Source organism: Streptomyces sp. NBC_01237, assembly GCF_035917275.1.
GTDB lineage: Bacteria > Actinomycetota > Actinomycetes > Streptomycetales > Streptomycetaceae > Streptomyces.
Genome location: NZ_CP108508.1, coordinates 7049233 through 7106903, shown reverse-complemented (window position 1 = coordinate 7106903; position 57671 = coordinate 7049233). Strand labels below are relative to the sequence as shown.

General features: G+C 69.2%; 39 protein-coding genes (2 of these 39 only partly in view). 13 read left to right on the top strand and 26 right to left on the bottom strand.

Annotated elements, in window-relative coordinates; genetic code table 11:
- Together OG251_RS31550 and OG251_RS31545 are read left to right on the top strand one after the other, a co-directional pair.
- Window positions 1-896: the 3' portion of a thiolase family protein gene (locus OG251_RS31550; protein WP_326680287.1), read on the top strand. Its footprint begins 334 nt before the window's first position; only the last 896 of its 1230 coding nucleotides appear in the window; the start codon falls outside the window, past its left edge; it ends in the stop codon at window positions 894-896.
- Window positions 893-3022 (top strand): 3-hydroxyacyl-CoA dehydrogenase NAD-binding domain-containing protein, encoded by a 2130-nt coding sequence (locus tag OG251_RS31545; protein WP_326680286.1) that lies wholly within the window; start codon window positions 893-895, stop codon window positions 3020-3022. Before OG251_RS31550 ends, OG251_RS31545 begins: the two co-directional genes overlap by 4 nt.
- A 173-nt stretch (window positions 3023-3195) precedes the next feature.
- Here the strand turns inward: OG251_RS31545 and OG251_RS31540 are convergent, their stop codons facing one another.
- The 8 genes from OG251_RS31540 to galE form a co-directional block, all read right to left on the bottom strand.
- A complete protein-coding gene (locus tag OG251_RS31540; RefSeq protein WP_326680285.1) occupies window positions 3196-4005 on the bottom strand; it encodes a phosphodiester glycosidase family protein in 810 nt (269 codons plus the stop codon).
- Window positions 4006-4498: 493 nt separating this feature from the next.
- On the bottom strand, window positions 4499-5242 hold the full coding sequence (locus OG251_RS31535; RefSeq protein ID WP_326680284.1) for a hypothetical protein: 744 nt from the start codon (window positions 5240-5242) through the stop codon (window positions 4499-4501).
- Window positions 5239-6057: a GDSL-type esterase/lipase family protein gene (locus OG251_RS31530; RefSeq protein WP_326680283.1), complete on the bottom strand. Its 819-nt coding sequence runs from the start codon at window positions 6055-6057 to the stop codon at window positions 5239-5241. Before OG251_RS31530 ends, OG251_RS31535 begins: the two co-directional genes overlap by 4 nt.
- A complete protein-coding gene (locus tag OG251_RS31525) occupies window positions 6047-10603 on the bottom strand; it encodes a bifunctional glycosyltransferase/CDP-glycerol:glycerophosphate glycerophosphotransferase (protein WP_326680282.1) in 4557 nt (1518 codons plus the stop codon). The genes OG251_RS31530 and OG251_RS31525 overlap by 11 nt, the downstream gene beginning before the upstream one ends.
- 11 nt (window positions 10604-10614) lie before the next feature.
- Window positions 10615-11916, bottom strand: a complete 1302-nt coding sequence (locus tag OG251_RS31520; RefSeq protein WP_326680281.1) for a CDP-alcohol phosphatidyltransferase family protein — start codon at window positions 11914-11916, stop codon at window positions 10615-10617.
- Window positions 11917-12109: 193 nt separating this feature from the next.
- Entirely contained in the window at window positions 12110-13663 is a 1554-nt protein-coding gene (locus OG251_RS31515) for a hypothetical protein (RefSeq protein WP_326680280.1), read from the bottom strand.
- Between the two features lie 111 nt (window positions 13664-13774).
- Entirely contained in the window at window positions 13775-14878 is a 1104-nt protein-coding gene (locus OG251_RS31510; protein WP_326680279.1) for a hypothetical protein, read from the bottom strand.
- A 103-nt stretch (window positions 14879-14981) separates the two neighbouring features.
- Window positions 14982-15977, bottom strand: a complete 996-nt coding sequence (gene galE, locus OG251_RS31505; RefSeq protein ID WP_326680278.1) for a UDP-glucose 4-epimerase GalE — start codon at window positions 15975-15977, stop codon at window positions 14982-14984.
- 184 nt (window positions 15978-16161) lie between these two features.
- Between galE and OG251_RS31500 the strand changes: the two genes are divergently transcribed.
- Window positions 16162-17277 (top strand): LCP family protein, encoded by a 1116-nt coding sequence (locus OG251_RS31500; protein WP_326680277.1) that lies wholly within the window; start codon window positions 16162-16164, stop codon window positions 17275-17277.
- Window positions 17278-17315: 38 nt separating this feature from the next.
- A complete protein-coding gene (locus OG251_RS31495; protein ID WP_326680276.1) occupies window positions 17316-17714 on the top strand; it encodes an NTP pyrophosphohydrolase in 399 nt (132 codons plus the stop codon).
- A gap of 197 nt (window positions 17715-17911) precedes the next feature.
- On the opposite strand, the gene OG251_RS31490 is transcribed toward OG251_RS31495, so the two are convergent.
- The 9 genes from OG251_RS31490 to ngcE form a co-directional block, all read right to left on the bottom strand.
- On the bottom strand, window positions 17912-19414 hold the full coding sequence (locus OG251_RS31490) for an amino acid permease (RefSeq protein ID WP_326680275.1): 1503 nt from the start codon (window positions 19412-19414) through the stop codon (window positions 17912-17914).
- A 142-nt stretch (window positions 19415-19556) separates the two neighbouring features.
- The gene (dxs, locus tag OG251_RS31485; protein WP_073719084.1) at window positions 19557-21470 is read right to left on the bottom strand and encodes a 1-deoxy-D-xylulose-5-phosphate synthase; all 1914 of its coding nucleotides are present in this window, start codon (window positions 21468-21470) and stop codon (window positions 19557-19559) included.
- Between the two features lie 169 nt (window positions 21471-21639).
- Complete coding sequence (locus OG251_RS31480; RefSeq protein WP_442818387.1) at window positions 21640-22980, bottom strand: sugar ABC transporter permease; 1341 nt, start codon at window positions 22978-22980, stop codon at window positions 21640-21642.
- Window positions 22977-23783, bottom strand: coding sequence for an ATP-binding cassette domain-containing protein (locus OG251_RS31475; RefSeq protein ID WP_326680274.1), 807 nt, complete (start codon window positions 23781-23783; stop codon window positions 22977-22979). The genes OG251_RS31480 and OG251_RS31475 overlap by 4 nt, the downstream gene beginning before the upstream one ends.
- A gap of 193 nt (window positions 23784-23976) precedes the next feature.
- The gene (locus OG251_RS31470) at window positions 23977-25074 is read right to left on the bottom strand and encodes a substrate-binding domain-containing protein (protein ID WP_385730203.1); all 1098 of its coding nucleotides are present in this window, start codon (window positions 25072-25074) and stop codon (window positions 23977-23979) included.
- Between the two features lie 122 nt (window positions 25075-25196).
- Window positions 25197-26396 (bottom strand): ROK family transcriptional regulator, encoded by a 1200-nt coding sequence (locus tag OG251_RS31465; RefSeq protein ID WP_326680273.1) that lies wholly within the window; start codon window positions 26394-26396, stop codon window positions 25197-25199.
- Window positions 26397-26710: 314 nt separating this feature from the next.
- Window positions 26711-27667: a carbohydrate ABC transporter permease gene (locus tag OG251_RS31460; protein WP_326680272.1), complete on the bottom strand. Its 957-nt coding sequence runs from the start codon at window positions 27665-27667 to the stop codon at window positions 26711-26713.
- Complete coding sequence (locus OG251_RS31455) at window positions 27667-28587, bottom strand: carbohydrate ABC transporter permease (protein ID WP_073719079.1); 921 nt, start codon at window positions 28585-28587, stop codon at window positions 27667-27669. Before OG251_RS31455 ends, OG251_RS31460 begins: the two co-directional genes overlap by 1 nt.
- A gap of 48 nt (window positions 28588-28635) precedes the next feature.
- On the bottom strand, window positions 28636-30081 hold the full coding sequence (ngcE, locus tag OG251_RS31450) for an N-acetylglucosamine/diacetylchitobiose ABC transporter substrate-binding protein (protein WP_326680271.1): 1446 nt from the start codon (window positions 30079-30081) through the stop codon (window positions 28636-28638).
- Between the two features lie 498 nt (window positions 30082-30579).
- Between ngcE and OG251_RS31445 the strand changes: the two genes are divergently transcribed.
- The 3 genes from OG251_RS31445 to OG251_RS31435 all read left to right on the top strand — a co-directional run bounded on the left by OG251_RS31445 (window position 30580) and on the right by OG251_RS31435 (window position 36196).
- Window positions 30580-34425 (top strand): GH92 family glycosyl hydrolase, encoded by a 3846-nt coding sequence (locus OG251_RS31445; RefSeq protein WP_326680270.1) that lies wholly within the window; start codon window positions 30580-30582, stop codon window positions 34423-34425.
- 357 nt (window positions 34426-34782) lie between these two features.
- Complete coding sequence (locus tag OG251_RS31440; protein ID WP_326680269.1) at window positions 34783-35505, top strand: hypothetical protein; 723 nt, start codon at window positions 34783-34785, stop codon at window positions 35503-35505.
- 52 nt (window positions 35506-35557) lie between these two features.
- Window positions 35558-36196 (top strand): class F sortase, encoded by a 639-nt coding sequence (locus OG251_RS31435; RefSeq protein ID WP_326680268.1) that lies wholly within the window; start codon window positions 35558-35560, stop codon window positions 36194-36196.
- A 205-nt stretch (window positions 36197-36401) separates the two neighbouring features.
- Here OG251_RS31435 and OG251_RS31430 read toward each other — a convergent pair whose 3' ends face one another.
- Window positions 36402-37037: a histidine phosphatase family protein gene (locus OG251_RS31430; protein WP_326681476.1), complete on the bottom strand. Its 636-nt coding sequence runs from the start codon at window positions 37035-37037 to the stop codon at window positions 36402-36404.
- Window positions 37038-37205: 168 nt separating this feature from the next.
- Between OG251_RS31430 and OG251_RS31425 the strand changes: the two genes are divergently transcribed.
- Window positions 37206-37769: a hypothetical protein gene (locus tag OG251_RS31425; protein WP_326680267.1), complete on the top strand. Its 564-nt coding sequence runs from the start codon at window positions 37206-37208 to the stop codon at window positions 37767-37769.
- A 79-nt stretch (window positions 37770-37848) separates the two neighbouring features.
- Here the strand turns inward: OG251_RS31425 and acnA are convergent, their stop codons facing one another.
- Window positions 37849-40563, bottom strand: coding sequence for an aconitate hydratase AcnA (acnA, locus tag OG251_RS31420; RefSeq protein WP_326680266.1), 2715 nt, complete (start codon window positions 40561-40563; stop codon window positions 37849-37851).
- Window positions 40564-41117: 554 nt separating this feature from the next.
- Between acnA and OG251_RS31415 the strand changes: the two genes are divergently transcribed.
- Complete coding sequence (locus OG251_RS31415; RefSeq protein ID WP_326680265.1) at window positions 41118-42647, top strand: helix-turn-helix domain-containing protein; 1530 nt, start codon at window positions 41118-41120, stop codon at window positions 42645-42647.
- 852 nt (window positions 42648-43499) lie between these two features.
- Entirely contained in the window at window positions 43500-44741 is a 1242-nt protein-coding gene (locus tag OG251_RS31410; protein WP_326680264.1) for a hypothetical protein, read from the top strand.
- Window positions 44742-44764: 23 nt separating this feature from the next.
- Here the strand turns inward: OG251_RS31410 and OG251_RS31405 are convergent, their stop codons facing one another.
- A complete protein-coding gene (locus OG251_RS31405) occupies window positions 44765-45163 on the bottom strand; it encodes a hypothetical protein (protein WP_240802741.1) in 399 nt (132 codons plus the stop codon).
- 150 nt (window positions 45164-45313) lie between these two features.
- Here OG251_RS31405 and OG251_RS31400 point away from each other — a divergent pair, with 150 nt between their 5' ends.
- Window positions 45314-47413: an McrB family protein gene (locus OG251_RS31400; RefSeq protein ID WP_326680263.1), complete on the top strand. Its 2100-nt coding sequence runs from the start codon at window positions 45314-45316 to the stop codon at window positions 47411-47413.
- Entirely contained in the window at window positions 47406-48644 is a 1239-nt protein-coding gene (locus OG251_RS31395; protein WP_326680262.1) for an McrC family protein, read from the top strand. Before OG251_RS31400 ends, OG251_RS31395 begins: the two co-directional genes overlap by 8 nt.
- A gap of 596 nt (window positions 48645-49240) precedes the next feature.
- On the opposite strand, the gene OG251_RS31390 is transcribed toward OG251_RS31395, so the two are convergent.
- The 4 genes from OG251_RS31390 to OG251_RS31375 form a co-directional block, all read right to left on the bottom strand.
- Window positions 49241-50545, bottom strand: coding sequence for a BNR-4 repeat-containing protein (locus OG251_RS31390; protein WP_326680261.1), 1305 nt, complete (start codon window positions 50543-50545; stop codon window positions 49241-49243).
- A gap of 157 nt (window positions 50546-50702) precedes the next feature.
- Window positions 50703-51998, bottom strand: a complete 1296-nt coding sequence (locus OG251_RS31385) for an extracellular solute-binding protein (RefSeq protein ID WP_326680260.1) — start codon at window positions 51996-51998, stop codon at window positions 50703-50705.
- Between the two features lie 69 nt (window positions 51999-52067).
- The gene (locus OG251_RS31380; RefSeq protein WP_326680259.1) at window positions 52068-52988 is read right to left on the bottom strand and encodes a carbohydrate ABC transporter permease; all 921 of its coding nucleotides are present in this window, start codon (window positions 52986-52988) and stop codon (window positions 52068-52070) included.
- Complete coding sequence (locus OG251_RS31375) at window positions 52988-53914, bottom strand: carbohydrate ABC transporter permease (protein ID WP_326680258.1); 927 nt, start codon at window positions 53912-53914, stop codon at window positions 52988-52990. Before OG251_RS31375 ends, OG251_RS31380 begins: the two co-directional genes overlap by 1 nt.
- Before the next feature lie 343 nt (window positions 53915-54257).
- On the opposite strand from OG251_RS31375, the gene OG251_RS31370 reads away from it, so the two are divergent.
- Window positions 54258-56546 carry an FAD-dependent oxidoreductase gene (locus OG251_RS31370; RefSeq protein ID WP_326680257.1) on the top strand — a complete coding sequence of 763 codons (2289 nt, stop codon included), beginning with the start codon at window positions 54258-54260 and terminating at the stop codon, window positions 56544-56546.
- Between the two features lie 63 nt (window positions 56547-56609).
- On the opposite strand, the gene OG251_RS31365 is transcribed toward OG251_RS31370, so the two are convergent.
- A complete protein-coding gene (locus tag OG251_RS31365; protein ID WP_326680256.1) occupies window positions 56610-57398 on the bottom strand; it encodes an IclR family transcriptional regulator in 789 nt (262 codons plus the stop codon).
- Window positions 57399-57600: 202 nt separating this feature from the next.
- Window positions 57601-57671, bottom strand: the end of a protein-coding gene (locus OG251_RS31360) for an acetylxylan esterase (protein ID WP_326680255.1). Its footprint extends 952 nt past the window's final position; the window shows 71 of its 1023 coding nt (coding positions 953-1023); its start codon lies beyond the right edge, outside the window; its stop codon occupies window positions 57601-57603.

Genomic DNA, 57671 nt, shown 5'->3' with positions numbered 1-57671 from the left:
TCGGCGCGTACGACGTCGTGGTCGCCGGTGGTGTCGAGCACATGGGCCGCCACCCGATGGGCGAGGGCGTGGACCCGAACCCGCGCTTCGTGTCGGAGAAGCTGGTCGACGAGTCCGCCCTGTTCATGGGCATGACCGCGGAGAACCTGCACGACCGGTACCCCACGATCACCAAGCAGCGCGCCGACGAGTACGCGGTGCGCTCGCAGGAGAAGGCCGCCAAGGCGTACGCCAACGGCAAGATCCAGCAGGACCTGGTGCCGGTCTCCGTGCGCCGCACCAACGCCGAGGCGGGCGAGACGGGCTGGGGCCTGGTCACCGCCGACGAGCCGATGCGTCCGGGCACCACGATGGAGTCCCTGGCCGGTCTGAAGACCCCGTTCCGCGCCCATGGCCGCGTGACGGCCGGTAACGCCGCAGGGCTCAACGACGGCGCCACCGCCTCGCTGCTCGCCGCCGAGGACGTCGCCCGTGAGCTGGGCCTCCCGGTGAAGATGCGCCTGGTGTCGTACGCCTTCGCGGGCGTCGAGCCCGAGGTCATGGGCTACGGCCCGATCCCGGCGACCGAGAAGGCGCTGGCCAAGGCCGGTCTGTCGATCGACGACATCGGCCTGTTCGAGATCAACGAGGCGTTCGCCGTGCAGGTGCTCGCCTTCCTGGAGCACTACGGCATCGCCGACGACGACGCGCGCGTCAACCAGTACGGCGGCGCCATCGCCTACGGTCACCCGCTCGCCTCCTCGGGTGTGCGTCTGATGACGCAGCTGGCCCGCCAGTTCGAGGAGCAGCCGGAGGTCCGCTACGGCCTGACCACCATGTGCGTCGGCTTCGGCATGGGCGCCACGGTCGTCTGGGAGAACCCCCACTTCGAGAACGCAGCCGGAGGCAGCAAGTGAGCTCCACCACTGAGCTTCTGAAGGGTGCGGCCGAGCTGTTCCCCGGTGAAGTCGTCACGCAGGCGCACGTACGCCACCTCGACCTCCCCGCCGGTGCGGGCAGGTTCGCGCTGATCACGCTGGACAACGGCCTGGACCACACCAAGCCGACCACCTTCGGACCGCAGTCGCTGGCGAATCTGGACGCCGCCGTCGACCAGGTCGAGAAGGAGGCCGCCGAGGGCGCGATCACCGGTGTCGGCATCACCGGCAAGCCGTTCATCTTCGCCGTCGGCGCCGACCTCAAGGGGGTCGAGCTGCTGGGCCGTCACGAGGACGCGCTGGCCATCGGCAAGGGCGGTCACGACGTCTTCCGCCGGCTCTCCTCCCTCGCGGTCCCGACGTTCGCGTACTACAACGGCGCGGCGATGGGCGGCGGTGTCGAGGTCGGTCTGCACTGCTCGTACCGCACGGTCTCCAAGGCGCTCCCGGCCTTCTCCCTGCCCGAGGTCTTCCTCGGTCTGGTGCCCGGCTGGGGCGGCTGCGCGCTGCTGCCGAACCTGATCGGCGCCGACCGCGCGGTCTCGGTGATCATCGAGAACTCGCTGAACCAGAACCGTCAGCTCAAGGGCAAGCAGGTCTTCGAGCTCGGGATCGCCGACGCGCTCTTCGAGGGTGCGGACTTCCTGGAGCAGTCGCTGATCTGGACCGCCGACGTGCTCAACGGCACGGTCACGGTGGAGCGCCCGGACGTCGACCGCGGGGACGCCTGGGACCAGGCAGTGGCCCGTGGCAAGGCGATCGCCGACTCCAAGGTGCACGGCGCCGCCCCGGCCGCTTACCGCGCGCTGGAGATCATCGCCGCGGCCAAGGACGGCGACCTGAGCGCCGGTTTCGACGCCGAGGACCAGGCCCTCGCGGACCTGATCATGGGCGGCGAGCTGCGCTCCGGGATCTACGCCTTCAACCTGGTCCAGAAGCGCGCCAAGCGCCCGGCCGGAGCGCCGGACAAGTCGCTGGCCCGTCCGGTCACCAAGGTCGGCGTCGTGGGCGCGGGTCTGATGGCCTCGCAGCTCGCCCTGCTGTTCCTGCGCCGCCTGGAGGTCCCGGTCGTCCTCACGGACATCGACCAGGCGCGCGTCGACAAGGGTGTGGGCTACGTCCACGCCGAGATCGACAAGCTGCTCGGCAAGGGCCGTATCAACCAGGACAAGGCCAACCGCTACAAGGGCCTGGTCTCCGGTGTGCTGGACAAGGCCGAGGGCTTCTCCGACGCCGACTTCATCATCGAGGCCGTCTTCGAGGAGATCGGTGTCAAGCAGCAGGTGTTCGCGGAGGTCGAGGCGGTCGCCCCGGCGCACGCGATCCTCGCCACCAACACCTCCTCGCTGTCGGTGACGGAGATGGCGTCGAAGCTGAAGCACCCCGAGCGGGTCGTCGGCTTCCACTTCTTCAACCCGGTCGCGATCCTGCCACTGCTGGAGATCGTCCGCGGTGAGCGGACCGACGACGCGGCGCTGGCCACGGCCTTCGGTGTGGCCCGCAAGCTGAAGAAGACCGCGGTCCTGGTGAAGGACGCCCCGGCGTTCGTCGTCAACCGCATCCTCACCCGCTTCATGGGCGAGATCCAGAACGTCATCGACGAGGGCACCCCGGTCGAGGTCGCCGAGAAGGCCGTCGAGCCGCTCGGCCTGCCGATGTCCCCTCTGGTGCTCCTGGAGCTGGTCGGCCCGGCCATCGGCCTGCATGTCTCCGAGACCCTGAACCGCGCCTTCCCGGAGCGCTTCACGGTCTCCGCGAACCTGGCCGCCGTGGTCAAGGCGGGCAAGCGGGGCTTCTACGTGTACGACTCCGGAAAGCCGGAGCTGGACCCGGAGGTCGCCGCCCTCCTGAAGCAGGGCGATGTCGTCCTGTCCGAGGAGCAGACCCGTGACCGCGTCCTGGACGCGGTGGCGCAGGAGATCGGTCTGATGCTGGACGAGGGCGTCGTCGCCGAGGCCCAGGACATCGACCTCTGCCTGATCACCGGCGCGGGCTGGCCCTTCCACCTGGGCGGCATCACGCCGTACCTGGACCGGGCGGGCGTCTCGGAGCGGGTGAACGGCAAGAAGTTCCTGGCACCGGGCGTGGCGAGCGTCCCGGCGTAACACCTGGGGAACGGGCAGAGCGGGCCGCACGGGAGAGATCCGGTGCGGCCCGCTCGCGTCTCCCCCGGCCGCTCGCCCCGGCCCCGCTCGCATCTCCTGGGCCGCTCGCCTTCGCGCGGCTCCCGTCTCCCCCGGCCGACTGAGCGAACCGCGGCCGCTTCGGGCCGGCCGGCTCAGCTCCGGGGAATGACGGCGATCGCGTCGGCGACCTTCCGCTGCCGCCGGCCGCCGGGCGCGCCCGAATCGGAGGGACGGTTGACCACCTCGCCGCCGACCACCATCGTGCTGGAGCCGCCGCCGTCGAGGTTCAGCCCCTCCACCGCACCGAGTTCCCGCAGGATCTCTGCCGCCTCGCGCAGCGTGACACCGGCGCTCCGGGCGCTGCGTCCGTCGAACACCACGAGGAGCAGGGTCCCGTCGGCCTTCACCCCGGCGACCGTACGGGGGTGTCGCGCGTCGGCGGAGGCCGCGCCCACTCCGTTGGCGGCGGCGTTGATCCGGACCGCTCCGCCGCGCAGCAGGGCGGGGCCGGCGCCCATCACGGACACGCCGGGCCCGAGGATGTCGCGCCCCGTCCGGTCCGTCACCGCGGTCCGCCCGGCGATCCGCTGTCCGTTGCCGGCGTGGGCCCGCAGCCAGTCGGCGCCCGCTCCCACTCCCGCCAGCGTGGAGCCGTCACGGGGTATCGCTCCCCCCGCGGGGCTGCGCACCTCGCTCACCCGTCCGTCCGCCGTCAGTACCGCTTCCGTGCTGCCCGGCCCACCGGGCGGCGTGTGTTCCCCCCAGCGCGGGGTGAACGCGACGACTTCGCTGTCGTCGACACACAGCTGGTTGTGGCGGGGCCGTGACTCGGGGAGGCCGGTGGCGGCCGACCGGTCGCCGCCCGTCCCGCCGCAGCCGACGATCCTTCCCGGTACCCGGTTGACCCCGTCCAGTTCACGCGTGGCCCCGTCGGCCGCCGACAGCGCGAGGGTGGAACGCACCTCGTCGACGCGGGCCCGGCCGCCCTCCGGCCGGGGAGGGTCAGTGCGGTGCGGCCGTCGGCCGCCTCGCTCAGCAGCTCGCCGTCGACCACCCTGATGCCGAGCGGATCGCCCGCGTAGCCGCTGAAGGCGGGGGACGCCGGGGTGTCGAAGAAGGAACCGTTCACCGCGGCGACGGCGCCCGCCCGGCGCGCCATCCGGCCGACACTCTCCGTGGTCGTCAGACGGTGGGCGACGACCGGTCCGACGGTGACGTGCGCGGTGGGGGCGACCGTGAGCGCGGTGACGTGGACCTGGCGTCCGTCCGCGAGCCGGTGGGTCGTACGTCCGATGGTCACCCCGCACGGCGCGTCCTGTTCGCAGACTCCGGCCGCCGGACCGGGAACCGGTGACCGGCCGGGCCGGACCGTGTCACCGCCCGAGCAGCCGGAGAGCGCCGTGGTGGCCGCCAGCAGTACCGCGCACCACCGTGAGCGCCGTTCGTACCGCGGCCTCACACTCCCGGTGTCCCCTGCCGCAGCACCCCGCGCGGGGCGCCGGGCTCGCCGATGTGCACCGTCACACGGCCCGTCACCAGATGGCCGGGGCCGGCCTCCAGCACATAGTCGAACCAGTCGTACCCGAGGTGGTCCCGGAACGGGTCGTACGTCACCGTGCCGTCCGGTGCGACACCGGTCAGCCCGTGTCCGGCGGGGCCGACGCCGACCAGGCGCACGTCCTCGCCCAGTCCTTCCGTGAGGTCCCCGAGGACACCGCGGTGGCCCGGCGGCAGCACCAGGGCCCGTCCCTGCGGCGGCACCGGGGCGATCCGGTAGCCGCGGTCCTTCAGCGAGAAGGTCGTCGAGGTGAGGCCCTTGCCGCCGTCGGCGATGATTCCCGCCCTCAGCACCGGGACGAGGAAGGCGTCGGGGGACGTGTGGTCGTTCACCCGCAGCGTGAACTTCGCCACCCGCTCGACACCGGGTCCGGTCGAGGTCGCGTACCGGTCTCCGGCGGGCAGCAGGCTCATGCCCGCCATGCTCTCCATCACGGCGACCCGCGCGAACGAGTCGGCCATGAGATAGCCGTAGTAGTGGGTTCCGTCGCCCTGCGGGGTGAGGATCCACTCGCACGCGATGCGTTCGCCCGGCCGGACCGGTTCACCGGGGTCCCGGTCGGCGCGGAATTCCAGCCCGCAGACGATCGACGGATCGTCCTGCTGGACACTGCGCAGAGTGGCCAGGGTGAAGGTCGTCATGATCTGCCGGCCCCCCTGCCCAGGCCCAGGGTGCGCGCCCTCGTCAGCTCGTGATGTGACGCGTCGTCGAGCCAGGTCACCCACTCCGGCGGGAATTCGGGGCGGTCGAGGTTGACGGCCCAGTGGGACGGAATGATCTGCTCGGCCACCAGCGTGTGGACGACGTAGCGCGCGCACGCGAGGGCACCGGCCGGCATCAGATGCCCCGGATCGTGGAAGCCCTCGGGATAGTTGGGGTGTTCACGCGGCTCCAGATGGACGAAGAAGGGGCGTACGCCCTCCGGCCCCAGCTCGCTCCACCAGCTGTGCGTCCGGTCGTAGAGGTCGATGTGGGGAACGCTGCATTCGACGGCGAGGTCACGCATCGCCATCGGATACTCCGTGATGCTTCTCGGCAGATTTCCGTGCGCGTCGTGGGTGTCGCCCTCGGGCGGGCTGATCAGAACCGGGTGGGCGTTGCGCTCGCGGGCGCCGTCCACGAACTTCCTCAGGTACCGCGGGAAGTCCCCGTACGCCTCCGTGCGGAGCCACTCCTGCGGCTTCGCGTCATTGATCCCGAAGGAGGTGAGCAAGTAGTCCCCGGCCCCGATGTTCGCCAGGATCCAGTCGAGACGACCGCGCTCGGTGAACGTACGGGCGCTCGCACCCGCCCGGGAGCAGTTGACGATCTCCGCCTCCGGTCCCACGAAGAGGTGGAGTACCTGGCCCCAGCCGGTCACGGGCGCCCTGCTCGCTTCCCGGGCCGCCGCCGCCGAGTCGCCCGCCAGGAAGATCCGCGGTGGCCTCGGTGTGCCCGGTTCCCCTTCAGACCGCACGCTCCCAGCCTCCGTCCCGCTCCACGGGGCTCGCCCCGTGGAGGTCCATTCCCTCGGCGGTGGGCAGCGGGGCCGGCTCCCGGTCCTGCCGCGGGTCCGGTGCCGGCAGGACTCCGACCGGCCCCGAAGGACCGAGGGCGGCGGCGTTCGCGTCCCCCAGGGCGTCGATCGCCCGGTACACGCGTTCACAGTTTCCGTCGCCGCGGTGTGCGAAGAAGTACTCGGCGCGCTCCCGGTAGGGGCTCTCGACGGTGAACTGCCGGGCCATCGCCGCGATGATCTCGTCGACCGCCTGGTCGACCGTGCGGCAGACCGGCCCGAAGCCGTCCTGCGAGAGGGTGAAATAGCCCCGTCTGTAGTGCCGTCCGTAGAAGTCCTCCTCGTCGAAGGGGACGTGGACGAGCGGGATGCCCATGTACGCCACGTCGAAGAACACCGACGAGTAGTCCGTCACCATGAGGGAGCACTCCTTCATGGCCTCCTGGACGTTGCGGGTCTTCGGGTCGGCGACCTCGATGGCGGCGGCGTCGATCCGGAAGTTGTGGAGGTAGGGCCGGATCTCGTAGTGGGGGAAGAACTCCAGGTCGACACCGAAGCGTTCGAGGGCGTCGATGAGCCGCCGGTCGGAGAGCAGCGACCGGTAGAAGCGGAAGTACTCGGACTGGGTGAAGGCCGTCTTGGCGGGCCCGGTGGACTTCTTGTACGAGGCGGTCACGATCCACTGCCGCCAGGTGGGCATGAGCAGAATGCGCGGGCGCTGCCTCGGCTCCCTGCGCAGCGCGTCGAAGCGGGGCAGCCCCGCCAGCACCGCGCGCTCGCCGAAACCGGCCTCCAGGGCCAGGTACTCGCGTTCCTGACGTCCGGTGGCCACGATCAGGTCGTAGCCGGTGATCCGCTGGTCCACACCGGAGGTGACGTCGTTGTAGCTGATCCCGTGCTGGAGGAACACCCGCTGGTACTTCAGCAGCTCACCGAACCGGTGCAGGAAGAGCACCTTCCGGTAGCCCTCGGGCACCAGATAGGACTCGGAGTCGTACGAGCCGATGAGCTTGGTCGCGTGCAGCAGGTACATCCGGTGCTTGAACGAACCCAGCTTGATCACTCGGCCGTAGCGGGCGACCTTGGCGTAGTCGGCCGCCTTCCCGTCGATGACGTAGTAGGCCCTGCGGCGCTTGCGGTGGGTCCGCATCCACTTGAAGAAGTGGTACGAGTTGTCCTGCGCCGTGTCGGTCCGCTCGCCGATGAGCCAGATCTCACGGGAGTTGAGGAACGGGTAGGTCAGCCAGTACGCCAGCCGCATCCGCCAGCCGGGGTTGCGGGTCTTGAGGATGCGGATCTCGCGCGACGTCCGCCACAGGGCGTGCCTGGCCCGGTGGCGGATCTTCCGGTCGACCAGCCGCAGGTGCAGGGCGTCCTGACCGCCGATGGTGAGCATGTAGGGGTGGCGTCCGATCCGCCCCGGCCCCTTGAGCCGGTGCAGCGGCAGCCGTGCCTTCATCACGACATTGCGCTGGCGCGACCCGTCCACGCGGTGGACGCGCAGCCGGAAGTCGCCGACGCCGAATCCCCCGCTCACCAGGTCGGCGAGCGGAATCTCGGCGTACCAGCCCGCGTACAGGTCGCGGCCGTTGCGGGTGTTCCAGAGATCGCGCCGGGCGACCTGGCGCAGCGGCACACTGATCTTGGCGTTCGCCGTCTGGTAGACGAACTCCAGCGGGTTGTCCATCGGGCCGCTGATGTCCATCCCGGGGAAGGCCAGACAGCCCTCCACGACCAGGACATCGCCTCGGGTACGGACCGACTCCACCACGACGTTGGGGTCGTTGACCCGGGCGGCCCGGGTGTTCCTGGCCCCGCCCGCGTAGGTGCGGTAGAAGCCGTCGTCGTCGATCTCCAGCACCAGGGGTGCCTGTTCCAGCACCGGTGCCGGGTCCCGGAAGAGCTCGAAGTTGCCGCTCTTGGCCGCGTAGTGGTCGAGCTGCTGCGCGGGGTTGGTGGCGTATTCGAGGATGACCTCGTCGGGGATCTGGGCGTAGTGCCGGGAGATTCCGGGGAAGATCTCCTCCAGCTGCGTGCGGCCCATGACATTGCGGGCGTTGCACAGGAAGCCCTTGTAGGTGCGGGTGGCGTAGCGCTGGAACATGCGCCTGATGTCGGACCGCTCGGTGGCGGTGTAGTCCAGCAGGAAGTGGTTGAGCCGCAGGTGGTCGCGGTAGTTCGCCGGCTTGCTCCACAGGGAGTCCATGATGGAGGAGCCGTCGGGGCGCCCGCGGTAGTAGTAGACCGGCCGGTCCACGATGCTGATCGCGTTCGCCCGCAGCATGCTCGGCAGGGTCACCCAGGAGTCCTCGAAGTGGACTCCTTCGCCGAAGCGCACTCCCAGGCGGCGCAGCAGGCCGGTGCTGAAGACCTTGTTGCAGGCGGATCCGCTGAAGATCAGGTCGGGTACGTCGGCGAAGTCGTCGATACGGCGGTCGCCCTTGCCGAAGTACTGCTTCCACGGGCCGTACGGCCGGTCCGGGAAGTTCACCAGATCCCCGATGACCACCTCGGACCCGTCCCGCCACGCGGCCTGGAGCATCAGGGACAGGGCCTGCTCGCCCAGGATGTCGTCGGAGTCCAGGAAGGTGACGTACGGCGCGGTGACCCGGTCGAGACCGTTGTTCCGGGCGTTGCCGAGCCCGCCGTTCGGCTGGTGGACCACGGTCACGTTGGCGTAGAGGCGCGCGAAGTCGTCGAGGATCCGCGGGGTCTCGTCGGTCGCCCCGTCGTCGACCAGGATGACCTGTGTGGCGGCGAAACCCTCCTGGGCCGCGATCGAGCCGAGGCAGTCGTCCAGGTAGGCGGCGACGTTGTAGCAGGGCACGACGACGGCCATCTCGAAGGGATGCTCAAGGGTCGCGAACGGTCTGTGGAGCCGGTCGCGCCACCACATCCACGGCGCGTCGGGGTCGTTCTGGGCGGACTCGAAGGTCCGGCGTCCGGCCGTCGCCCCGCGCAGGGCGAGATTTCCGCTGACCGTGCGGTAGCCCTCGAACTCCTCACCGTGCGACACGAAGTCGAGCCCGCCGAGGTCGACATCACGCACATTGAGGGGCGACCGGGACCGGGCACGGTTCCACTCGACGACGACGGACACGTTCCAGACGGTGCCGTCCGAGAACTCCTCGCCGAGCATGGCCGCGAGGTCGACCGAGCCGCCGAAGGAGAGGAACCGTTCATCGACCTCGACGTCCGGGAGGGGTGCCGTGATGTCCTTCTTGGAGTGCCGGTTGCGTACGGCCAGGGTGAGCTTGAGGTCGTGTCCGCGCTCGATCCGCCCGAACCGGTTGACCAGCCGTCCCCGGAAGCGGAGCTTCGACGTGTCCGTCATGGACCACGCGTCGAGCTGGGCGAAGAGCGGTTCGTGGGAGAGCTTGGCCCGTGACAGGCCCAGTTCCGTCACATCGAGCATGCGCCGGGCGTCCGGCAGGTGCAGATGGTCCCCCGACCAGAACACCCGTCCGTCCTCCTCCACGAGGAAGGACGACAGCACGCTCTTGCGCTGTGCGTAGTCGAGCGTCGTCAGCGCCGCCTCGATCTCCTGGTACATGACGAGGTAGGCCCGCACCCGGTCGACCGGGTCGCACAGCTCGAAAGCCTCGTCGCTGATCGAGAAGAGGTAGCTGCCCGCGATCTCGGCGAAGCCCTGCTGGAACTCCGGATCGCCCTCCGCGAGCGCCCGCATGTACAGGCGCAGGTCGTGCGCGAGGAACTTCGAGTCCTTGCGGACCTTGAGCTGCCACAGTCCCCGGTCGAGGAGGAAGGCGTCGGTGGCCCGGTGCACGGCGACCCGGTCCGTGATGCTGCGCAGCTCTCCGGTGCGGCCGGTGATCGATCCGCCCCCGGTCTCCCACATCCACCGGTACACCGGGTCGGTGATGACGGTGATCCCGTCCGCCAGGCAGCCCGCGACGGTGGAGAAGTAGGTGTCCTCGTAGAAGACACCCTCGGGGAACCGGATACCGGCTTCCCGCAGGAAATCCACCCGGTACATCTTCGCCGCCGCGATCGGGTCGGACAGCAGCAGCGGAAACTCCACGAGGCTGGGCACGGTGCGCGCCATCGCGTACACCTCCGGGGCCCAGCCCTCGCTCTCGCCGGTGGCACGGTTGATGCGGACCGCCCTGCCCGCGGTGATGTCGCTGCCGGTCTCCAGCGCTCCGGCCAGCAGCAGCTCGCAGGCGCGGGGCGGAAGTTCGTCGTCGGCGTCGAGGAACAGCACGTACCGGCCCGCGGCCTGTGCGATGCCCAGGTTGCGGGGCGCGCCGACGCCACCGCTGTTCGTGGGCCTGCGCAGCACACGGACGCGGCTGTTGTTTCCGGCGAAGCTCTTCACGACGTCGAGCGTGTCGTCCGTCGAGGCGTCGTCGACGATGACCACCTCGACCCGTTCGTACGTCTGGTTGACGGCCGACTGGAGCGCCTTCCCGATCGTCGTCGCCGCGTTGTGGGCGGGGATGACGACGGTCACCCAGACGTCAGGGGTGTCCTGTTCGTAACTCACGCGAAGCTCCCTCACTCGCCGGGGTGACCGTGCTGCTGCGGCTGGTGGGTGTGGGGGGCTGCGTACAGCGGCTGTACCTGTGTCCGGTGACGGCTCTGGTGGTCGTGGACCCACTCGCCCGGTTGCTGGTACTCGTGCCCGTGGGCCGGCCGGTCGCCGTACGCCGCGGGGGCCGCCGGGTGGGTCTGGGGGTAGGGGTCGGAGTAGGTCTGGGGATACGGCTGGGGGTACGGCTGGAAGCCGGGGTCGTCGTCGGGCCGCGGGTTCAGCAGCTCCTCGTCGGCGAACGCCCGGTCCGGCGCCGTCCGGCCGTGGCGGTGGCGCCCGCGGTGGAGATGGGGGGCGATGGTGCCGGCCGCGCTCGGGGCCGGCACGTTCAGGCCGGCCATGACAGCGGTGAAGTCGCGGGTGGAGAGCCAGAACTTGTACATGATGATCAGCTCGAAGATGCCCATCAGTACCGCCGACACCAGAGTGGTCATCAGGATGTGGCCGATCAGCGGGCCGATGATGAAGACGAACATCTGGAACTCGATGCCGCTGATGAGGTGCGGCCTGATGCGGCTGCGCAGCAGCGCCCTTCTGACCCTCAGGTACCAGGGGAAGCGGTGACGGAACTGGGCGTGGAGGTCGACGACCTGTCCGGTGCCGGTCTGTTCCTTGAGCAGTTCGGCGTCGGCCTCGGGGTTCTCGCGCAGCAGGTCCTCCATGAACTGGACCTTGGGCGCTTCGGGTCCGGCCACCGGGGATGCCGCGGCTTCGGTGGCTTCCTCGACGGGGGGTTCGGCCTGCCGCTGCTCGTTGGTGACCTTCTCGATCTTGGCGCGCATCGACATGCGCATCTTGTAGATCTGAAGAGCGTCGACATAGCGGAGCATGTCGAGGAAGACGACCATCAGCGCAGCGAGAAGAAACCTTTCGTCATCGGTCCGCAGGTACTGCCCGCCCATGAGCGCCAGGGCGCAGAAGAGCACCCGGATACGGTCGAAGACGTAGTCGAGCCAGCCGCCGAACACCGTGCCGTTGCCCTTGAGCCGGGCGAGCTTCCCGTCGATGCAGTCGAGGATGAAGCTCAGGTGGTACAGCGCCGCCCCGATGGCGAGGGACAGCCCGTCCCCCTTGAGGAAGAACCCCGCGGAACCGAGGCCGACGAAGAGCGCCGCCCAGGTGACGCCGTTCGGCGTGATGAAGTTGAACCGCGCCATGACGATGAGCATGCGGGTCGCGACGGGGTCGACCAGCACCACCGTCCACCAAGCGTCACGCTTCTTGCATGTCAGTTTCTGGACAGCACGCAGAGACAGCTTGGCCATAACCCCTCAGTCACGAGAACAGCGGCGAACAGTCCTCGTTCATGCGCGGGCAAACACGAGGGACCCCCATGTTCACGAGGCACCCACAGGTCCTTCACATGAAAGGTTCATCGACTTTATCAAGAACTTAACCATTTTCGGCCAGTGCCGTCGCCGACAGAGACCCTCCGGGATCACTGCCGAACAAGGAGCGTCACACTGTGTGCCAAGAACCGAACTCGAAGCCGCCGTTCAGTGACTCTCGGTGGGCAATCGCCAGCTGTGCCCCGGCTGTGAGCACGCCCAATGTGACCATTCCGGTACGGGACCGGACAGCGGCGGGTGTGAGGGGCGAATTCGCGCCCGCCTCGTTCCACCACACCCCCGCGTCCGGTCGCCCTTCGGCGTACGCCCCCGCGACCGCCGTACCGTCCGGCCCCGAACGGACGAGGAGCGCGTAGTTCCAGCCATTCACCTCGACCCCGCGGACACCGCCGATCGGCCCGGTGCCGTCCGCGCCGCCGAGCGGTACCGGGGCCGCGGCACCCGGCCACCACATGCCGGGCTCGTTCGTCCGCACGTCCCGGAACAGGACGGTGCCCGCTTCCGGGCCCGCCGCCATGGAACGCGGGCAGGGCGAGAAGGGCACGCCGCGGTCCTCGGTCCAGGTGCCCTCCGGCCCGGAGCGGAACCAGCGCACCACCGCGTCGGAGTCGCGCGCTCGGGCCAGCAGTTCGACCTCTCCGCGCGGCGTCGTCACCGTGACCAGATCGTCCGCGACGCGGACTCCGCCCAGATGCCGCCACGCCCCCCACGTTCCGTCGGGAGACTGCTGACGACAGCTGACGCTCTGTCCGAAGTTGCGCGTGAAGACGAAGAAATTGCCCGCGCCGTCGAAGCCGGCCACCGGGAATCCGCCTTCCCGGCTCTTGTACCGATGACCGGGGTTCGCGGAGCCCAGCGAATGCCATGGAGTGAGCGGCTGCCCGGTGCGGTACTGGACGGCGTGGACGATCTCCACGTCGTCACCGCCGTCCTTGCGCCCGGTCCGGCGCAGCGCGAGGAGGTGGACGAAGCCCTGGAGATCCCGGACCACCGTGAGACCGGGCATCAGCCTCGGGCCGGGCAGCAGCTCGGGCCCCTCCCAGGCACTCCCGCCCGGCTCGGTCTGAACCCACCGCACCACACCGGCCGCTGACGGGAGAAAGGCGGACAGCCGGCCGTCGAATCCCTCGGTGAGCCAGTCGGCCGTACGGGGATAGCGCGACGCCGCGGCGGCACCCAGCGTCTCGTGCGCCCCCGCGCGACGGCAGTCGGCGAAGACCGGGAGGCCGGACTCCAGCTGGTACGCCCGTGCGGCGGCCAGCCCGTCCAGTGCGGCGGCGGCCCGCCGCGGGGGCTCGTCGTGCACCGGCCTGTCCTGCTCGTCGTCGTACCCCACCCGGATCGGATCGGGGTCCGACAGACGTATCCAACGGGGACTCAGCGCGCGCAGCTCCCGCAGGAGTCCGTCCCGGCCGCCGTCGCCGCTCGCGTCGGCGTAGCGGGGACTCCCCGCGAGGTGACACCCGCGCCGGGCCGCTTCGGTGAGCGCCCGCTCCAGGGCGGCGCGCTCCTCCTTGTTCCCCTCGTCGGCGCACAGGACGCCGATCTCGGTCCCGGCCTCCTCGGCCGCGACGAGGGGCACCGCATCGAGCGGCCCCGCGACGATGATCACCACCCGCTGGGAGTCCGCGGCCCCGGCCGGACCTGGCTGCGGCTTCCTCACCGGGCCACCTTGCGTCCCGCGGGCCATGTCTTCCCGTCCTTCCGAGGTTCACGCGACGGCATGGCGCTCATGTCCGGCCGTCCTTCCGAGGCCCGCACGACCCGATGGCGCTCATATCCGGTACCAGTCGCTGAGGGTCAGCCCCTGGCCGTCCTGCTGCCGTGCGACGGCCAGCCGGCGGTCCGCACCGATGGCGGCCACGGCCAGCCGTCCCTGTCCGTCGCACGCGAGCGCGGGGTCCCCGGCGCAGCGCATCGCGGTGTCCGTCCACCAGACGCCGGCCTGCTCCCCCTCGGTGGTACAGGCACCCAGGCCCACGGTTCCGGACGCGCCCCGGACGGCCAGCACCGTGCAGTCGACTCCGTCCAGTGCCGTACGCAGGGCACTGATGCGCCCGTCCCCCGGCTCACCGCCCAGCGGTACGGGCCATTGGCCGGCCCGGACGGCGAACGCACCGGCACCGCGTGCGTCGCTGAGGTAGTAGGTCAGCCGGCCCGCGGCCGTCTCCAGCGCGGTCACCGACCCCGGCAGCGGGATCACCGCCACCTCGGCTCCGGGAACCAGGTCTCCCCCGGGCTTCGCCTGGCACAGGTGGAGCGCCCCCGTCCGTACGGGAATCAGTATCTCCATCAGCCCCGAGGACAACGCCGCGGGCACGGGCCGGTCGGTGACACCGGCGACCGGGAGATTCCGCCACGCCTCCCACTGGCCGTGCTTGTCCTCCCGGCGCAGCGAGAGTCCGCCGAGACCCGTCGGGACACAGACGTACAGCGCGCCGTCACCGGCGACGGCCGCTTGCGGGGCCCCGGCCTCCACCGCCCGGCGGACTTCCTTGAACGGGTTTCCCAGCGACCGCCACTGCGTCACGGGCCGGCCGGTCTGGTACTGGGTGGCGTGCATGATGTCGACCGTCGACCAGTCGTCGGCGCGCGACCGCACCCGGCGTCCCACCAGGTGGGCGTAGCGGTCGCGCCCCTGGACCACCGTGAGGTGGTCGATGCCCTTGGCGGGGACGGCCTCGGGGCCCGACCAGTGACGCGAGCCGGGTGCCGCCTCCGTCCAGCGCAGGACCGCGTCGTCGACATGGACGTAGGCGGTCAGTCTGCCGTCGTGACCGGTCAGCAGCCAGGGTCCGCCGAGGACCCGGCCGAGTCCGCTCCCGGCGGACGCCGACGGGTCCGTCGGCCGGTCTTCGCGCAGAGGGGCACTTCGCATGGCGTGACGTACCCCTCCCAGGGCATCGGGGCCCGTCCCACGGGCGGGGCTCAGGACCGAGACATCATAGACATCGGCAGAAACGTTTATGCGGGGCCGTCCGTCACTCGGCCGGGCGGCGTGCGTGCGGGTGCCGACGGCACCAGCCCTCCCAGGCCGACGCCACCATCTCGCGCACGTCGTGCCGGGCCGACCAGCCGAGCTCGTGGTGGATACGGTCCGCCGACGCGACGACCCGGGCCGGGTCGCCCGCCCTGCGGGCTGCGGCGACGGGAGCCGCCTCGGGCCCGTAGCCCGTCACCTCGCCGATCAGGTCGATCATCTCCCGTACCGAAACGCCTTCGCCGCGGCCGATGTTGACCGTGAGATCCGTACCGGGGCCCCGGTCCATCAGGGCGAGCGCGGCGGCGAGGTGGGCCGACGCGATGTCCTCGACGTGGATGAAGTCGCGTACGCAGGTGCCGTCCGCGGTGTCGTAGTCGTTGCCGAAGACCACCGGGGCCGCGCCCTCGGTCAGCTTCTCGAAGACCATGGGGACGAGGTTGAAGACCCCGGTGTCCGCGAGGCCGGGCGTGGCCGTGCCCGCGACGTTGAAGTAGCGCATCGAGGCGGTGGCGATACCGTGCGCGCGGCCCGCCGCGCGCACCATCCACTCACCGGCGAGCTTGGTCTCGCCGTAGGGGTTGATCGGGGCGCACGGCGTGTCCTCAGCCACCAGCTCCACATCGGGCATGCCGTACACGGCGGCCGACGACGAGAAGAGGAAGGCGCGCACCCCGCTGTCCACGGAGGCGTCGAGGAGGCTCTGGAGTCCCTGGACGTTCTCGCGGTAGTAGTACAGCGGGCGGGCGACGGACTCGGCCACCTGTTTCTTCGCCGCGAGATGCACGATCCCCCGGACGGAGAACTCCTGCATCGTGCGCCGCAGATGGTCCGCGTCGAGGGTCGTCCCCCGGACGAAGGGCACATCAGCGGGGAGACGGGAGCGGTCCCCCGTCGAGAGGTCGTCGAACACCACGACGGGCTCACCCGCCTCGCGCATCGCGCGCACCACGTGCGCTCCGATGAACCCTGCCCCACCCGTAATCAACCAAGCCATGGGGCGAATAGTAGTTCGATCTGCCCATGAGATGAATTTTCGGCTATCGGAACGCACTTTCACACGATCGACTGTTCTATAGTGCACGGTCAGTCATGCATTCACGGACCGGTCACACCCCCCACCCGAGTCCCACGCACTTCACCGCCCGCACCGGGCATTGAGATATGAGGACTCGAGCAGGATGAGCCACGACGCCATGACACCGGCCCCTCACGGAGGCCGGGGGACCTCACCTCACGGCGACGGCCGGACACCGCGGGGCCGCAAGAAGGAGCGGAAGCGCCGCAGCGGCCTCAAGATCACGCTCGGTGTGCTGCTCGTCCTCCTGCTCGCGGGCGGCGGCACCGTCTACTGGCTGTACAGCCGGCTCGAGGGGAACATCACGGGCGTCGACATCGACAAGGCGCTCGGCGAGGACCGCCCGGAGAAGCTGCCCACCGCCGGACAGAACCTGCTGGTCCTCGGCTCCGACTCGCGGGCCGGGGCGGAGAACAAGGAACTGGGCGGCGGCGGCAACGTGAGCGGCGCCCGTTCCGACACGGCGATGGTGGTCCACATCCCCGAGGGGCGGACGAAGGCCGTCGCGGTGTCCATCCCGCGCGACACGCTGGTGACCCGGCCCGAGTGTGCCGAGTCCGACGGCTCCACGACGCCGTCCGCGGACCGGGTGATGTTCAACTCGGTCTATGCACAGCTCGGACCGGCCTGTGTGGTCAAGACCGTCGAGAAGATGTCCGGCGTCCGGATCGATCACTACCTGGAGATCAACTTCGCCGGGTTCAAGGACCTGGTCGACGCCATCGGCGGCGTCACCGTCGACGTTCCCCAGGACATCCACGACAAGTCCTCCGGCCTGAACCTCACCGCCGGTCCGCACAAGCTCAACGGCACCGAGTCCCTCTCCTACGTACGCACCCGGCACGGCATCGGCGACGGCAGCGACCTCGGCCGCATCGGCCTCCAGCAGCAGTTCCTGCTCGCCCTGCTGAGCGAGGTCAAGTCGCAGGACCTGCTGGGCAGCCCGGCCAAGTCGTACAAGATCGCCAACTCGGCCACCAAGTCCCTGACCACCGACTCCGGCCTGGCCTCGCTGACGTCGCTCGGGGACTTCGCCCGTTCGATGAACGGCGTCGACCCCGCCACGATGGAGACGATCATGCTCCCGGTGGCCTACGACAAGAAGGACCCCAACCGGGTCGTGGCCTCCGAGCCGCAGGCCGGTGAGCTGTGGAAGGCGATCCGTTCGGACACCGCCATCCCCGCTTCGGCGAAGAAGTCCCCCGCGACCGGCGGCTGACTGAGCCCGGCGCTCCGGTGCCATGGCAGGCTGCCGGAATGCCGAACGAACCCGTACTGGTCATCGTCGACGCCGCGAACGTGGTCGGTTCCGTCCCGGACGGCTGGTGGCGGGACCGGCGCGGGGCGGCCGAGCGGCTGCGCGACTCCCTGGTCCCGTACGCCGGGGCCGGCCTGCCCGGACACCCCGGCCCCGTCGAACTCGTCCTGGTCGTCGAGGGCGCGGCCCGGGGTGTCGGGGCGGTGCCGGGAGTGCGGGTCGAGGCCGCGGACGGCAGCGGTGACGACAGGATCGCCGAGCTGGTCGCCGCGGCGGGGAGCCGCCCGTGTGTCGTCGTCACCGCCGACCGCGGACTGCGGCAGCGGGTCGAGGCGTACGGGGCACGGTGCGTGGGCCCGCGTACGGTACGCCCGCTGCCCCCGCACCGAGACAGCTGAGCGCGGCCGGACGGGCACCTGGACATCACCGCGGGCACCGTCCGCCAGGACATCGCCAAGCTGCGCGAACCCGGGTACGCCATCGGCCCGGCCCCTGGGGCGGGTACCGGCTCAGCGGCCGGGGCAGCGAGGTACGCCGCTGAGCCCGGGCGACGAGGAGTGACTCGCGGTGGGCGTCGGCCCGCGCTGGGCGGCTCTCAGCGCCCGGCCGACATCCGGCTGTGCCGGCGCCCGTACATGAGGTAGATGATCACGCCGATCGCCATCCAGATGCCGAACCGCAGCCAGGTCTCGGCGGGCAGGTTGAGCATCAGCCAGACCGACGCGGCCACCGAGACGATCGGGAGCAGCGGCACCCACGGGGTACGGAAGGCGCGGGGCAGCTCCGGGCGGGTGCGGCGCAGGACGATCACGCCGAGGGCCACGACGACGAACGCGAAGAGCGTGCCGATGTTCACCAGGGTCGCCAGTTCGTCGATGCTGGTGAACCCGGCGACGATCGCGATGATCACACCGAGCAGGATCGTGGGGCGGTAGGGGGTGTGGAAGCGCGGGTGCGTCTTGGAGAAGAACCGCGGGAGCAGTCCGTCTCGGCTCATCGCGAAGAACACCCGGGTCTGGCCGAGCAGCAGGATCATGCAGACCGTGGTGAGGCCGATCGCGGCGCCGAAGCTGATCACCCCGGCGAAGAAGGGGCGCCCGACGGCCTTGAAGGCGTCCGCGAGCGGGGCGCTCACCGAGAGCTCGGTGTAGTGCTGCATCCCGGTCACCACGACGGACACGGCGACGTAGAGCACCGTACAGATGATGAGCGAGCCGAGGATGCCGCGCGGCATGTCCCGCTGCGGGACCTTGGTCTCCTCCGCCGCGGTGGCCACGACGTCGAAGCCGATGAAGGCGAAGAAGACGACGGAGGCGGCGGTGAAGATTCCCATGACGCCGAAGTTCGTGGGCGTGTAGCCGAACATCAACTGGACCAGTGGGGCGGTCAGATCCGAACCGGTGGGCTGCGGTTCGGCCTTCGGGATGAACGGTGTGTAGTTGGCGGCCTTGATGAAGAAGCCGCCCGCGACGATCACGATCAGGACCACGGCCACCTTGATCGCGACCACGACCGTGGTGACCCTGGCCGACAGCTTCATGCCGAGCACCAGGATGACCGTCAGCACCAGGACCAGGGCGAACGCCAGGATGTCGAAGCCGAACCCGTTCGTCGCATCGGTCCCGGAGAGCGCGTCGGGGAGCGTCCAGCCGACGTTGTCCAGGAGCGAGCGGACGTAGCCGGACCAGCCGACCGCCACCACCGCCGTGCCCAGGGCGAATTCCAGCACCAGGTCCCAGCCGATGATCCAGGCCACCAGTTCGCCCAGTGAGGCGTACGCGAAGGTGTACGCGGATCCGGCCACCGGGACGGTGGAGGCGAATTCGGCGTAGCAGAGCGCGGCGAGTGCGCAGACGACGCCCGCGATCACGAACGCGATGGCGGTGGCGGGACCCGCCGACTCCTTGGCCACCTTGCCCGTCAGCACGAAGATACCGGTGCCGATGACGACGCCCACTCCGAAGACCGTGAGGTCCAGCGCGGAGAGGGACTTCTTGAGCGCGTGCTCCGGCTCTTCGGTGTCGCGGATCGACTGTTCGACCGTCTTGGTCCTGAACAGCCCGTTTCCGCTCGGTGGTGTGTCCTGCTGCGCGCTCACCTGCGTACCTCCACGCGGTTGTCGTGAACGCCATGATTGGGACACCACCGGCCGGGCAGCGCGGCACGGGAGCCGTGTCACGCGAATGGGCCGGTCGGGTCACCCGTACAGGGTGGTCCGACCGGCCCATTGGCCGTACGGGTCAGTCGCGGGCGGGCTCCACGGCGCGGCTCTCGTACCCGCCGTCGAGCTTGGCCACCAGACCGGTGACCTGGCGGGCGATGTCCGGCGCGGTCAGCCCGATCTCGGCCATGACCTCCTTGCGGGAGGCGTGGTCGAGGAAGACCGGCGGGATACCGAAGTCACGCAGGGGTACGTCGACCCCGGCGTCGCGCAGCGCCTGGGCGATGGCGGAACCGACGCCGCCGGCCCGGCTGTTGTCCTCGACGGTGACGACGACCCGGTGCCGCTCGGCGAGCGGGGGCAGCGCCTCGTCGACCGGCTTGACCCAGCGGGGGTCGACCACGGTGGTGGAGATGCCCTGGGCGCCCAGCAGATCGGCGATCTCCAGGCACATCGGGGCCAGTGCGCCGACGGAGACCAGCAGCACGTCCGGCCGGTCCGTGCCGGGCTCGCGCAGGATGTCCATCCCACCGGCCCTGCCGACGGCCTTGACGGCCGGGCCGACCGCGCCCTTGGAGAAGCGGACCACCGTCGGCGCGTCGTCGACGTCCACGGCCTCGCGCAGCTGGGCGCGGACCTGGTCGGCGTCGCGCGGGGCGGCGATCCGGAGCGTGGGGACGCACTGGAGGATCGACATGTCCCACATGCCGTTGTGCGAGGCACCGTCCGTACCGGTGACTCCGGCCCGGTCCAGGACGAAGGTGACCCCGCACTTGTGCAGCGCGACATCCATCAGGACCTGGTCGAAGGCGCGGTTCAGGAAGGTGGCGTACACCGCGAAGACGGGGTGCAGCCCGCCGGTGGCGAGGCCCGCCGCGGAGACCGCGCCGTGCTGCTCGGCGATGCCGACGTCGTAGATCCGGTCCGGGAACGCCTCCTCGAACTTGCCGAGGCCGACCGGCTGGAGCATGGCCGCGGTGATCGCGACGATGTCCTTGCGCTCCTTGCCGAGCTTGACCATCTCCTCGCCGAAGACCGAGGTCCAGTCCAGGCCGGAGCTGGAGATGGGCAGGCCGGTGTCCGGGTGGATCTTGCCGACGGCGTGGAAGCGGTCGGCCTCGTCCTGGAGGGCCGGGGTGTAGCCGCGGCCCTTCTCGGTGAGGCAGTGGACGATGACGGGCCCGCCGAAGCGCTTGGCACGCTGGAGCGCGGACTCCAGCGCCTCGATGTCGTGGCCGTCGATCGGGCCGACGTACTTCAGGCCGAGGTCCTCGAACATGCCCTGCGGGGCGATGAAGTCCTTGAGGCCCTTCTTGGCGCCGTGCAGGGTCTCGTACAGCGGCCTGCCGAGGACGGGAGTGCGCTCCAGGAGGTCCTTGCCGCGGGCCAGGAACCGTTCGTAGCCGTCGGTGGTACGCAGCGTGGCGAGGTGGTTCGCGAGGCCGCCGATGGTCGGGGCGTACGAGCGCTCGTTGTCGTTGACCACGATGACGAGCGGGCGGTCCTTGGCGGCGGCGATGTTGTTCAGCGCCTCCCAGGCCATACCGCCGGTGAGCGCGCCGTCACCGATGACCGCGACGACATGGTCGTCCTTGGCCAGTACCTCGTTCGCCTTGGCGAGGCCGTCGGCCCAGCCCAGCACCGTCGAGGCGTGCGAGTTCTCGATGATGTCGTGCTCGGACTCCGCGCGGGAGGGGTACCCGGAGAGTCCGCCCTTGCTCTTGAGCTTCGAGAAGTCCTGGCGGCCGGTGAGCAGCTTGTGCACATAGCTCTGGTGGCCGGTGTCGAAGAGGACCTTGTCCCGGGGCGACTCGAAGACCCGGTGCAGGGCGATGGTCAGTTCGACCACGCCCAGGTTGGGGCCCAGGTGACCGCCGGTCTTGGACACTGCGTCGACGAGGAAGGTACGGATCTCCCCGGCGAGCTGCTCCAGCTGGTCGAGGCTGAGCCGGTCCAAATCGCGCGGTCCCTCGATGCGGGTCAGCAGGTCCACCCGTGCCTCCTTGCGTTGAGCTGGTCGAGCGTGCCGATCCGATGAGTCTAATGTTCCGCCCGCCGTCGCGGGCATCGGGCGGGGGTGTGCTGTCACACCACCGGCCGATACACGGCGGTGCCCGGCGCCCGATGAGGGGCGCCGGGCACGGTCCGGTGCAGGTGGGGCGTCAGGCGCGACCTGCGGTCTTCTGCGTGCGGCGGGAGACCGAGTCGATGACCACGGCGGCGAGGAGAACCGCGCCGGTGATCATGTACTGGACGGCGTTGGCCATGCCGATCATGTTCAGGCCCTGCTGGATCGACTGGATCACGATCATGCCGAGCAGTGCGGACCAGACCTTGCCCCGGCCGCCGAAGAGGCTGGTGCCGCCGATGACGGCGGCCGCGATGACCAGCATCAGCGTGTTGCCGGCGCCGACGCTCTTGGTGGCTCCGCCGGAGAGGCTGGCGATGAAGAGTCCGCCGAAGGCGCCCAGCGTGCCGGACAGCGCGAAGACCGTGATCCGGATCCGGTCGACGTTGATACCGGCGCGGCGCGCCGCCTCGGGGTTGCCGCCGACCGCGAAGACCTGGCGGCCGAAGGTCGTACGGCGGGCGACGAAGTCCGCGACGACCAGGACGGCGAGGAAGAGCACCAGGGCGAGCGGCAGGCCGCGGGCGCCGGAGGGCTCGTTCAGGACGTACGCGACGACGAAGCACAGGATCGTGACGACGGCGGTCCGCAGCACGACCTCGGCGGTGGGGCGTGCGGGCAGGTTCGCGGCCCTGCGGCGCTTGCTGTCCACCAGGAGCGAGGCGGCGTACGCGAGGACGGCGACCAGGGCCAGTCCGTAGCCCGCGGCCTTGTCCTCGAAGAAGTAGTTGGTCAGGTTCTCGACGACACTGCCGGACGGCGTGTTGATCGAGCCCTCCCCGCCCATCATCCAGTCCTGGAGTCCGCTCCAGCCGAGGAAGCCCGCCAGGGTGACGACGAAGGCCGGCACCCCGATCTTGGCGAAGAAGAAGCCGTGCAGCGCGCCGAGGGCCGTTCCGGAGAGCACGGCGACGAGGATCGCCGTCCAGTCGCTCCAGCCGTTGTTCACGTTCAGTACGGCCCAGACGGCCGCGCCGACGCCGGCGACGGAGCCCACGGAGAGATCGATCTCGCCGAGCAGCAGCACGAAGACGATGCCGACAGCCATGATGCCGAGGCCGGAGCTGTAGACAGCGATGTTGGCGACGGAGCTGGCGGAGAGGAAGTTGCTGTTCTGGAACTGGAAGACGATCGCGATGACGATCAGACCGACGAAGACCGGCAGCGAGCCGAGTTCGCCGCCGCGCACCTTGCGGCTGAACTCCGACCAGTAGCCCTTGAAGCCCTCCTCGCGGACGAGCAGGCGCGGGTCGACGGCGGGGATGGGGGCCGCCGACTGCTCGGCCGCCGGTGCCTTCGCGGGGGTGCCCTTCACGGGCTCCTCGGCGGCGGACTTCTCGGTGGAAGGTCCGGGGGTCTTGGCGAGGTCGCTCACTTCGCGTCCTCCTTCGTGGCCGTGTTCGTGGCCGTGCGTGCCTGGCGACGCGTGACGGCATTGTCCGTGGCGCCGGTGATCGCGGCGATGATCTCTTCGTGGGAGGTGCTCGCGACGTCGAAGACACCGTTGTTGCGGCCCAGGCGGAGCACCGCGACCCTGTTCGCGACGGCGCGCACATCGGCCATGTTGTGGCTGATGAGGATGACGCCGTGGCCGCGCTCGCGCAGCCGCTCGACGAGGTCGAGGACCTGGGCGGTCTGCTCGACGCCGAGCGCGGCGGTCGGCTCGTCCAGGATGACGACCTTGGGGTCGCCGATCAGGGCGCGCGCGATGGCCACGACCTGGCGCTGACCGCCGGAGAGCGAGGCGACCGGTATCCGGACGCTCGGTATCCGGATGGAGAGCGTGTCCAGGAGTTCCTTGGCGCGCTTCTCCATCGCGATCTCGTCGAGGACGGAGAGCTTGCGCAGTTCGCTGCCGAGGAAGAGGTTGGCGACGACATCGAGGTTGTCGCAGAGGGCCAAGTCCTGGTAGACGGTGGCGACTCCGAGCTCCTGGGCGTCGTTCGGCCGGTTGATCCGGACCGTCCGCCCCTCCCACTCGATGGCGCCTTCGTCGATCGGGTGGACACCCGAAATGGTCTTGACGAGGGTCGACTTGCCGGCGCCGTTGTCGCCGACCAGGGCGACCACCTCGCCGGGGTGAATCTCCAGGTCCACGTCGGTGAGCGCCTGAACGGCGCCGAACCGCTTGGAGATTCCGCGCAACGCCAGCACGGGCGTAGCGGACACGTGAATCATCTCCTTCGCCGCCTGACCGGCGGGGATGGTGCTGCTGAGCTGGGGGGTGTGCGAGAGGGGCCCGGCGCCCGCCCCCGCTTCGCGGGGCGTTGACGGGGCGGGTGCCGGACCGGCTCCGGGGCGCCCAGGGCGCCTGCCCGCGGGAGTGACTTGACGTGATCCCGCGGGCCCCGGACCTTCCTTGGCGGAGGCCCTACTTGATGCCGGCCGCCTCGCAGGCCGCCTTGTACTCGGCCGTGCAGATCTCAGCGGCCTGGTAGACCTTGTCGGCGATGATCGTGGAGGCGACGTTGTCCTTGGTCACGACCTGCGCGTCGTACAGCTTGGCCGGGATGCCCTTGAACTCGCCCGTGAGGCTGTCGACCTTGACCGGGGTCAGGTCGTCGATCTTCTCGCCCTTGAGGAGCTTGACGGCGATCTCGGCGGTGGTCTCGGCCTCCGGCTTGATCTGCTTGTAGATCGTGAAGGACTGATCGCCCTTCAGAATGCGCTGCAGACCGGCCAGTTCGGCGTCCTGACCGCCGACGGGGATCTTGATGCCCTGCTTGTCCAGCGCGGTGATGATGCCGCCGGCCATGCTGTCGTTGGCGGAGTAGACGCCCTGGAAGCCCGACTTGCCCAGCGAGTCGATGGCGGCACCCATCTTCTTGTTCGCCTCGTCCGGCGACCAGTCCGGGATGTCCTGCTCGTAGACGACCTTCTTGACCTGGGTGTCCAGGACGCTGTGGGCGCCCTTCTTGAAGAGCGGGGCGTTCGGGTCGGTGGGCGAGCCGTTGATCATGACAACGTTGCTCTCCTTGGCCTTGGCGCCGAGCGCCTTGACCAGGGCCTCACCCTGAAGGCGGCCGATCTTCTCGTTGTCGTACGAGACGTACGCGGAGATCGGTCCCTCGGCGAGCCGGTCGTACGCGACGACCTTGACGCCCTTCTTCTCCGCCTGCTGCACCCAGGACTTGGTGGCCTTGTAGTCGACGGAGTCCAGGATGATGACCTTCACACCCTGCGTGACCAGCGCGTCGAACTGCTTCTTCTGGGTCTCGGTGTCCTGTGCGGCGTTGTTGTACTTGACCTCGCAGTCGTCGCACAGTTCCTTGATCTTCGCCTCCATGATGGGGCGGTCGAACGTCTCGTAACGCGTGGTCTTGTTCTCCGGCAGCAGGAGACCGATGGTCTTGCTGTCGCCGCCGCTGCCGGACTCCGCGTCGTCGCCCGCCTTGCCACAGGCGGCGAGGGAGACCGCCATGGAGAGAGCGGCCGTGCCTATGACGATGCGTCGCGTCATTGCGATCATGGGGGTTTGCCTCCCTGACGTGGCCGCAACGTCGCGGCCGAGGTGGCAGGAAGTCAACTCGGCCGCAACGTCAGCGTCAAGGAGTAAATCCTTAACGAGATGACAACGGTGCCATTCGTTATCTAAGTGAAGGCAGGAGTCACCGCAGGCAGGGTGCTTTCCAAAAGGGTTGAATCCCCCATCTCACTCAGCACCAGGGCCAGCGCGCCCAGTACCTCCGCCCGTCCGCCGAGCGCACCGGGCAGTACCGAGAGCTGCCGCGCCGCGCTGGGGATGGCGTACCGGGACACCGAGTCGCGGATGGGCCCGAGGACCAGTTCCCCGGCCTCCGCCAGGGACCCGCCGAGCACCACCCGGCTGGGGTTGAGCAGATTGCACAGATTGGCCACCCCGCTGCCGATGTGCCGCCCCACGTCCCCGATCACCCGGCGGCAGCCCGGATCACCCTCGCGGGCCAGCTGGACCACCCGTTCCATGGTGAGGTCGGGGCCGTGGCTGGGCTGGAGCAGGGGCAGCACATACCGGGCGGCCGTGAAGGTCTCCAGGCACCCGCGGTTGCCGCAGCGGCACACCGGCCCCGACTCGTCCAGGGTGATGTGCCCGATCTCGCCGGCCGTACCGCCGGGGCCCCGGTAGATGGTGCCGTCGATCACCAGACCGGCGCCGACGCCGCTGGCGACCTTGATGTACGCGAGGTCCCGGACCCCTCGTCCGCTCCCCCAGACCAGCTCGCCCAGTGCCCCGAGGTTGGCGTCGTTGTCGACGTACACCGGCACGCCGAGCCGCCCGGCGAGCTCGTCGCTCGGATTGATGCCCGTCCAGCCCGGCAGGATCGAGGTGGAGCCCAGCGTGCCGGACTCGACGTCGATGGGTCCCGGGACACCGAGGCCGACGCCGATCACCTTCTCGGGGCTGACCCCGGTGGTCTCGATCAGCCGCCTGACCAGCACTTCCGCCCGTCCGAAGCCCTGTGCCGACGAGGCGTCGACGTCCAGCGGCTCGGACTCCTCGGCCAGCACCTGGTGGGCCAGGTTGCCGACCGCCACCCGCAGATGGGTGTGGCCGAAATCGACGCCGACGACGATGCCCGCGTCCCCGCTGAGCGAGACGCTGCGGGCCCGGCGGCCGCCCGCCGAGGTGGGGGTCACCTCGACCGTGCCGCCGTCCTTGAGTTCGCGGACGATATTGGAGACGGTAGCCGCGGAGAGGCCGGTGCTCCTGGCGATCTCCGCCTGGGTGAGCGACCCGGCCATCCGTACGGCTCGTACGACCCGCTCAAGGTTGGCCCGATGCAGAGACGTCTGCGACCCGGGAGTCTCCATCGACTCATCCACTCCTGCCCTTGGCGGACGGCACAGAAGGCCGTCCCGGCCGGGACCGCACCGATGAGGCCCCGGCTTCCTCCAACATGTGAACTCTAAGCTGAACGTTCGGGGGTACCTCCCGTCAAGACCTGAGCGCACAAGGCGTGGTGCCGCCGACGGCGGGGAGCACGGTCCACGGCGGATAGGTCGGAGCGGAGCGCGTGAACGCCCGGCGGGCATGTCCACCGGAGCAGGTGAATGCCCCGGCGGGGACATCCACCGGGGCATTCACCTGAAAGGCGGCCGTCCGAATCAGGCCGGCCGGAGCCGGATTACTTGAGCGCACCCGCCGTCATACCCGAGACGACCTGGCGCTGGAAAATGATGTACGCCGCCAGCACGGGAAGCATCGCGATCACCAGACCGGCGAAGAGACCGGAATAGTCGCTCTTGTATCCCTGGCTGGCCGCCAGTTCGACCAGCCCCTGGGCGAGCACCCGCTTGTCCGGGTCGGTGTTCAGCACCGTCGGCAGCATGTACTGGTTCCACTGCCCCAGGAAATTGAAGATACCGACACTGATCAGACCGGGTTTGGCCATCGGCAGCATGACCTGGAAGAACGTACGGGTGTGAGAGGCACCGTCGATGATCGAGGCTTCCGCGATCGATGTCGGCAGCGTGCGGAAGAACGAGGTCAGGAAGAACACGGTGAACGGCAGCGAATACGCGATGTACACGAGAATCAACCCGTGGATCGTGTTCAGCAGCCCCATGTTGTCCATGACGTAGAACAACGGCACCAGCGCCAGCATGACCGGGAAGCTCATCCCGCCGACGAACAAGAAGTAAATGAACCGGTTGCCGGGGAACTCGAAGCGGGCGAGCACATAGGCGGCCATCGAACCGAAGACCAGCGTGCCGACGAGCGACCCTCCCACCACCAGGATGGTGTTGAGGAAGTACTCGCTCATGTTGGCCTGGTTCCAGGCCCTGCCCCAACTGGAGAAGTCCAGCGAGTCGGGCAGCTCCCAGGGCGAGTTGAAGATGGCCGTGTCGGTCTTGAAGGAGGACATCACTGCCCAGAACAGGGGCAGGATGACCATGAAGGCCCAGAGGATCAGCATCCCGTGCGAGAAGACGTTGAGGACCTGGCCCTCGGCCTTCTTCCCGGGGGCCGCGGCGCTCCTGCGGACGCCGTCGGTGCGCTGCTTCGGCACACCCGGCGCATCGGGACCCGCGGCCCCGGAGGCGTCCGAAGGGCCGGAGGGAGGGGTGTCAGTGGTCTTCATCAGAACTCCAGCCGCTCGCGCCGGCCCAGCCGCATCACGATGGCCGCGAACGCCAGCGTCACGATGAGCAGGGCGACACCGATCGTGGTCGCGTAGCCCGCCTGTCCGTCACGGAACGCCGCTTGGTACACGTACAGCGGCAGGACGGTGGTCGAGTAGTCGGGCCCGCCGGGACCGACACTCATGATGTGCACGACGGCAAAACCCTCGGCGCCCAGCGCCAGGATGCCCATGTAGACCCAGCCGGACTGGACCGTGTCCCACAGCAGCGGCAGCGTGATCCGGAAGAAGGTCGTGAAACGGCTCGCGCCGTCCAGCAGGGCCGCCTCGTAGAAGTCCTTGGGGATGGAGGCCATGCCCGCGGAGAACAGCACCACGAAGAAGCCGACCGTGCACCAGACCAGGACCGCGGCGATGCACCACAGGGCCAGCTGCGGATCGCCCAGCCAGTCCGGCACGTCCTCGAAGCCGAACGCCTTGAGCGTGCCGTTGATCATGCCCTGGGCGGGGTCGAAGGCGAACTGGAACAGGATGGCCACGATCGCGATCGAGAGCACCTGCGGGAAGAAGTACGCGATCTTGTAGAAGCCCGAGCCGCGCACGCCCGCGATGGCGGCGCCCCTGCGGCGCCGCCCGCCCACGTTGAGCATGAAGGCGAAGAAGAGCGCGAGCCCCAGCGTCACCAGCGGCAGCAGCAGTGCCAGCAGCACACTGTGCTGCAGGGATTTCCAGAAGATGTCGTCGTCGAGCATCTTGGTGTAGTTGCCGAAGCCGACCATCTTGAAGTCGGGACTCAGGCCCGTCCAGTCCGTGAACGAGTAGTAGATGGACTGGATGAACGGCCAGATGACGAAGATGACGTACAACGCCATCGGCACCACCAAGAACCCGACTATGAACCGGTATTTACCGTGTTGCATCGTTACCGACTCCGACCTTCCTGCGCTGCCGCCGCTGGTGACGGGTTGTCACTGGTGCTTGTAGTGCTTGATGGACTGGTCCTTGGCCGCCGCGTCGGCGAATCCCTGGATCTTCTTGATGGTCTCGGCCGGGTTGGCGCGGCCGGCCATCATCTCGCCGAGTGCGGCGACACCGATCTGCTCCTTCTGGAGCTTCACGTACCAGTCCTGCAGGCGGGGGTTGACCACATTGGTGCCGGCCTTCTCCAGGGCGGCGAGGCCCGACGTCAGGCCGTCCGACAGCTCCAGCCCGTCGGTGCCGCCGTTGAAGGCGGACAGCGACTTGCTGCTGGTGGTGAAGGACTTGGAGGACTCTTCGCTGAGCAGGATGCGCAGCTGCTCCATGCCGCCCTGGGGGTTCTTCGCCTTCGCCGGAACGATGAAGGGCTCACCGCCGGATGCCCACATGGTGCCGAAGGGCAGCACGTCCGAGGAGTCGAGGCTGGAGGGAGCGCCCACGGACAGCTTGAAGTCCTTGGGGATGATCGCCGCTTCCTCGTTCTCGACCCAGGAGCCGTTCGGGATGAACAGCGCCTTGCCGCGGGCCCAGGCACCCTGCGAACCGCGGTGGTCCAGGCCCGGGGTGCCCTTGAGGATGTAGCCCTTGGCGTAGAGCTCGTAGTACGCGTCGAAGGCCGCCTTGACGGCGGGGTGCTCCCAGGCCTTCGGCTCCAGGTTGTCGATCGCGTCGAGGACCTCGACGCCGCCGATCTTGGCGATGAACGGGTAGAGCGAGAAGGGCAGGTAGTAGGGGTGCTTGCCGGGGTAGGTCCAGCCCGCGATCCCCTTCTTCTTGGCCTTCGCGCACAGCGCGAGCATGTCGTCCCAGTTCTCCGGGTACTGCGCGTCGAGCTTGTCCAGCGCCGTCTGGGAGTACCAGACGCCGTAGACGGTGTACGCGTAGTAGAGGATCCAGCACGGGTCGCCGTCGAACTGACCCATCTCGACGATGCCCGGCCGCAGCGTGTCGCGGACCTTCTTGGCCGGGTCGTCGATGGAGGGCGCGTCGAGCAGCGGGGTGAGGTCGGCGAGCTGCTTCTTGCCGACCAGAACACCCATGTCCATCTGCTGGGCACCGGAGTTGTCGATCAGGTCCGGCGGGGTGCCGCCATTGAAACGCGGCTGCAGTACCGACTGGATCTTCTGCGTCTTGGAGAACTTGACCTTCGCCTTGGGGAAGGACTTCTCAAAGGATGCCTGAGCGTCCTCGGCGTACTTCGTTCCGTATCCACCGTCGAAGATGACCAGTTCGAGGGGGGCGCTCTCATTGACCGCCAGCGGATTCTTGGCGGTCTTCGTGCCCTTTTCGACCTTGTCGTCGCTCCCGCTGTCGCCGCTCGCGCAGGCGGACAGGAAACTCATCGTCGGAACAGCGATCACGCCGAGTGCGGCAGACCGCTTGATCAGATCGCGACGGCCAAGGCCCTCATTGTTGTGGGCGGAGGTGGATCCCATGCTCAAGTCCTCGCCTTCTCCAGGACTCAGGCGGTGTACCGGTCACCCATAGTGATTCGCCTCAGGCGAAGGGCCCCGCCACCGCGGTCAGTTGCGCTTGGGTCATACAGATATGTACGGGCATTGCCGTGCAGCGGGGTATCGGAGGAAGACCGTACAGCGCGAACGCCTCCGGCGCCCTCGCGAACATCCCCCCGCCCCCCTGCCGTGCGACCGTGTGAAACGGCTGCCCGGGTGCCGACAGGTATAGTCCACTTGTTGCCAACTGAGCAAGATCGAATACCTGTTTCGGCGGCAGTCTTTCCCGAGTTGAGACCTCTTGGATACCTCGGCACCGTGCGCCCCGATCCAGGGGCACCTTTTTCCGCATTACGGTCGATTCGCCTGGGCGATCCCGTGCAACACCCTTGACACATCGGACCACTTGACTCCCTACTGGACCTTGCATCATGCCATGACAACGTTGTCCAGCACACTTCCGGGGAGGAATGGCTCGGCATGCAGCCACCACGTGGTCTCCACCAAGGTTCTCGAAAGAGACAAAGCCGCTCGGCCGCCATCATTGCGGTATCTCTCGCCCTGGTGGTGGCGGCCCCCACCGCCGCCGCGCAACCGGCCGGACCGGCCCAGAAGCCTTCGGGCGAGCGGACGTTCAGCTCCTCCTTCGAATCGGACGAGAAGCAGCCCGACTGGCGCAATACCGTCGAAGTGGGTCCGGACGGCAGCAAAAAGGCGTCAGGGATCGACGGCGGATTCTCCGCGGGGATACCCGGCAACGTCACCGACAAGGTGACGGACCTGCGTGCCGACGACGAGAACACCGGCGGCGGCGAGGTCAAGGAGAACCTGATCGACGGTGAACCCACCACCAAGTGGCTGGCGTTCAAACCGTCCGGCTGGATCGAGTTCGATCTGGCCGAGCCCGTCAAGGTCGTGACCTACGCGCTGACCTCGGCCAACGATCACGAGGAGCGGGACCCGAGGGACTGGACCCTGAAGGGCTCCACGGACGGCACGTCCTGGACGGACCTGGACACCCGGACCGGTCAGACCTTCGCCGAGCGCCTGCGGACCACGTCGTACGACTTCACGGCCGACAAGGCCTATCAGCACTTCCGGCTGGAGATCACGAAGAACAACGGCGCCTCGGACGCGACCCAGCTCGCCGACGTCCAGTTCTCCGACGGCGACACCTCCGCCCCGGCGCCCGACGACATGCGCAGCCAGGCCGACCGCGGCCCCTCCGGCTCGCCCACCGCGAAGTCGGGTGCGGGATTCACGGGGAAGAAGGCTCTGCGGTACGCGGGTACGCACAAGGCGGACGGCCGGGCGTACTCGTACAACAAGGTCTTCGACGTGAACACGGCCGTCACCAAGGACACCCGGCTCTCCTACCTGGTGTACCCGCAGATGGGCGAGACGGACCTCGCCTACCCGGCGACGCATGTCGCGGTGGATCTGGCCTTCACCGACGGTACGTACCTGAGCGAGCTGAAGGCCACCGACAGCCACGGCGGTCTGCTGACCCCGGGAGGCCAGGCGGACGCCAAGCGCCTCTACGTCAACCAGTGGAACAAGGTCGCCTCGCGCATCGGGGCGGTCGCGGCCGGGAAGACCGTCGACCGGATTCTGGTGGCGTACGACTCCCCCAAGGGCAAGGCGAAGTTCCAGGGCTGGATAGACGACCTCACGATCGCCCCGAAGGCGCCGGAGAAGCGCAAGGCGCATCTGTCGGACTACGCGCTGACGACCCGCGGCACCAACTCCAGCGGCGGCTTCTCCCGCGGCAACAACATCCCCGCGACCGCACTCCCGCACGGCTTCAACTTCTGGACGCCGGTCACCAACGCCGGCTCCACGAGCTGGCTGTACGACTACGCGCGCGGCAACAACGAGGACAACCTGCCGACGCTCCAGGCCTTCAGCGCCAGCCATGAGCCGAGCCCCTGGATGGGCGACCGCCAGACCTTCCAGATGATGCCCTCGGCGAAGGCGGGCACCCCGGACGCCTCCCGTACGGCCCGCGCGCTGCCGTTCCGCCACGAGAACGAGACCGCGAAGCCGCACTACTACGGGGTGACGTTCGAGAACGGTCTCAAGGCCGAGATGACGCCGACCGACCACGCCGCGCGGATGCGGTTCACGTATCCCGGCAAGGACGCGAGCATCGTCTTCGACAATGTGTCGAACGACGGCGGTCTGACGCTCGACGCGAAGTCCGGCTCCTTCTCCGGCTATTCGGATGTCAGGAGCGGCGGCTCGACGGGAGCGACCCGGCTCTTCGTGTACGGAGCCTTCGACGCGCCGGTCACCGACAGCGGACGGCTCAAGGGCGGCGGCGGTGACGATGTCACCGGCTTCTTCCGCTTCGACGCGGGCAAGGACCGTACGGTCGGCCTGCGTCTGGCCACCTCGCTGATCAGCCTCGACCAGGCGAAGAGGAACCTCGCCATGGAGCTCCCGGCGTCCACCTCCTTCGACCGGGTCCAGGACCGGGCGCAGAAGGCGTGGGACGGCATCCTGGGCAAGGTGGAGGTCGAGGGCGCCGACGCCGACCGGTTGACGACGCTCTACTCCAGCCTCTACCGGCTGTACCTGTACCCGAACTCGGGCTTCGAGCAGGTCGACGGGAAGAGCAAGTACGCCAGCCCCTTCTCCCCGAAGACCGGCACCGACACCCCGACGCACACCGGCGCGAAGATCGTCGACGGCAAGGTGTACGTCAACAACGGCTTCTGGGACACCTATCGCACGACCTGGCCGGCCTACTCCTTCCTCACCCCGAAGAAGGCGGGCGAGATGGTGGACGGCTTCGTCCAGCAGTACAAGGACGGCGGCTGGATCTCGCGCTGGTCCTCGCCGGGCTACGCGGACCTGATGACCGGCACCAGCTCCGACGTGGCGTTCGCCGACGCCTACGTCAAGGGCGTGAAGTTCGACGCGGCGGCGGCGTACGACGCGGCGGTCAAGAACGCCACGGTGGCCCCGCCGTCCTCGGGCGTCGGCCGCAAGGGCATGGAGACCTCCGTCTTCACCGGGTACGCCGACACCGCCACGCACGAGGGCCTGTCCTGGTCGCTGGAGGGCTACCTCAACGACTACGGGATCGCCCGGATGGGCAAGGCGCTCTACGCGAAGACGAAGAAGGAGCGGTACAGGGAGGAGTCCGCGTACTTCCTCAACCGCGCCCGCAACTACGTCAGGCTCTTCGACGACAGGGCCGGCTTCTTCCAGGGCAAGGACGCCAAGGGCGACTGGCGGCTCCCGTCCGACACGTACGACCCGCGGGTCTGGGGCTACGACTACACCGAGACCAACGGCTGGGGCTACGCCTTCACCGCCCCGCAGGACAGCCGGGGCCTGGCGAACCTGTACGGCGGGCGGGACGGTCTGGGCAGGAAGCTGGACACGTACTTCTCCACGCCGGAGACGGCGGGGCCCGAGTTCGTCGGCTCGTACGGCGGTGTCATCCACGAGATGACGGAGGCGCGTGACGTACGGATGGGCCAGTACGGCCACAGCAACCAGGTCGCCCACCACGCCACGTACATGTACAACGCCGCCTCCCAGCCCTTCAAGACCCAGGAGAAGGTGCGCGAGGTCCTGGGCCGCCTCTACACCGGCAGCGAGATCGGGCAGGGCTACCACGGCGACGAGGACAACGGTGAGCAGTCGGCCTGGTTCCTGTTCTCCTCGCTCGGCTTCTACCCGCTGGTGATGGGCAGTGGCGAGTACGCGATCGGGTCGCCGCTCTTCACGAAGACGACCGTGCACCTGGAGAACGGCCGCACGCTGGTGGTCAAGGCCCCGAAGAACAGTGCGAAGAACATCTACGTTCAAGGCTTGAAGGTCAACGGCAAGAAGTGGACGTCCACTTCGCTTCCCCACGACCTGCTGGCCAAGGGCGGCACCCTGGAGTTCGACATGGGCGCGAAGCCGTCCGCCTGGGGCACCGGCAAGAACGCGGCCCCGGTGTCCATCACGCAGGACGACAAGGTCCCGTCCCCGAAGGGTGACGTGCTGAAGGGCGACGGCGCCCTCTTCGACGACACCTCGGCGACCTCGGCGACGGTCGGGTCTGCCGACCTGCCGGTGGAGGCGGCGACGAAGGGGCTCCAGTACACGCTGACGTCGGGAGCGGCGGGCAGGGCCCCGACGGGCTGGGTGCTCCAGGGCTCCTCCGACGGCACGAAGTGGACCGACCTCGACCGGCGGACCGGCCAGTCGTTCGCCTGGGACAAGCAGACCCGGGTGTTCTCGGTGGACCGGCCGGGCACGTACGAGAAGTACCGGCTGGTGCTCGACGGCGCGGCGACCCTCGCGGAGGTGGAGCTGCTCGGCTGAGGCCGCCCCCTGCGACCGGTCACGGTCCGGGGGCGACGGAGCGAGGACGGGCCACCCGCACATGCGGGTGGCCCGTCCGTCCGTCGTGGCGCTCGTCCGCCGGTGAGGGGCCCTTCCCCTTGAGATGGCCGCGTCCGCCGGCCGTGGGCCGGTCGCTTGAGGTGGCCGCGTCCGCCGGTCGCTTGAGGTGGCCGTCGGGGAGGGGCTTGTCCCCCGGACAACCCACGTCTCGTGTGGGCTGGTCAGGGTACTTCCGCGCTTTCGCTTGTGTCTTTATCCGTTTTTATGACTTTTCATGACATCTCTTGGGCGATCAGGTGATCAGTACGACAATCATCTCGGCTTGAAGGAGCCCCCATGCCCATCTCTGCCTCCCTCCGCTCACGCGGTGCCCGCACCGGTACCGCGGTCGCCGCGGCCGTCGCCGCAGCCGGACTCACGCTGGCCGGAGCGCCCGCGGCGTTCGCGGCCCCGGGCGACAGCGGCGACCTGAGCGTCCAGTCCACCGGTCAGCAGCGCGGCAACAACCGCGAAGGTGCCCCGGTCTGTGCGTTCAAGCTGGTCGCGGCCAACTTCGAGACGCTCCCGGTGGTCCCGTTCACGATCATCGCGCAGCCACCGACCGTACCTCCGGGCGACACCCTGATCGGATCGCTCGCACTCAACCAGGGCAAGGCCGTCAGCCAGGAGTACCTGCTGCCGGACGGCACGTACCAGCTCCAGTGGACGGTCCCGGTCGGCCTGAAGCAGAAGACCTTCACCATCGACTGCTCCCGCAACGGCAACAGCCAGGGGCGTCCGGGCAACCAGGGGAACCAGGGGAACCAGGGCAGCGAGGGGAACCAGGGCAGCGAGGGCGGTAAGGAGGGCTCGTCCTGGTCCGGTGAGGACAAGGACCACCACCGGCCCTCCGGCGCGGTCCCCGCCGGCGGCGGTGGCGTACCGGCCATGGAGAACGTCAGCTCGGACAGTGGTTCGACCTTCGGGGCGACCACGGCACTGGCGGCCGGAGCGGCCGGAGTGGTCGGGCTGATCCTGGTCCGCCGGTCAGCCCGCCGCCGCGCCAGTGGCGCAGCGTAGCGCCCCCCACCGCCGACGGCGACGGGGACCGAGTCGCGCATGCCGTCTCACCATGACGTTGTGCGCGACCGCCTCGCTGGTGACCGGCATCGTCTGGGCGAGCGGCGACTCGTCCGACGACGCATCGTCCATCGCCGCCCGCGGCTCGGACGCCGCGGGCGGCGGGTCGCCGGTCAGGCGGGAACCGGTGCGGTCGATGGCGGACGTCCCGGCGTCGCACGCGCCACTGCCACCGTCGGCACCGGTGGAACTGGCCGTCCCCGCCATCGTGATCGAGGCACCGGTCACCCGTCTCGGCCTCGACAGGAAGAACCGGCTGGACGCTCCGCCCATGAACCGGCCCAAGGAGGTCGGCTGGTACCGGGACGGCCCGGCCCCCGGCGAGAAGGGGACGGCCCTGATCGTCGGCCACCGGGACACCCGTACCGGTCCCGCCATCTTCCTCAACCTCAATGCCCTGCACCGCGGGGACACCGTCAACGTCCGGCGGGCCGACCGCAGGACGGCGGTCTTCACCGTGGACGCCGTGAAGACGTACAAGAAGGAAGACTTCCCCGACGACAAGGTGTACGGCCCGACCGGACGCCCGGAGTTGCGGTTGCTGACCTGCGGTGGACGCTTCGACAAGAAGAACGGCTACTCGGCGAATGTGGTCGTCTTCGCCCACCTCACCGGTCTCAAAGCGGCATGAGCCGTCACCTGGGACGGATGACGGCCGGTACCTCGCACGAGGTACCGGCCGCTTCGTCGTTCCCCGGCGCCGGAACGCATCGCCCCGCTTCGGAACGCATCGCCCCCGCTTCGGAACGCATCGCCCCGCTTCGGCAGGCACCGGCTGCGCCAGGAGACAGCGCCTGCGCCGCGTCGGGCAGCGGGCGCGTCGGGCAGCGGCCGCGTCAGGAGCTGTCCGCGGCGACGCCCGCCGACAGCTCCTCGGGAAGGGCCAGGTTCAGCGCGGTGACGACCGGCTGCCCGTGCTCCCTGCCGAGCCGGGAGACCGCGCCCGTCGCGAGCTGGAAGAGACGTCCCTCCGCCGGGGTCAGCCCGAGGTAGCGGGCGATGAACACGCGCAGGAAGTGGGAGTGCGCGACGAGCGCGATGTCCCCGTCCCCGGTCCGTTCGGCGGCGGCCCGCACGCCGGCGAGGACCCGGTCGGCCCGCGCGCCGACCTCGGCCGGGCTCTCCCCCGGGTGCCCGTCCGTTCCGGGGTCGACCCCGTCCGTCCACAGGTTCCAGAACGGGCGGGTGCGCTGGATCTCCAGCGTGGTCACGCCCTCGTACCCGCCGTAGTCCCACTCGTGCAGCTCCGGTGTGACCCTGGGCGCGTCGAGCCGGGCCAGCTCGGCGGTCCGGCGGGCCCGTACGGAAGGGCTGACCAGGGTGAGCGCGATGCTCCGTTCGGCCAGCAGCGGGACCAGCGCGCGGGCCTGGCGCTCGCCGAGGTCCGTCAGGGGCATGTCGGTGTAGCTCGTGTGCTGTCCGGAGCGGGACCACGCGGTCTCGCCGTGCCGGATCAGGATCAGCTCGCCCATGGTGGTTCCGCTCTCTGTGCCGATGCCGCTGTCTTCGGGGGTGCGAACCCGCGGAGCCACGATGGCATTCCGTGACGGCGGCGGCGACCGCGGCATCCGGCGCCACACCGGGCCCACGTACCGTATGGCTCGTACACATTTCCGGTCGTTTTCCCGTGGGGGGACCTCTTGTCGGACAGTTTTCCGCCGCCGCCGTCGCCATCTCCGTCGCCGTGGCCACCGTCGCAGCCGTCACCGCCGCGCAAGCAGCGTACGGGGCTGATCGTCACGCTCTCCGTGGGCGGCGGGCTGCTGGCCGCGACGGCCGTCGCGGCGCTCGTCTACACGGCGATGGACCGGGCGGCCCCCGGATCGCTGGAGACCCTGCCCTCCCGGTCGGCCGGGACGCCGTCCGCCGAGGCGTTCCCCGGTGAGGACCCCGTCGCGGAGCCCAGCGCCACCGGCACGGCTCCCGAGGAGGACGTCAGGATCACGAAGTGCACGGTGGATTCCCTGACGAACTGGCCCGCCGCCGAGCTGAGGGTGGTCAACGGCTCCGGGGGCCCGGCGGACTACGTCGTGACCGTCGAGTTCGTGGACAAGGACGGCACCCGGGTCGCGGACGGCATCGCGGCGGTGCTCGCACTGGACGCCGGCAAGGAGGCGAAGGAGAAGGCACAGGGGCTCGGCGATGTGCCGCGCGGCACGAAGTGCCGGATCACCGAGGTGACGCGGACGGTTTCGGGCGGCTGAGGGCCGCTCCGCCCGGAATGCTCCCGGATACGCGGAAGGGCCGCACCCCGGTGGGGGTGCGGCCCTTCGGCTCTGCTGCCTACTTGCGGATCAGGCTGCGGAGCACGTACTGCAGGATGCCGCCGTTGCGGTAGTAGTCCGCCTCGCCGGGGGTGTCGATACGGACGACGCCGTCGAACTCCACGCCCGTGTCGGTGGTGACCTTGACCGTGCGCGGCGTGGTGCCGTTGTTCAGCTCGGTGACGCCGGTGAAGGAGAAGGTCTCCTCGCCGGTGAGGCCGAGCGACTCGGCGGTCGCGCCCTCGGGGAACTGGAGCGGGAGGACGCCCATGCCGATGAGGTTCGAGCGGTGGATGCGCTCGTAGGACTCGGCGATGACGGCCTTGACGCCCAGGAGCGCGGTGCCCTTGGCCGCCCAGTCACGGGACGAGCCGGAACCGTACTCCTTGCCCGCCAGGATGACCAGCGGGGTGCCCGCGGCCTGGTAGTTCTGCGAGGCGTCGTAGATGAACGACACCGGCGCGTCCGCCTGGGTGAAGTCGCGGGTGAAGCCGCCCTCCGTGCCCGGGGCGATCTGGTTGCGCAGGCGGATGTTCGCGAACGTGCCGCGGATCATGACCTCGTGGTTACCGCGGCGCGAGCCGTAGGAGTTGAAGTCGCGGCGCTCGATGCCGTGCTCCGTGAGGTACTTGCCGGCCGGGGTGTCGGCCTTGATCGCACCGGCCGGGGAGATGTGGTCGGTGGTGACCGAGTCGCCCAGCTTGGCCAGGACACGGGCGCCGGCGATGTCCTCGACCGGGGTCGTCTCCATCGTCATGCCCTCGAAGTACGGGGGCTTGCGCACGTAGGTGGACTCGGAGTCCCACTCGAAGGTGTTGCCGGTCGGGATCGACAGCGCCTGCCACTGGGCGTCGCCCGCGAAGACGTCCTGGTAGGACTTGTTGAACATGTCCTCGCCGATGGAGTTGGCGACGACGTCGTTGACCTCGGCCTCGGAGGGCCAGATGTCCGCGAGGTAGACCGGCTTGCCGTCCTGGTCGATGCCCAGGGCGTCCTTGGTGATGTCGACCTTCATCGAACCGGCGATGGCGTACGCGACGACCAGCGGCGGCGACGCCAGGTAGTTCATCTTGACGTCGGGGTTGATCCGGCCCTCGAAGTTACGGTTGCCGGAGAGCACCGAGGTCACGGCCAGGTCGTGCTCGTTGACCGCCTTGGAGACCTCTTCCGGCAGCGGGCCGGAGTTGCCGATGCAGGTGGTGCAGCCGTAGCCGACGAGGTTGAAACCGACCTTGTCGAGGTACGGGGTCAGGCCCGCCTTGTCGAAGTAGTCGGTGACGACCTTCGAACCCGGCGCCAGGGTCGTCTTGACCCACGGCTTGCGGGTCAGGCCCTTCTCGACGGCCTTCTTCGCCACGAGCGCCGCGGCGACCATGACGTAAGGGTTCGAGGTGTTGGTGCAGGAGGTGATCGCGGCGACGGTGACGGCGCCGTGGTCGATCTCGTACGTCGAACCGTCGGGGGCCGTGACCGTGGTCGGACGCGACGGCACACCGTTGGCGGCGGCCGGGGAGTCGGAGGCCGGGAAGGACTCCTTGCCCGACTCCTCGTCGTCCGAGACGTAGTTGCGCACGTCCTGGGCGAACTGCGCCTTGGCGTTGGCGAGGACGATGCGGTCCTGCGGGCGCTTCGGGCCGGCGATGGAGGGGACGACCGTGGAGAGGTCGAGCTCCAGCTTCTCGGAGAAGTCGGGCTCGGCGGACGGGTCCAGCCAGAGGCCCTGCTCCTTGGCGTACGCCTCGACGAGCGCGACCTGCTGCTCGTCACGGCCGGTCAGGCGCAGGTACTTCAGGGTCTCGTCGTCGATCGGGAAGATCGCGGCGGTGGAGCCGAACTCCGGCGACATGTTGCCGATGGTGGCGCGGTTCGCGAGGGAGGTGGCGGCGACGCCCTCACCGTAGAACTCGACGAACTTGCCGACGACACCGTGCTTGCGGAGCATCTCGGTGATGGTCAGCACGAGGTCGGTGGCGGTGGTGCCGGCCGGGAGCTCGCCGGTCAGCTTGAAGCCCACGACGCGCGGGATGAGCATGGAGACCGGCTGGCCGAGCATCGCGGCCTCGGCCTCGATGCCGCCGACGCCCCAGCCCAGCACACCGAGGCCGTTGACCATCGTGGTGTGCGAGTCGGTGCCGACGAGGGTGTCGGGGTACGCCTGGCCGCCGCGGACCATGACGGTGCGGGCCAGGTGCTCGATGTTGACCTGGTGGACGATGCCGGTGCCCGGGGGAACGACCTTGAACTCGTCGAAGGCGGTCTGGCCCCAGCGCAGGAACTGGTAGCGCTCCTTGTTGCGGCCGTACTCCAGCTCGACGTTCTGGGCGAACGCGTCGTTGGTGCCGAACTTGTCGGCGATGACGGAGTGGTCGATGACCAGCTCGGCCGGGGCCAGCGGGTTGATCTTCGCCGGGTCGCCGCCGAGCTCCTTCACGGCCTCACGCATGGTGGCGAGGTCCACGACGCAGGGGACTCCGGTGAAGTCCTGCATGATCACGCGGGCCGGCGTGAACTGGATCTCCTGGCTGGGCTGGGCCTGCGAGTCCCATCCGCCCAGCGCCCGGATGTGGTCGGCGGTGATGTTCGCGCCGTCCTCGGTGCGGAGCAGGTTCTCCAGCAGCACCTTCAGGCTGTAAGGGAGGCGCGCGGAGCCCTCCACCTTGTCCAGCTTGAAGATCTCGTACGACTCGTCGCCCACGCGCAGCGTGCTGCGGGCGTCGAAGCTGTTCGCCGACACGACAGTCTCCTTCTTCAATGTGCGCGTACTACCGCGCCGCGCCTCATTGGCGGCCGGCGCCGCGTGGTGCCGCCTACGGCCCCGACCATCCGCTAAGGTAAGGCTTAGTTAGGTAACCCTTACCGTGCGGCGGCTGCGGAACGCCTCGGCAGATATCTCGATGTCGAGATAACTCTAGTACATCGCCGCCGCGCGGTCATGCCCGGGCGGCGCCGCCCATTCGTGTTCCGTCCCGTGCGGCGCCGGACCGGGCGATCGCCCGGCCGCCCCGCCGGGCCGCATCGCCGGGCCGCATCGCCGGCCGGCCGCCCCGCGCCGGGAACGCCGCGAGCGCCACCCGTGCGGCACGGCGGGAGCGGATCGGCCGAGCGCCGCCGCCGGACACCCGAACGGACGCACACCGCAGGCCCGGCCGGAATACCGCCAGGACGATGAGCACGGGCCGGAGTTCAGGGACGACGGCCCGGACGCGGGCCCGCGAGAGCGGGCCGCCCGTCACCCGAACACCGCACCCCGGCGCGATCTTCATCTCATATCTGAGATAACCTGCCGCCATGTCAGACGATTACCTCGTACGCATCGGCAAGCTCATCCGTGACGCCCGTCAGCACCGGGGCTGGACACAGACGCAGCTGGCCGAGGCGCTCGCCACCAGTCAGAGCGCCGTCAACCGCATCGAGCGCGGCAATCAGAACATCAGCCTTGAGATGATTGCCCGCATCGGTGAAGCCCTCGACAGCGAGATCGTGTCGCTCGGATACGCCGGACCCATGCACCTGCGGGTCGTCGGCGGCCGTCGTCTCTCCGGCGCCATCGATGTGAAGACCAGCAAGAACGCGTGCGTCGCACTGCTCTGCGCCACGCTGCTCAACAAGGGCCGCACCGTCCTGCGCCGGGTCGCCCGGATCGAGGAGGTCTTCCGGCTGCTGGAGGTGCTGAACTCCATCGGGGTCCGCACCCGTTGGATCAACGACGGCGTGGACCTGGAGATCGTCCCGCCGGCCCAGCTCGACATGGAGGCGATCGACGCCGACGCCGCGCGCCGGACCCGCTCCATCATCATGTTCCTCGGCCCGCTGCTGCACCGGATGGACCAGTTCAAGCTGCCGTACGCGGGCGGCTGCGACCTGGGCACGCGCACCATCGAGCCGCACATGATCGCGCTTCGCCGGTTCGGGCTGGAGATCGCTGCCACCGAAGGGCTGTACCACGCCCAGATCGACCACTCGGTCACGCCCGGCCGGCCCATCGTGCTGACCGAACGCGGCGACACGGTCACCGAGAACGCCCTGCTGGCCGCCGCCCGCCACGACGGCACCACGGTCATCCGCAACGCCTCGTCCAACTACATGGTCCAGGACCTGTGCTTCTTCCTGGAGGCGCTGGGCGTACGGGTCGACGGCGTCGGTACGACGACGCTGACCGTGCACGGTGTGCCGAACATCGACGTGGACGTGGACTACTCCCCCTCCGAGGACCCGGTCGAGGCGATGAGCCTGCTGGCCGCCGCCGTGGTGACGGAGTCCGAACTCACCATCCGCCGGGTGCCGATCGAGTTCCTGGAGATCGAGCTCGCGGTGCTGGAGGAGATGGGCGTCGACTGCGACCGGACGGCGGAGTACGCCGCCGACAACGGCCGCACCCGGCTGGTGGACCTGACCGTGCGGCCCTCCAAGCTGGAGGCCCCGATCGACAAGATCCACCCGATGCCGTTCCCCGGCCTGAACATCGACAACGTGCCGTTCTTCGCGGCCATCGCGGCCAGCGCGCACGGCCAGACCCTGATCCACGACTGGGTCTACGACAACCGGGCGATCTACCTCACCGACCTCAACCGGCTGGGCGGCCGCCTTCAGCTCCTCGACCCGCACCGGGTCCTGGTCGAGGGCCCGACCCGCTGGCGCGCCGCCGAGATGATGTGCCCGCCCGCTCTGCGCCCCGCGGTGGTGGTGCTGCTCGCGATGATGGCGGCGGAGGGCACCTCCGTGCTGCGCAACGTCTATGTCATCAACCGCGGTTACGAGGATCTGGCCGAGCGGCTGAACTCGGTGGGCGCGCAGATCGAGATCTTCCGGGACATCTGACGGGCGGGGTGTCGTACCCCTTGAGGGTGAGGGGCACGACACCTCAACATGCCAGCTGACCTGCGGATACGCACTTTCACAGCCCTCCGCTGATCACTGTTTTTTTCAGCACCTTGTGCAACGCACGTGCAAGATGATCTTGAATGGCTGACGATACGTCAGAGATGCCCGAGTATCCGTCAGCCATCACGGAGGGTTGTCGCCGAAGTGGCCTCGCAACGTCCGATGTCGGTCGTGGCACGCCGACCGCGTGTGGTCGACGAGGTGAACCGTCACCTGCCCGACGTCTCCGGCCTCGCGACGCAGCCCGGGGTCCGGCCGCGCATCCGAGTCCTGGGACCTGTCACCCCGGGTCATCGAGCGGGCCGAACACGTCGTCGCGGAGCTGGCGGCGAACGCGGCGCTGCACGGCCGCGTCCAGGGGCGTGACTTCCTACTGGTGCTGACGCAGGACGACGCGGCCGGCACCCTACGCATCGCGGTGAGCGACACGAAGGGCGAGCGCCGCCCCGAAATCCCCCCGGGGCCAGAGCCCCGACCACGAGTCGGGCCGCGGGTCTGCTCCTGGTCGAGGCCCTGGCCGACCGCTGGGGCACCGAGCCCCGCCCGCCCTCCGGCAAGACCGTCTGGGCGGAGATCGACGAGCACGGCGAGGAGCCGCCGACTGCATCCGGCCAATCCGGTGGCCAATGCCGTTGAGGACGACCGAACGCTTTGAGTGACGGCATCCGATTGGCCTACGCTCCGTCAGCGGTGCGTGGCGTGCCCGGCAACGCCACCGCGAACCACCACTCAGGAGTGCCTCCCTTGCCCTTCCCGCCCAGCGACGTAGTTGCCGCCTTCGCTCGACACATGCACTTCAAAAGCCTGGAGCAGGCCCTGTGCGACCGTCATCCCGAGCTGACCGACCGGGTGCGGTTCGACGATGCGAGCCTTCTGATGCATCTGAAGATCACGTTGTCCGGTCAGCGCTCGGTCGCCCTGGCGCAGGTACGCATGGGGTACTCGATCGTCTGGGCGGTGATGGATCCCGTACTGAACGGTGCGCCGTCCGTCTGGCCGCTAGATACGCCTGACGAGGTGCTCGTCGACGCCCTGCACGCCGTGGCCTCGGCGCACCTCACCGGAGTACCGGTTCCCTCACCGTGGCGCTGGAACGAGAGCGAGCCGTCCGACATGACCGTACTGGCTGACCTCCTGGACGCCCGCGGTGTGCGAGTGCGGCGCGTGGCAGCGGGGAATGGCTACCTCCCGTACGGCCCCCGCCACTCGCCGAAACTCGACATCGTAGGCGGACGCGACGGCTGCTTCGTCGAGGCCGAGCTCTCCGACGCGTTCGTCCGCGTCTCGCTGAAGCCTGCCCTCGGCTGGCTGGTGGATGTGTACCTCGATGAATGCGAGGCGTGGAGCCGTGTCGATCTGGGCTGGAATCTGTGGCGCAGCACGCGGCCGGGACCAGGAGTACCCCATGCGCAGGCCTCGGTGGCGGACATCGCCGACGTGCTCGGCAAGGGACTCAAGGCCTGTGACGTGGAAGTGCCGTGCGCGCCGACCGATCGCGGGGAACCGGCTACCGCCGGGTACCGATCCGCGTTGCAGGAGTCCCTCTTCGCGGGTGAAGCCGCTCCGCCCGAGTGGCCGAGGAACGTCGGCCTCGATATCGATCAGTTCCACGAGGAAGCCGAGCCGAGGACGTCGCCGCGCTCGCCCAGCCCCCGGCACATCACCGAAACGGTTCTCGACCAGTTGGTGGCATTCGGCTTCGGGGACGTCGAAGAGGGGGACGCCGAAGTCCCCATCCGGTCCGACGCGTTCCACATCGAGTGGCACAGCCGTGCCAAGAGTCTGTCCACGTCCGAGGTGCAGCGGCTGAACGGCCTTGCCGCGGCGGCCGGCGATGACGTACCAAAGCGGCTCATCGTGATCACGACATCCGGCATCAGCCGCCCGGCAGCGGCCTTCGCCGACTCGGCCAAGGCGTTCGTCTTTTTCGTCGACCGCAGCGCTGACAAGCTGGTGGCACTGAACACCCGTGCTCAGGAAACACTTTTGCCCCACACAAAACCAGCCGATCGTGAGCTGGAGCCCTGGTAACCGTCCCGCACGCGACCGCCCCGTCAGAGACCGGCCCTCGCCAGCAGAGTCTTCAGTGCTCCCGGCTTGACCTTCTGCACGGACCTTACCTGGCCGAGTTCCAGCTCGTCCCGGCTCACCGGGTCGGCGTACAGGGCATCCGTGGGGCCGGGCAGGAGGGTCACATCCACCCGATAGGAGAAGTCGGGGTCGTCGGGGTCCCCTTCCGGCTCTCCGTCGACCTCCGCCACCGCGGCGACCGCCGACTCGGGCTGACTGAAGAAGACCCATAGACGGTCCCCCGGGTTCATGCGGTTTCGTCGGCTGAGCCAGAGGTCCAGTGCGGGATCCTGATGGGCGAGGCGGCGCACGGTCTCCTTGTCGGACGGCTCCCCGTCGAGGGTGTCCTTGTTCGGATTCAGGATGTAGATCCAGTCCTGCAAGGTCTCTCCCGTCGCCGTCGTGCACGCCGCCCGAGATCCGGCCTCGCGGTGCTGGCCCATCGTGCCAGCCCCCGTGACGCACACGCAGGAGGTCGACCGACTTTTCCGGACGCGGAGACCACTGTGTCGCCGTCCGGCATCATGACCCCCATGACGAACGGGGTGGACGTGCGCACGGCTGCGGCCGAGTTCGACCGGAGCGCCGTGGCGGACGCCGCGTCGGCTGCCGAGGACGAGCGCAAGCAGGTGCTGTCCCAGTTTCCGTTGGAGGACTGGGCGGAGTTGCCGCTGGAGCGCTACGCCCTCGGACAGGCCGCGCCGCCCGGAGCGGGGCCGACATACTGCCGGCTGATGGAGTTCGGCACTCCGCACCTGGGCAGCATCAAGGGCGGAAGTGCCGCGAAGCACATCATGTACCACCACGTCTCCGGGGAGTGGCGGCTGGCCGCGCCCCTGCGTGGGATGGACCCACAGGACGCCTGGGCGGAACTGCGCGGACAGTTCGTCCGGGCTTTCGACGCCCTCGGGTCAGGGGACTTCGAGGCGCTGGACGACCTCGAAGTACTGCGATACGGACCGACGTTGGTGACGAAGTCGCTGGCCACCTACTTCCCGCAGCACTTCCTGCCGATCTACGCGGGAGAGCACCTGCGCCGGTTCGTCACGCTGCTGGGCGGTTCGACGCAAGGTGATGTTCCGGCCTGGGGGAGCAATCGTCGGCTGCTGGAGCTGGTCCTCTCTCGCGCGGAGTTCGAGGGCTGGACCAGGCACGAAGTGATGCATTTCCTCTACGCGCACTTCGATCCGCGGTCGAAGCAGCGCACCGTCTGGAAGATCGCGCCCGGCGAGCGCGGCCGGCTGTGGGAGGAGTGCCGCGCGGGAGGAGTCATCCGGGTCGGATGGGACCAGCTCGGAGACCTCGGCCTCTACCAGAGCGACACCGATCTCAAGCAGGCCCTGGACAGGAACTGGCCCCGTAGGAGCGGGGGCAGCCTGACCCTCGCGCGCCGACTGATGGCCTTCCGTGACCTGGAGGATGGCGACCGGATCGTGGCCAACCGAGGTACGGACGAGGTCCTGGCCATCGGCACGGTCAACGGGAGTTACCGCTTCGAAGCGGACCGGCCCGAGTTCCAGCACGTCGTCTCCGTGGACTGGGATCTCTCACACGCGCGGAAGCTGTCGGAACCGAAGCAGTGGCGGTCCACCTTCGCCAAGGTCGACCCGGCCCTCTTCGCGAGGCTCATCGCACCCCAGGGCGCTTCGGGTGTGGACGTGATCCGAGCACCGCAGACCACGCCGGTCGCGCTGCCCGAGGACGTACAGGCCGTGCTGGACGCTCTGGAGCGCAAGGGGCAAGTGATTCTCCACGGGCCGCCCGGTACGGGCAAGACACGCCTCGCACTCGGCGTCGCCCTCGCTCTGGACGGCCGCGCGGACGCGCTCGGTGCCGACGCCCGTCACCGTGGCCTTACACAAGCCGAGATGTTGCACGGCGACCGGGTCAGCATGGTCACCTTCCATCCCTCCTACGGTTACGAGGACTTCGTCGAGGGATTCAAACCGGACCTGAGCGCCACCGGCCCGGGACTCACCCTCGCGCTCACGGACGGCCTGTTCCACAGCCTGTGCAGCCGTGCCGCCGCCCATCCCGACCAGACGTTTCTGCTGGTCATCGACGAGATCAACCGCGGTGACCTACCGCGTATCTTCGGCGAGTTGATCACACTCCTCGAACTCGACAAGCGGAACCTTGCGGTCGCTCTGCCCGTCAGCAAGCGACGCTTCTCCGTCCCGCCGAACGTCCGGATCATCGGCACCATGAACACCGCCGACCGGAGCATCAGCCACCTGGACGCCGCGGTCCGCCGCCGCTTCGCCTTCCTGCCCGTAGGACCGGACCCGGACGCCGTCTCCGGAACGGTCGGCCCCCTGGACCTGGCCGCGTTCTTCGAGTCCCTCAACGGCCGTATCGCCCGTGATCTCGACGCGGACCACCAGATCGGGCATGCCTACCTGCTGCGCGACGGTGCGCCCATCGCCACCGAGGAGGACCTGGCCGCGGCCTTCCATCACGAGGTGGTCCCGCTCCTGGAGGACTACTGCCTCGGCCGGGCGGAACTGCTGCACCTCATCCTCGGCGACCTGGTCGACGCCGACACCGGACGTGCGCGCCTCATGTCGCCGCAGGATCTGGCGGACGCGCTGGCGACCGAGTTCACCAGCGGCGCTCCCGGCCCGGATGCCTGACCGCGTCCCGGTCCCTCTCGGTGAGTACGAGTCCGCCCCGCTGGAGCCCGGCCAACTCACTCCGCGGGACATAGACCGTCTGCAGGCCCTTCAGGCACGGGGCTGCCTCACCCTGAGCAGGGAGCGCACCGGCTGGCGCCTCAAGGCCGACGCGACCGTCGGCGTCCTGGTCCTGGACCGCGTCCGCGTGGTCATCTCCCCCAAGTTCGCCATTCCGGGAGAGCAGCTCATGAGCTGGCTCGCCTACGCCCTCGTTACGCCCGTCCCGGCGACGGCGAGGCGCTGGGCCACCGGCCCCGACGGTTACGCCGACCTGATTGCCGCCGCCCTGCTCGAACAGTGCGAGCGGCTGCTGCGGGAGGGCCTGCGCCGGGACTACGTACGCCGCCGGAGCGTCGACTCGGTGCTCCGGGGACGCCTGGACGTCGCCGCCCAGGCCACCCGGCGCTACGGGCAGCTGGACCAGCTACACATGCGCACCTTCGACCGGGAGGCGGACATCTGGGACAACCGCGTTCTGGGGAGCGCGCTGAAGGCGGCACTCGGTCCGACCACCAGCCCGGACCTGGCGCGCGCCCTGCACGACATCGCTGGCGCCTTCCCAGAGGCGCCGACCCCCGCAGCGGCGCTCCGCGCCCTGGACTGCACCCACTACACCCGCCTCAACGCCCGTTACCGCCACGCCCACACCTGGGCCCGCCTGCTGCTGCGCGGCGGGGGCGTGAGCGACCTGCTCGCCGACCAGGGCGCCACGGCGGACGGCCTCCTGCTCAGGATGCCCGCGCTCTGGGAAGCCGTCGTACGCCGTCTCGGCACCGAGGCCGTCGGCCCTCGCGGCGGCCACGCCGTACCCGGCGGAAACGGCGCCGGCATCATCGTCCGCGGAGACCTGGGCAACACCTCGACGTTCCGGCCCGACCTTCTGCTCAGCCTCCCGGCACGCGGCACGGCACACCGCAGATTGCTGCCGGTGGACGCCAAGTACAAGCGCTACGACCGGCACGGGGTGAGCGCGGACGACGTCCACCAGCTCCTTACCTACGGCGGCGGTTACGGGCCTGCCGAAGACCCGATCGCCGTCATCGTCCACCCCCGGACGGGCGGCAACGCCCAGCGCATCCTCCGGGTGCGGGGCCCCAACGGCCTGTTGGGCACCGTCCATGTCCTCGGCGTCGACACCCGCACCACGCCGGAGCAGGCGACGGACTGGATCAGTTCAGCACTGCACTGAACACCCCTATTGACCGTGTGGCTCCCGCACCACGATGTCCGCCTTTTCGTCCCGAACAGCCTCCACAAAGCCAATGAACGTAAACGGAGTTGTGGGCGAGGAGCCCCTCACCGGAACGATAACGCCACCGGTCCGCACGTCATGGGCTCCCCTCCACACAGGAACTTTCTCGATGGCCACACGTCTCGGGATGCGTACGCAAATTCGAACTTCAGCAGTTCCACAACTCCGTTGACACTGCTAACGCATTCTTGCCGTGATCGATTACGGCAACATGGCACCCCACCCGGGCGCCACGCACCTTCGTCGCGCCCGGCACCAAGGAAACGAACATAAGCGACTGGCCTCTCCCGCGACATCTGAGGGTTCCGAGAAAGAACAGCGCTCACCCTCCTGACCCGCGCGCGGATGCGGGACAGGAGGGTGACCGGGACACACACCGAAGTCCGGCCGGACTACGGGAGACGCATGAGTGTACGGAGAGGAGCGCCGGTCCCGGCCGCAGTGATCCTGTCCCGGCCCGCGACCTGTCCCGCTTGCGCCGTCCGCACGGCCGTGGCCTCACCCGGACGGACGGCGACAACTGCCGTGTCTCCTCAACGGGTCGCGTAGTAAAGGGTGTTGTGTGCGGTGTCCGGCAGGTAGAGCACATCGTGGCCGTCCGAGTCCCGTCGCACCGCGAGCCGGTCCGCACTCACGCCCGGCACGGCGGACTGCGCGGTCCAGGCCCCGTCCGCCGACTGGGTCGCGGAGAAGACCCGGTCGGTGCCCGAGGTGGTCACGTAGTAGATCCGCTTGGTGTCCGTCTCGTCCCAGGTGATGCCGAGGGCGGCCGCGGTCTGCCCGGCGGCGTACACGGTCCTGCGGACCCAGCCGCCACCGCTCGGATAGGCGTAGTACACGCGGAAGTGACCACCGCTGTCCGCCGAGCGGTAGCGGTAGGCGATCTTCGGGGTGGAGCCGTCGAGGGTGAGCTTGGCGCTCTGTACCGAAGGACCGGTGTACGCGTTGTCGGCGCTCCACTCCTCTCCCGCGGTGAGGTCCTGGACGACGTCGGAGGTTGCGGGCGTGACCGGCGTGGTGACGGTCGTGTTCTCACTGTCCGCGAAGGAACCGGTCGACGGGTCGTAGGCCAGATAGGAGAGCTGGTGGCGGAACGCGGTCGCCGGCGCCTTCGCCCACTCGTACAGGAGGTGCACGCGGCCGGAGGTGTCCACCGTGAGGTCGTCGGGGTACACGGAGCGGTACAGCGCACTCGCGAAGGTCGCGACGACGCTCCAGCGGGAGTTGGCGTTGTCCCACCGGTACAGCTTGCCGGGACGCCGGTCGGAGCCGGTACCGACGCGGGCGGCCAGGTACAGGTCGCCGTTGGGCGCGGTGGTGACGACCGGGTAGGTGATGCCCACACCCTGATCGGGCAGTTCGGATGCGTGGTCGGTGACGTCGCCGCCGGGGGCCTCGGTGCGGAAGTAGCGCCAGGAGTCGGCGTGCATGGAGGTGAAGACGTGCAGGCGACCACTGCCGTCGCGGGCGATCGACGGCTGGTTGTGGCCGTTGTCGTCGGGGAACTCGGCCTGCTGCCCGTCACCGTTCAGCAGCGGCAGCCGGCTCCAGACCCCGTCCGGGTCACGCCGTGCGATGGCGGGCCGGTGCGTCGCGGCCGTCGGGCCCGGCTCGTTGAAGGCGAAGTACGTGTACTGCCCACGGCCCTTGTACGTGGCGACCGGCGTCCACCAGGCAGCCTGGTTCGACGCGTCCATCGCGTACGGGACCTTCTCGATCACGGTCGCCGCGGCAGCCGTGGTCCGCGCGGTGTCGGCGCCGACGGCCGGGGCGGGCACGAGGAGAGCGGCCAGGGCCGCGGCCGAGGCGGTGAACGTGCGTACCGTGGAACGTCGCAAGATGAGCTCCTTCGCGGGTGCGGGTGGGGGCGTGGGAGATGACCGGAACGGCAGCGGCCCGAGGGCCGTCCGCCGCAGCCGTCGTGCGGGGTGGGGTACGCAGCGGGGCCCGGCGAAGCGTGCGGCGCTCGCCGGGCCCGGACCACGGCGTTCGGCCTCAGCGTTTGATGAGCGCGGCGGCCTCCTCGCCGGCCTGCTTCATCGCGTCCTTGGGCTTCGACTTGCCGACGAGGACGGCCTGTACCTGCTTGGCGACGGCCTCCTCGATCTGGGCGTTCTGCGCGAACTGCCAGAAGGGGCTGCCGGTCGCCGTCCTGGTGATCTTGCGGGTCCACTCCGTGGTGAAGGTGTCCTTGGCGACCTCAGGAGCGGCCAGGCCCACAGTGGTGGACGGCGGCAGTGCGCGCGCGGCGAAGTACTCGGAGGTGGTGGCCCGGTCGGTGGTGGTGTGCAGCGCGAACTCGGTCGCCGCGTCCTGACCCTTGCCCTTCACGATCGCGATCACACCGCCCCACAGCAGCGCCTGCGGCGTGTCCCCGGTCTTGAGCACCGGACGCTCCATCGGCTGCATGGCGTCGGCCAGCGTCTTGTCCTTGGACTGGGCGGAGGTCACACCCTTGCCGATGATCGCGTCGTCGTAGAAGGCGGCCTTGCCCTGCCCGAACAGGGCGCGCGCGTCGAAGCGGTCCACGTCGGCGGCGATCAGCTTCTCGTCATGCAGCTTCTTGTACCAGGTGACCGCGTCGACCGAGGCGTCGTCGCCTATCGTGACCTTTCCGCCGTCGAGCATCGCGCAGCCGAAGGTCTGCATCCACGGGAAGATGTCCTTGAGCTGCGCGACCTTGGTGGCAGCGGCGTACGGCACGACACCGCCGCCGAGCCCCTTCAGCTCCCGCAGCGCGGCCTCGAACTCCTCGACGGTGGTGGGATGCTTCTTGATCCCGGCCTTCTCCAGGAGCTGGGAGTTGGCGATCACACCGATCGATCCGGTGTTCCACGGCAGCCCGTACTGCTTGCCGTCGTACAGGCCGCTCTTCAGCGCCACGTCCGTGTAGCCGCCCTTGCCGGCCACCGGTCCGAGGTCGACCAGCTTGCCCATCTGCGCCATCGCGGCGAGCCAGGCGATGTCGAGGTGCACCGCCCCCGTGGTCTCCCCGCCGCCCAGTTTGAGGGTGAGCTGGCTCAGGTACTCGTTGTACGGGTACGAGACCGCGCGGATCGTCGACTTCTCGGTCTTCTCCCATGCCGCGATGATCTTCTCTATCGAGGGCTTGGCGGCCTCCTCGTTGAGCGACCAGGAGGTGAAGTCGAAGTCCTTGGACTTCGGGTCGCCGCCGTTGGAGGGGGAGCCGGACGGCGCACAGGCGCCGAGCACACCGGCGCCCGCTGCACCGAGCGCGCCGATGCCGAACATGCGCAGCGCCGCGCGCCGGCTGATGCCAGAGGTGGTCATGATCTCTCCATGGGAAATGTGCGGGAGGGGAGGTACGTGAGGGCGAGGGCGCGGGCTGAGCCTGCGGGTTCAGCTCTTGACCGAACCGGCGGTCATGCCGCCGACGAGGTAGCGCTGAAGGAACATGAACGCGACGATCACAGGGACCGACACCACGAGCGAGGCAGCCATCAACTGGGGCCAGGCGGTCTGGAATTCGCCGATGTAGGTGGAGACGAGTCCGGGGGGCAGGGTCTGCTTCTCCTTGTCGGCAAGGGTCAGCGCGAAGATGAAATCGTTCCAGCCGCGCACGAAGGCGAAGAGCCCGGCGGCGATCATCCCCGGCGCGGCCAGCGGCGCCACGATGGAGTGCAGCGTCCGCCACCGGGAGGCGCCGTCGATGGACGCCGCTTCCAGCAGGGCGTCCGGGATGGTGTCGAAGATGCCCTTCAGCATCCAGACGCACAACGGCATGGTGAACGTGGTGAAGGAGAGCACCAGGGCGCTGTACGTGTTGAGCATGCCGAAGCTGGAGAAGACGGTGTAGAGCGTCACCAGCAGAAGCGCCTGGGGGAACATCTGGGAGGCCAGTACCAGGTGCATCAGGGACCGCCGTCCCCGGTAGCGGAACTTGGAGAACGAGTAACCCATGTAGGTGGCGACGACCACGCTCAGCACGGCGGTGATCGAGGCCACGACGAGCGAGTTGATCATGTACTTGATCAGCTGGTCGTTCTCTGCCAGGGCCGTGAAGTTGCCGAGGGTGAGATCGGTGGGTATCAGCTTCGGCGGGAACTGGAACGTCGACTCGGGGGTGCTCAGCGCGGTGGCGAGCAGCCAGTAGACCGGCAGCAGACCGAAGGCACCGATGACGACGACCGCGCTCCAGGCGGCGATCCGCGAGCGCAGCAGGTCCTTGCGCACACGGCGCCGGGTGCCGCGCCCGGCCCGCGTGGCGGACGCCTGCGGCCGGCCGACGGCGGACACAGGGGTGGGGGTGGTGGAGGTCATCAGGCGTCGCCCTTCCGCTCGGTGATCCTGAGGTAGACGGCGACGAGGAGAAGCAGGAGCAGCATCCACAGCCCGCCCAGTGCGGTGGCCCGGCCGATGTCGAAGCCCTTGAAGGCGGTCTGGTACACGGCGGTCGCGAACGTCTCGGTGGTGCCGGCGGGACCGCCGCCGGTGAGGACGTAGATGGTGTCGAAGTGCTGGAAGTTCCAGATGAACTCCAGCAGCAGCACGATCGAGGCGACACCGCGGACCTGCGGCCAGGTGACGGCGAAGAAGCGCCTGATGGAGCCCGCCCCGTCCATCGAGGCCGCCTCGTGCAGCTCCTTGGGCACGGTCTGGAGACCGGCCAGGAGCATCACCATCATCCAGGGGAAGCTGGCCCAGGTCTTGGTGACGATCACGGCGAGCATCGCGGTGCCGGGCCGGCCGAGCCAGGCCACGGACTCGTCGATGATCCCGGCCTCCATGAGGACGCCGTTGAGCACTCCGTAGTTCGCGTTGAAGATCCACATCCAGAGGAAGGAGACCACCACACCCGGGATCACCCAGGGGAACAGGAACAGGCCCCGCAGGAAGCCGCTGCCCTTGAGTCCGGTGTTCAGGGCGAGCGCGAGCCCGAAACCGATCACGAAGGGGACGAGCGTCGCGCCGACGGTGAAGATCAGCGTCTGCTCAAGGATGGCGAGGAAGTCGCCGTCCAGCCAGTAGGCGAAGTTGTCCAGGCCGACGAACTCCCGTCCCGGAAGACGCAGATCCTGTCTGAAGAAGCCGGTGAACAGTGCCGACAGCAGCGGGTAGAAGATGATCGCCGCGAACAGGGCGAGGCCCGGTGCGGTCAGCAGCAGGGCGAACGCACCGTTGGAGAGCCGTGCCCCGCTCCGCTCACGGGGCGGGGGCGCCTTCTGGGGAGGTGCGGCCGTACTCATGGGTCTGTCCTCTCAGATGGTGGCGGGAGCGCCGTAGCCCTGCGCGAACGTCGTCCCTGCTGCGATGAATACAAGTTGCAGCATGCGGGATCGTTCTCCACATCACGCGATGACGTCAACCCTTTTCGTCGGTGAATCACCGATTCTGTGCAGAACCCGGAACACGGCCCACCTGCGCCGAGCTTGCAGTTCGGTGTCACGACGGCCAGGTCAGCGCCGCAACCGGAACCTACAGCGAACCCCAAAGATTGAACAGTGGTTGCACAATATGGATGTGATGTACGTTCAAGGCCGCTCCGCTGCGCCGGGGAGTATCCGTGCTTCACACCAAGGAGGCCGCACCGTGCGGGAAGAAGAGGTCCATTACGACATCGCCGTGATCGGCGGGGGATTGGCGGGGACCTGCGCGGCCATCGCTGCGGCCCGGCTCGGCCGACGCGTCGCCCTGGTCAACAACCGGCCCGTCCTGGGCGGCAACGCCAGCAGCGAGATCCGTGTCTGGGTCTGCGGCGCCACCGCACACGGCGTGCACCGCTGGGCCCGCGAGACCGGGATCATGGGCGAGTTGTACACCGAGAACCAGTACCGCAACCCCGAGGGCAACCCCTACTACTGGGACCAGGTCGTCCTCGACGCCGTCCGCGCCGAACCGAACATCGACCTCTATCTCAACACCGACGTACGCGAGGTCGACGCGAGCGGCCCCGCCGACCGCCGCGAGGTGCACTCCTGCACCGGCTGGATGATGGGCTCGGAGCGCCGCATCACCTTCCGCGCGAGCCAGTTCCTCGACTGCACCGGAGACGGCCTGGTCGGCCATCTCGCCGGTGCCCGCTACCGCATCGGCCGTGAGGCGCGGTCCGAGTTCGACGAGCCCTGGGCACCGTCCGAGGCGGATGGGGCGCTGCTCGGCTCGACGACCCTCTTCCACACCAGGGACACGGGCCGGCCGGTGAAGTTCGTACCGCCCGCCTACGCCAAGGACCTGTCGACCACACCCATCCTGCGCAACCGCATCCTGCGCACCGGCGACAACGGCTGCGACTACTGGTGGATCGAGTGGGGCGGCGAGCTCGACACCGTCCATGACAACGAGCGCATCCGCGACGAGCTCCAGTCCGTGATCATGGGTGTCTGGGACCACATCAAGAACTCCGGCCAGTTTCCGGACGCGGCGAACCTCACCCTGGAATGGGTCGGCAGTCTCCCCGGCAAGCGCGAGTACCGCCGTTTCGTCGGCGATCACGTCCTCACCCAGCAGGACATCCTCCAGCAGCGCCAGTTCGAGGACCGGATCGCCTTCGGCGGCTGGTCCATCGACCTCCACCCGGTACAGGGCATGTACGCCGAGGAGCCCGGCGCGCGCCAGCGGTACGCGGACGGCATCTTCCACATCCCGCTGCGCTCCCTCTACTCGGCGAACGTGACGAACCTGCACTTCGCCGGGCGCAACATCTCCGCCACCCACATCGCTTTCGGGGCCACCCGTGTCATGGCCACCTGCGCGACACTCGGCGAGGCCGCGGGAACCGCCGCGGCCCTGTGCGTCGCCGAGAACCTCACGCCGCGGGAACTCGCCACCGAGCGAGCGGAACTGGTGCACCGCACGCTGCTGCGCCAGGACGCCTCCGTGATCGGCCTCGCCGACGTGGACCCGGGCAACCTGGCGCGCACGGCCCGCGTCACCGCCTCCTCCTGCCTGGACCGTCTGGCCGCCGAGCCCACGCAGGACGCGCCCGGCACCCCGTACCCCCTCACCCGCGACCTCGCCCTCCTGCTGCCGGTCGACCCCTCGCTCGACACGGTCGACCTGCTCGTCCACGGCGCCCCGGACGACCGGTCCCGCGAGCTCACCGTGGAGCTGTGGAGCACGGGCAGGCCCGAGAACGCGGTCCCCGCCGACCACCTCCTCACGACCACGGTCACCGTCCCGCCGGGCGGCCCCCACTGGGTCACGGCCCGCCTCGACCACCACCCCGACACGCCCCGGAACGCGATCCTCGTCGTCCGGGCCTGCCCCGGCACGGCCCTCGTCCTTCTCCCCGAACGCACCGACGGTGTCCTCGCCCTGCGCAGGAAGGTCGAGGGGGACGCGGGCGTCGACCACGACATCCCGGAGGAGGACGGCCAGCCGGTCCTGGAGTGGCAGGCCCGCGGCCTGCGCCGGCAGACCTTCGCCTTCCGGGCGGCCCCCGGCACAAGGGCGTTCCACCCCGAACGGGCCGCGGGCGGATACCAACGTCCCTACGGCGGACCCAACATGTGGTCCTCCGCACCGGAGGACGACGCCCGGTGGCTCCGTCTGGACTGGCAGGACGAGCAGGAACTCACCGAGATCCGCCTGGTCTTCGACGATGACGTCGACGAGTATCTCAACAACCTGCACCGCCACCGCACCCCGTACGAGGTCATGCCGGAACTCGTACGCGACTACCGCGTCCAGAGGTGCGACGCCGCCGGTACGTGGCACACGCTCCTGACGGTGACGGACAACCGGCGACGCCACCGTGTCCACGCGTTGAAGGCCCCGGACGGCGGCCCCGTACGCACCGACGCACTCCGACTCGTGGTCGACGCGACGCACGGGGCACGGCACGCGCACGTGATCGCCTTCAAGGCGTACGGCGCGTAGCCGTACGGCGAAGGGGTCCGGTGGAGGCCGATCGGCCTCCACCGGACCCCTTCGCCGTATACGTCAGAGCGCGCCGAGTGCCTGACTGATGGCGTCGGCGGCCTCGATGACCTCGCGTACGAGGACGAGGCGCTGCCCCTCGGTGTCGGGGCGGTCCTCGAGCACCGAGGCCGGGCCCCAGAGGGAGATGGCCGCGACGATCTCCCCCGAAGCGTCCCTGACCGGTGCGGCGAGGGACGCACGGCCCAGGGCGCGCTCCTCGGCCTCCACGGCGTAGCCGGTGCGCCGGACGGTGTCGATCTCGGCGTCGAGGAGGTCGTGACTGGTGGTCGTGTACTCCGTGTGCGCGTCGAGCGGATCTCCCAGCAGCTCGCGACGCGCTTCGGGGGTCAGACCGCTGAGCAGGCACTTGCCGATGCTCGTGGCGTGCAGCGGTGCGGTGTGTCCCGCCTGCGTATGGGACTTGGGGGCGCGCGTGCCCTCGAAATTGCACAGGAACATCAGCTCGCCACCGCGGCGTACGGCCACGTTGGCCCCGAGCCCGGTGCGGGTGGCGAGGCCCTGGAGCACCATGCGGGCGGCCCGGTGCACGGGGTGGCGGTTGGTGGCGGTGGCGGCCAGCGGGAGAAGGCCCAGGCTGAGGCGGTAGAGGTTGCTGACCGGATCGCGTTCGACCATGTCGAGGCGCTCCAGGGTGGACAGCAGGCGGGAGGTGGTCGAGGAGCCCAGTCCGGTGAGCTCGGCGACGTCGGAGACACGGAGTTCGGCCCGGCCGGAGTCGAGTGCGCGCAGCACCGATACCGCTCGTTCGACGCTCTGGTTCGTCCCTGAATCAGTCGCCCGCGTAACCATGGCCCTCCTCGTTCTGCAAATCCCTTGCACATTCTGCATCAGCATATCGCGCCTGATCGACGCCTGTACCTGAAAATCAGCGACCGTGGCGGCCCCGCGATGTGCTGCGGACCGGACGTCCGTGACGTCGCGGAACCACCGGGCCACCGGGCAGGAACCCGTGAGGACCTCGGCCCGGCGGAGCCGGTCGTGCGGCGGACGGTCAGGCGGTGGGGCGCCGCACCATGGGATCCGGCCCCGTCAGGAAGCGTCGCTGGGCCTCTTCCAGGGCCG

Coding starts and splice junctions, on each gene's coding strand:
- OG251_RS31535 (WP_326680284.1), bottom strand. CDS start 5,242: ATGACGACCTTCACCCTGGCCACTCTGCGCAGTGTCCAGCAGGACGAT.
- OG251_RS31520 (WP_326680281.1), bottom strand. CDS start 11,916: ATGGCCAAGCTGTCTCTGCGTGCTGTCCAGAAACTGACATGCAAGAAG.
- OG251_RS31510 (WP_326680279.1), bottom strand. CDS start 14,878: ATGCGAAGTGCCCCTCTGCGCGAAGACCGGCCGACGGACCCGTCGGCG.
- galE (WP_326680278.1), bottom strand. CDS start 15,977: ATGGCTTGGTTGATTACGGGTGGGGCAGGGTTCATCGGAGCGCACGTG.
- OG251_RS31500 (WP_326680277.1), top strand. CDS start 16,162: ATGAGCCACGACGCCATGACACCGGCCCCTCACGGAGGCCGGGGGACC.
- OG251_RS31495 (WP_326680276.1), top strand. CDS start 17,316: ATGCCGAACGAACCCGTACTGGTCATCGTCGACGCCGCGAACGTGGTC.
- OG251_RS31475 (WP_326680274.1), bottom strand. CDS start 23,783: ATGATTCACGTGTCCGCTACGCCCGTGCTGGCGTTGCGCGGAATCTCC.
- OG251_RS31470 (WP_385730203.1), bottom strand. CDS start 25,074: ATGATCGCAATGACGCGACGCATCGTCATAGGCACGGCCGCTCTCTCC.
- OG251_RS31465 (WP_326680273.1), bottom strand. CDS start 26,396: ATGGAGACTCCCGGGTCGCAGACGTCTCTGCATCGGGCCAACCTTGAG.
- OG251_RS31460 (WP_326680272.1), bottom strand. CDS start 27,667: ATGAAGACCACTGACACCCCTCCCTCCGGCCCTTCGGACGCCTCCGGG.
- OG251_RS31455 (WP_073719079.1), bottom strand. CDS start 28,587: ATGCAACACGGTAAATACCGGTTCATAGTCGGGTTCTTGGTGGTGCCG.
- ngcE (WP_326680271.1), bottom strand. CDS start 30,081: ATGGGATCCACCTCCGCCCACAACAATGAGGGCCTTGGCCGTCGCGAT.
- OG251_RS31445 (WP_326680270.1), top strand. CDS start 30,580: ATGCAGCCACCACGTGGTCTCCACCAAGGTTCTCGAAAGAGACAAAGC.
- OG251_RS31440 (WP_326680269.1), top strand. CDS start 34,783: ATGCCCATCTCTGCCTCCCTCCGCTCACGCGGTGCCCGCACCGGTACC.
- OG251_RS31435 (WP_326680268.1), top strand. CDS start 35,558: ATGACGTTGTGCGCGACCGCCTCGCTGGTGACCGGCATCGTCTGGGCG.
- OG251_RS31430 (WP_326681476.1), bottom strand. CDS start 37,037: ATGGGCGAGCTGATCCTGATCCGGCACGGCGAGACCGCGTGGTCCCGC.
- OG251_RS31415 (WP_326680265.1), top strand. CDS start 41,118: ATGTCAGACGATTACCTCGTACGCATCGGCAAGCTCATCCGTGACGCC.
- OG251_RS31410 (WP_326680264.1), top strand. CDS start 43,500: ATGCACTTCAAAAGCCTGGAGCAGGCCCTGTGCGACCGTCATCCCGAG.
- OG251_RS31400 (WP_326680263.1), top strand. CDS start 45,314: ATGACGAACGGGGTGGACGTGCGCACGGCTGCGGCCGAGTTCGACCGG.
- OG251_RS31395 (WP_326680262.1), top strand. CDS start 47,406: ATGCCTGACCGCGTCCCGGTCCCTCTCGGTGAGTACGAGTCCGCCCCG.
- OG251_RS31385 (WP_326680260.1), bottom strand. CDS start 51,998: ATGACCACCTCTGGCATCAGCCGGCGCGCGGCGCTGCGCATGTTCGGC.
- OG251_RS31380 (WP_326680259.1), bottom strand. CDS start 52,988: ATGACCTCCACCACCCCCACCCCTGTGTCCGCCGTCGGCCGGCCGCAG.
- OG251_RS31375 (WP_326680258.1), bottom strand. CDS start 53,914: ATGAGTACGGCCGCACCTCCCCAGAAGGCGCCCCCGCCCCGTGAGCGG.
- OG251_RS31365 (WP_326680256.1), bottom strand. CDS start 57,398: ATGGTTACGCGGGCGACTGATTCAGGGACGAACCAGAGCGTCGAACGA.